The organism is Pantoea sp. USMM079 (assembly GCF_037153115.1).
Lineage (GTDB): Bacteria > Pseudomonadota > Gammaproteobacteria > Enterobacterales > Enterobacteriaceae > Pantoea > Pantoea communis.
Genome location: NZ_JBBCKX010000007.1, coordinates 170923 through 222135, shown reverse-complemented (window position 1 = coordinate 222135; position 51213 = coordinate 170923). Strand labels below are relative to the sequence as shown.

General features: G+C 55.5%; 43 protein-coding genes (1 of these 43 only partly in view). 13 read left to right on the top strand and 30 right to left on the bottom strand.

All coding sequences use genetic code 11. The features are described 5' to 3' along the window. Nucleotides 1–284: 284 nt before the first annotated feature. The 7 genes from WFP70_RS13165 to argH are packed head-to-tail and all read right to left on the bottom strand — an operon-like array spanning nt 285 to nt 7303. Nucleotides 285–1646, bottom strand: a complete 1362-nt coding sequence (locus tag WFP70_RS13165) for an MmgE/PrpD family protein (RefSeq protein WP_337023456.1) — start codon at nt 1644–1646, stop codon at nt 285–287. Continuing rightward, nucleotides 1630–2517, bottom strand: coding sequence for a polysaccharide deacetylase family protein (locus WFP70_RS13160; protein WP_337023457.1), 888 nt, complete (start codon nt 2515–2517; stop codon nt 1630–1632). Before WFP70_RS13160 ends, WFP70_RS13165 begins: the two co-directional genes overlap by 17 nt. Next, nucleotides 2510–3355, bottom strand: coding sequence for a polysaccharide deacetylase family protein (locus WFP70_RS13155; protein WP_337023458.1), 846 nt, complete (start codon nt 3353–3355; stop codon nt 2510–2512). The genes WFP70_RS13160 and WFP70_RS13155 overlap by 8 nt, the downstream gene beginning before the upstream one ends. Nucleotides 3356–3367: 12 nt before the next feature. Next, the gene (locus WFP70_RS13150; protein WP_337023459.1) at nt 3368–4189 is read right to left on the bottom strand and encodes an ABC transporter substrate-binding protein; all 822 of its coding nucleotides are present in this window, start codon (nt 4187–4189) and stop codon (nt 3368–3370) included. Between the two features lie 19 nt (nt 4190–4208). Next, a complete protein-coding gene (locus tag WFP70_RS13145) occupies nt 4209–4973 on the bottom strand; it encodes an amino acid ABC transporter ATP-binding protein (RefSeq protein WP_034820986.1) in 765 nt (254 codons plus the stop codon). Between the two features lie 13 nt (nt 4974–4986). Beyond that, entirely contained in the window at nt 4987–5865 is an 879-nt protein-coding gene (locus WFP70_RS13140; protein ID WP_160832550.1) for an amino acid ABC transporter permease, read from the bottom strand. Nucleotides 5866–5875: 10 nt separating this feature from the next. Continuing rightward, a complete protein-coding gene (gene argH / locus WFP70_RS13135) occupies nt 5876–7303 on the bottom strand; it encodes an argininosuccinate lyase (protein ID WP_337023460.1) in 1428 nt (475 codons plus the stop codon). 157 nt (nt 7304–7460) lie between these two features. On the opposite strand from argH, the gene WFP70_RS13130 reads away from it, so the two are divergent. Next, nucleotides 7461–8432, top strand: a complete 972-nt coding sequence (locus WFP70_RS13130) for a LysR family transcriptional regulator (RefSeq protein WP_038648010.1) — start codon at nt 7461–7463, stop codon at nt 8430–8432. A gap of 10 nt (nt 8433–8442) precedes the next feature. Here the strand turns inward: WFP70_RS13130 and WFP70_RS13125 are convergent, their stop codons facing one another. Both WFP70_RS13125 and WFP70_RS13120 read right to left on the bottom strand, forming a co-directional pair. Beyond that, nucleotides 8443–8961 carry a GNAT family N-acetyltransferase gene (locus WFP70_RS13125; protein WP_337023461.1) on the bottom strand — a complete coding sequence of 173 codons (519 nt, stop codon included), beginning with the start codon at nt 8959–8961 and terminating at the stop codon, nt 8443–8445. Beyond that, nucleotides 8958–9521: a helix-turn-helix domain-containing protein gene (locus tag WFP70_RS13120; RefSeq protein WP_058961578.1), complete on the bottom strand. Its 564-nt coding sequence runs from the start codon at nt 9519–9521 to the stop codon at nt 8958–8960. The genes WFP70_RS13125 and WFP70_RS13120 overlap by 4 nt, the downstream gene beginning before the upstream one ends. Nucleotides 9522–9672: 151 nt before the next feature. Here WFP70_RS13120 and WFP70_RS13115 point away from each other — a divergent pair, with 151 nt between their 5' ends. Then, on the top strand, nt 9673–10407 hold the full coding sequence (locus WFP70_RS13115) for a MerR family transcriptional regulator (protein WP_058961622.1): 735 nt from the start codon (nt 9673–9675) through the stop codon (nt 10405–10407). A 171-nt stretch (nt 10408–10578) separates the two neighbouring features. On the opposite strand, the gene WFP70_RS13105 is transcribed toward WFP70_RS13115, so the two are convergent. From WFP70_RS13105 to osmF, 4 genes are read right to left on the bottom strand one after another with little or no spacing between them, the layout of a single operon-like run. Further along, entirely contained in the window at nt 10579–11310 is a 732-nt protein-coding gene (locus WFP70_RS13105; RefSeq protein WP_034821000.1) for an ABC transporter permease, read from the bottom strand. Further along, the gene (locus tag WFP70_RS13100; RefSeq protein WP_337023462.1) at nt 11310–12245 is read right to left on the bottom strand and encodes an ABC transporter ATP-binding protein; all 936 of its coding nucleotides are present in this window, start codon (nt 12243–12245) and stop codon (nt 11310–11312) included. The genes WFP70_RS13105 and WFP70_RS13100 overlap by 1 nt, the downstream gene beginning before the upstream one ends. After that, entirely contained in the window at nt 12238–13401 is a 1164-nt protein-coding gene (locus tag WFP70_RS13095) for an ABC transporter permease (RefSeq protein ID WP_337023463.1), read from the bottom strand. Before WFP70_RS13095 ends, WFP70_RS13100 begins: the two co-directional genes overlap by 8 nt. 3 nt (nt 13402–13404) lie before the next feature. After that, on the bottom strand, nt 13405–14313 hold the full coding sequence (gene osmF / locus WFP70_RS13090) for a glycine betaine ABC transporter substrate-binding protein OsmF (RefSeq protein ID WP_058961582.1): 909 nt from the start codon (nt 14311–14313) through the stop codon (nt 13405–13407). A 218-nt stretch (nt 14314–14531) separates the two neighbouring features. Here osmF and WFP70_RS13085 point away from each other — a divergent pair, with 218 nt between their 5' ends. Next, the gene (locus WFP70_RS13085) at nt 14532–15998 is read left to right on the top strand and encodes an MFS transporter (protein ID WP_160869882.1); all 1467 of its coding nucleotides are present in this window, start codon (nt 14532–14534) and stop codon (nt 15996–15998) included. 29 nt (nt 15999–16027) lie between these two features. Here the strand turns inward: WFP70_RS13085 and idi are convergent, their stop codons facing one another. The 4 genes from idi to WFP70_RS13065 form a co-directional block, all read right to left on the bottom strand. After that, complete coding sequence (idi, locus tag WFP70_RS13080; RefSeq protein ID WP_097117336.1) at nt 16028–16561, bottom strand: isopentenyl-diphosphate Delta-isomerase; 534 nt, start codon at nt 16559–16561, stop codon at nt 16028–16030. A 345-nt stretch (nt 16562–16906) separates the two neighbouring features. Beyond that, entirely contained in the window at nt 16907–18469 is a 1563-nt protein-coding gene (locus WFP70_RS13075) for an MFS transporter (RefSeq protein ID WP_166933113.1), read from the bottom strand. Between the two features lie 104 nt (nt 18470–18573). Beyond that, nucleotides 18574–19638, bottom strand: coding sequence for a Gfo/Idh/MocA family protein (locus WFP70_RS13070; RefSeq protein WP_337023464.1), 1065 nt, complete (start codon nt 19636–19638; stop codon nt 18574–18576). Nucleotides 19639–19648: 10 nt separating this feature from the next. Then, nucleotides 19649–20818, bottom strand: a complete 1170-nt coding sequence (locus WFP70_RS13065; protein WP_337023465.1) for a Gfo/Idh/MocA family protein — start codon at nt 20816–20818, stop codon at nt 19649–19651. Between the two features lie 196 nt (nt 20819–21014). Here WFP70_RS13065 and WFP70_RS13060 point away from each other — a divergent pair, with 196 nt between their 5' ends. Beyond that, a complete protein-coding gene (locus WFP70_RS13060; RefSeq protein ID WP_337023466.1) occupies nt 21015–22082 on the top strand; it encodes a LacI family DNA-binding transcriptional regulator in 1068 nt (355 codons plus the stop codon). 430 nt (nt 22083–22512) lie between these two features. Here WFP70_RS13060 and WFP70_RS13055 read toward each other — a convergent pair whose 3' ends face one another. Further along, complete coding sequence (locus WFP70_RS13055) at nt 22513–24408, bottom strand: methyl-accepting chemotaxis protein (RefSeq protein ID WP_097117347.1); 1896 nt, start codon at nt 24406–24408, stop codon at nt 22513–22515. Nucleotides 24409–24583: 175 nt separating this feature from the next. After that, nucleotides 24584–25693, bottom strand: a complete 1110-nt coding sequence (locus WFP70_RS13050) for a suppressor of fused domain protein (RefSeq protein WP_337023467.1) — start codon at nt 25691–25693, stop codon at nt 24584–24586. Between the two features lie 114 nt (nt 25694–25807). On the opposite strand from WFP70_RS13050, the gene WFP70_RS13045 reads away from it, so the two are divergent. Then, nucleotides 25808–26212 carry a hypothetical protein gene (locus tag WFP70_RS13045; protein ID WP_337023468.1) on the top strand — a complete coding sequence of 135 codons (405 nt, stop codon included), beginning with the start codon at nt 25808–25810 and terminating at the stop codon, nt 26210–26212. 2 nt (nt 26213–26214) lie between these two features. Here WFP70_RS13045 and WFP70_RS13040 read toward each other — a convergent pair whose 3' ends face one another. Then, nucleotides 26215–27078: an oxygenase MpaB family protein gene (locus tag WFP70_RS13040; RefSeq protein ID WP_337023469.1), complete on the bottom strand. Its 864-nt coding sequence runs from the start codon at nt 27076–27078 to the stop codon at nt 26215–26217. Nucleotides 27079–27200: 122 nt separating this feature from the next. Beyond that, nucleotides 27201–29498: a beta-glucosidase BglX gene (gene bglX / locus WFP70_RS13035; protein ID WP_337023470.1), complete on the bottom strand. Its 2298-nt coding sequence runs from the start codon at nt 29496–29498 to the stop codon at nt 27201–27203. A 155-nt stretch (nt 29499–29653) separates the two neighbouring features. Here bglX and dld point away from each other — a divergent pair, with 155 nt between their 5' ends. Continuing rightward, nucleotides 29654–31363 (top strand): D-lactate dehydrogenase, encoded by a 1710-nt coding sequence (gene dld, locus WFP70_RS13030; RefSeq protein WP_337023471.1) that lies wholly within the window; start codon nt 29654–29656, stop codon nt 31361–31363. 243 nt (nt 31364–31606) lie between these two features. Next, nucleotides 31607–31936, top strand: a complete 330-nt coding sequence (locus WFP70_RS26790; RefSeq protein ID WP_442956381.1) for a colicin E1 family microcin immunity protein — start codon at nt 31607–31609, stop codon at nt 31934–31936. A gap of 27 nt (nt 31937–31963) precedes the next feature. Here the strand turns inward: WFP70_RS26790 and WFP70_RS13020 are convergent, their stop codons facing one another. The 4 genes from WFP70_RS13020 to WFP70_RS13005 all read right to left on the bottom strand — a co-directional run bounded on the left by WFP70_RS13020 (nt 31964) and on the right by WFP70_RS13005 (nt 37962). Next, the gene (locus tag WFP70_RS13020; RefSeq protein WP_337023473.1) at nt 31964–33037 is read right to left on the bottom strand and encodes a colicin-like pore-forming protein; all 1074 of its coding nucleotides are present in this window, start codon (nt 33035–33037) and stop codon (nt 31964–31966) included. A gap of 546 nt (nt 33038–33583) precedes the next feature. After that, nucleotides 33584–36028, bottom strand: a complete 2445-nt coding sequence (locus WFP70_RS13015) for a DUF3772 domain-containing protein (RefSeq protein WP_337023474.1) — start codon at nt 36026–36028, stop codon at nt 33584–33586. A 226-nt stretch (nt 36029–36254) separates the two neighbouring features. Continuing rightward, complete coding sequence (gene pbpG, locus WFP70_RS13010; RefSeq protein WP_034821245.1) at nt 36255–37184, bottom strand: D-alanyl-D-alanine endopeptidase; 930 nt, start codon at nt 37182–37184, stop codon at nt 36255–36257. Between the two features lie 190 nt (nt 37185–37374). Then, nucleotides 37375–37962 carry a Yip1 family protein gene (locus WFP70_RS13005; RefSeq protein WP_034821054.1) on the bottom strand — a complete coding sequence of 196 codons (588 nt, stop codon included), beginning with the start codon at nt 37960–37962 and terminating at the stop codon, nt 37375–37377. 168 nt (nt 37963–38130) lie between these two features. Between WFP70_RS13005 and WFP70_RS13000 the strand changes: the two genes are divergently transcribed. Next, complete coding sequence (locus WFP70_RS13000) at nt 38131–38706, top strand: DedA family protein (protein WP_034821056.1); 576 nt, start codon at nt 38131–38133, stop codon at nt 38704–38706. Here the strand turns inward: WFP70_RS13000 and WFP70_RS12995 are convergent. Beyond that, complete coding sequence (locus WFP70_RS12995; RefSeq protein WP_034821059.1) at nt 38703–39482, bottom strand: SDR family oxidoreductase; 780 nt, start codon at nt 39480–39482, stop codon at nt 38703–38705. The two genes, WFP70_RS13000 and WFP70_RS12995, sit on opposite strands and share 4 nt — an antisense overlap. Nucleotides 39483–39600: 118 nt before the next feature. Here WFP70_RS12995 and WFP70_RS12990 point away from each other — a divergent pair, with 118 nt between their 5' ends. Continuing rightward, a complete protein-coding gene (locus tag WFP70_RS12990) occupies nt 39601–41415 on the top strand; it encodes a glycoside hydrolase family 15 protein (RefSeq protein WP_337023475.1) in 1815 nt (604 codons plus the stop codon). A gap of 198 nt (nt 41416–41613) precedes the next feature. Further along, nucleotides 41614–42696 (top strand): L,D-transpeptidase family protein, encoded by a 1083-nt coding sequence (locus WFP70_RS12985; RefSeq protein WP_337023476.1) that lies wholly within the window; start codon nt 41614–41616, stop codon nt 42694–42696. Between the two features lie 170 nt (nt 42697–42866). Here WFP70_RS12985 and WFP70_RS12980 read toward each other — a convergent pair whose 3' ends face one another. Further along, a complete protein-coding gene (locus WFP70_RS12980) occupies nt 42867–43892 on the bottom strand; it encodes a transporter (RefSeq protein WP_337023477.1) in 1026 nt (341 codons plus the stop codon). A gap of 165 nt (nt 43893–44057) precedes the next feature. Here WFP70_RS12980 and WFP70_RS12975 point away from each other — a divergent pair, with 165 nt between their 5' ends. Both WFP70_RS12975 and ppk2 read left to right on the top strand, forming a co-directional pair. Beyond that, nucleotides 44058–45674, top strand: a complete 1617-nt coding sequence (locus WFP70_RS12975) for an inorganic phosphate transporter (RefSeq protein ID WP_034821070.1) — start codon at nt 44058–44060, stop codon at nt 45672–45674. A 12-nt stretch (nt 45675–45686) separates the two neighbouring features. Next, nucleotides 45687–46607, top strand: coding sequence for a polyphosphate kinase 2 (gene ppk2, locus WFP70_RS12970; RefSeq protein ID WP_337023478.1), 921 nt, complete (start codon nt 45687–45689; stop codon nt 46605–46607). Here the strand turns inward: ppk2 and WFP70_RS12965 are convergent. Continuing rightward, on the bottom strand, nt 46604–47809 hold the full coding sequence (locus WFP70_RS12965) for an MFS transporter (protein WP_337023479.1): 1206 nt from the start codon (nt 47807–47809) through the stop codon (nt 46604–46606). The two genes, ppk2 and WFP70_RS12965, sit on opposite strands and share 4 nt — an antisense overlap. A gap of 493 nt (nt 47810–48302) precedes the next feature. Here WFP70_RS12965 and WFP70_RS12960 point away from each other — a divergent pair, with 493 nt between their 5' ends. Beyond that, a complete protein-coding gene (locus WFP70_RS12960) occupies nt 48303–49481 on the top strand; it encodes a glycosyltransferase family 4 protein (RefSeq protein WP_442956343.1) in 1179 nt (392 codons plus the stop codon). Nucleotides 49482–49488: 7 nt separating this feature from the next. On the opposite strand, the gene dusC is transcribed toward WFP70_RS12960, so the two are convergent. Further along, nucleotides 49489–50445 carry a tRNA dihydrouridine(16) synthase DusC gene (dusC, locus tag WFP70_RS12955; protein ID WP_211728117.1) on the bottom strand — a complete coding sequence of 319 codons (957 nt, stop codon included), beginning with the start codon at nt 50443–50445 and terminating at the stop codon, nt 49489–49491. 4 nt (nt 50446–50449) lie between these two features. After that, nucleotides 50450–51213: the 3' portion of an ATP-dependent RNA helicase RhlE gene (gene rhlE, locus WFP70_RS12950; RefSeq protein WP_034821085.1), read on the bottom strand. The gene runs 643 nt beyond the window's last position; 764 of the gene's 1407 nt are visible here — the last part of the coding sequence; its start codon lies off the right edge, out of view; it ends in the stop codon at nt 50450–50452.

The window sequence follows — 51213 nt, the reverse complement described above, 5'->3', positions numbered from 1 at the left end:
CTTGGCGGACTGAGTCCGGTGGCGTACCGGACCCACAATCACAATGAGCTGACTTAAGAGTCCAGGTTAAGGGGTTCAGTTCATCCCCCGCCGTTCCGTCAGGCAGACGAACGAAGTGAGGGGACCGCGTCAGCGGCGCGAGGACGCCAGCGCCAAAGCGCCCCCAGCCTGCGTCACCGCCTATTAGTAACAGCAGCGCCTGAAAATAAAATTGCGGAGATAAAAATTAACCTGCATACCCAAGGCACTGCGACAGGTTTAGGTGCAAATTTTTACACCTAACCCTATGCACGAGCCAACAACGCCACCACTTCCTGCACATCTGCGACGTCATCCAACTCCATGCAAATCGCTTCCAGCTGTTCAACCTGCTCAACCGGCAACACGCGCCCCGCTAAGCTACGGTATTTAGCCAGCAGCGCCTCAAGACTTAGCGGATTAGCCGGCGCACCAGACGGTACCGGCACATGCTGCTGCCACTGCTCGCTCTGTTGGGTTTCAATCCGCACCCACGGCTCGTCGTCACGCCCCTGCTGCTCATCAATCACCAGCTCAATCCTCGCCATAAAGGCTTCCACATTTGGATGCAGACGTTTGGCATCATCGTAGCTGGCCAGCTCGGCGGAACCGTACAGCGCACGCGCCGCCAGTGCATACGGCAGGCTCATCTGTGCACTTGCCAGGCTCTGAAGCTCACGTCCGCCACACATCTCCAGCAGGAACGGATTTAATCCCACCAGGATACGTTCAATCTGTGCAGGCTGTACCGAATGCTGCGTCAGCATCAGGTTCAAGGCATCCACCGCAGAATGCGTACCACGACAAGCGGCATACGGCTTGATCGAGCAGCGCGCCAGCTTCCACACCACACCAAGGTCGGCGGTTAATGCAGCGGGTTGCTGTGTTCCAGCGGCCAGGGTTTGCAGGAATCCACCCCACTTCGCTTCAAATACCGCCGAGGGTCCGTTGATACCGCGCTGCGCCAACAAGGCCGCCTGCACGCCACCTTCAGCTGCACGTGCGGCATGCAGCTTTTTGGTGTGCGAGCCGTCGTGAATAAAGCCCCACAGCCCACCGCTAAAGCTGGCGGCAATGCCCATGGCCGACGCGCACTGCTGGCGATCCAGTTGCAGCAGTGAACACACCGCGGCTGCCGCGCCAAACACACCACAGCTGGCGGTGGAGTGCCAGCCTGCACCGTTGTGGGCAGAGTAGCCGCCGCAGGCTTCCAGCACCCGGCGTCCGACGTCATAACCGATCACCATGGCCACCAGCAGCGCCTGACCGTCAACCGGCTGTGTCGCCAAAGGCAGTGCCGCCAGAATGGCGGGAATAACCACCGCGCCAGAGTGATCGCAGCCGCCGGTATCATCCAACTCATACATATGTGCGGCCACGCCATTGAGCCATGCCGCCTGACGCGGATTGACCTGCTGTGTGCTGCCCCACACTTGCGCCTGTTCACGTCCGCCTTCTGCCAGCACCAGCGTCAGGCACTCGCGCCAGATAGGACTGTCGCTGCCCGCCAGTGACGCCCCGAGCGTATCCAGCAGATGGCGCTTCGCCTGTTCGACCAGCGCGTCAGGCAGCTGTTCAAAACGGGTGTCGGCGATAAATGCCGCCAGTTGTTCAAGCGTCGAGGCCATGCGCACCTCCCGTGATGCGAGTAAACACTTCTGCCGGATGGGAAAAATCATTGTCCGGCTGCGTTTGCCAATGCGCGGCAATCTGCTCTCCGGTGGCAATCCACACGTTGTGCTGTTGCAGCGTCTCGATCAGTTCACGCAGCAAGCCAATACGCCCGGCGGTGCCGATGATTTCCGGATGCAGGCGCAGCAGATAACACAGGCCAAAGCGGTGGAAGCCCCGGAAATCCTGCGTCATGTTCGCCAGCGTTTCAGCATAAGGCGCAATCCGCGACTGTCCCGGCGGGATAGCCGGGCTCAGGTTAAAGGCAAAATAGGGTTCATCTTCCAGCGTGTAATGCATCGGCAGTTCCACCAGCCGCGTGCCGGGATGGAAGTAGGGCAGATCGTCGCCGCGCCAGCTTGATGACCAGCGAATACCCTGCTCCACCAGCGCTTCCGCCAGGCCCGGTTTCCACTGTCCTGCTGGGGTGCGGAAACCCTGAATCGGTTTGCCGGTAAACTGTGCCAGCTGGTCGCAGCCGCGCGTCACGCTGGCGATCTGCTGCTCCAGCGACAACGCCGAGAAGTCTTCATGGCGCTCGCCGCTACAGGCAATTTCATGCCCATCGGCCACGATGCGTTTAATCAGCTCCGGTTGCTCTGTCGCCACAATTGCCGGTAAACACCAGCTGGCTTGCAGCTGTTTTTCTGCCAGTAACGCCAGCAAGCGATCCACACCGCGCAGGGTGCCATAACGCCATACCGACAGGGTTTTATCGCGTCCGGCGACGGCAGGTGCCTGGGTCAAAATACCGTGGATATCATTGAAATCGATGGTCAGGATGGCGGCGGACTGGAAGCCCAGCGGCCAGCGGGAAGATTCAGTCATGCTGTTGCTCCTGCAGATACCACTGCGCCACCGCATCACAGCGCGCAAACCACACGTCATCACGCGCCGTCATATGTTCAAACAGCTGCTCCAGCAGCAGGATGCGGCCCGGCTGACCGGAAATTTTCGGGTGGAACAAGGTGGTCAGGCACAAGCCTTCATCCATTGCGCCGTCGAATTCGCGCTGCCAGTTATCACGTGTATGCGCATAGCTGGCAATACGATCGCCGCCTTTCGGGAAGTCAGGCTGGCGCGTATAGGCCAGCGAGGCGTAATCATCCATCTCCCACTTACCGGGGATCTCGACCAGCGGCGTGTGACCCGCCACCGGGATGCTGTAAGGACGATCGTCGCCTCGCATGCTGCTGGAATAAATCACCCCAGCATCACGCAGAATTTGTGGCGTTTCGGCATGCCAGTCACCTGACGGCGTGCGGAAACCGCAGGCGGTGATGCCCAAATGCTGTTTAAAGATTTCAGCGGATTTCGCCATCACGGCACGCTGTTCATCCGGCGAAATCGCCCAGAAAGATTCGTGACGATAGCCGTGATAGGCCACTTCGTGGCCCTGTTCGATAATCGTCTGACACTGCTGCGGCCACTGTTCCACCACCCACGCCGGCACAAAAAATGTGGCGGGAATCTGGAAAGCGCGCAGCAGGTCGAGCAATCGCCCGAGCGCACGGTACGGCCCATACGCACCAAAGGTGAAATATTCTGGCGTTGACCACAGGCTGCCATTCAACATGGCATCGCCGGTGGGACCATCAAGGTCAAACGCCAGCGCCATACAGCCGCGTTTCCCCTGCGGCCAGCGCACTGCGCCCGGTTGTTGCATCGCTACGCTCCTTTAGCCCTGGTTCACGGTCGCCTGAGTCACGCCATTGTCAGCCAGACCCCATTTCGCGAGGATCTTCTGATAGCTGCCATCGGTAATCATCGCGTCAATCGCTGCCTGAACAGCTGTGGTCAATTCACCTGCATCTTTACCAATTGCCATGCCGGTGTACTGGAAGGAGAAGGCTTTATCGAGCGGCTTATATTTACCTTTTTCAAGATCCATGATGTACGGCAGCGTTTCACTCCCCTGCACCACGCCATCCAGACGGTTCTGACGCAGCTGGGTACGCGCATCCGCCGTCCCTTCGGCGCCGACCACAATGATCGCTGGCTTACCGGCAGCTTCGCAGTGCGCTTTAGACCAGTTGGCAATCTCTACCGGGAAAGTGGTACGACGGCTGGTGCCAACCTTCTTACCGCACAGATCCATGGCGCTGTTGATGTCGCTGCGCGCGGCCTGGGTGTAGAACTGCGGACCGGTTTTGAAGTAGTCGATGAAGTTAACCACCTTCTGGCGCTCTTTGGTGTCGGTCATGCCGGACATCACCAAATCAACACGCTTGGTCACCACCGCGTTCACCATCTGCTCAAAGGCGATCTCCTGCCAGTTGATCTTCACGCCCAGCTTGGCCGCAATCGCCTGGCCGAGATCGTAATCCACACCGGTAAGCTGGTTGGTGGCCGGATCTTTAAAATCCATTGGCGGATAGTTCGGCATGATCGCCACAGTCAGGCCTTTCTCTTTAATAGCCGCTGGTACGGCGATATCCGCCCAGGCAGTTGATTGCAGTAACAGCGCGGCACTGATGGCACTCAATAACAGTTTTTTCATGTTTTTCACCCCGGTCACGTTAAAGAAGAATCGCGTTAATAAAGTTTTTCATCCGTGGGTTTTGCGGGTTCAGCAGAATGTCTTCTGGTGCGCCCTGCTCGATAATGCGTCCCTCATCCATAAACACCACCTGATTGGCCACTTCACGGGCAAAGCCCATCTCGTGAGTGACCACCAGCATGGTGGTGCCCTCTTTTGCTAACTGGCGCATCACCGCCAGCACTTCGCCGACCATCTCCGGATCCAGCGCCGAAGTGGGTTCGTCAAACAGCATCAGTTTCGGTTTCATCGCCAGCGCGCGGGCAATCGCCACACGCTGCTGCTGCCCGCCGGACAGTGACTGCGGATAGTCGTGCGCTTTATGCGCCAGACCGACGCGATCCAGCAGCGCCATCGCCTCTTCACTGGCTTCGCGTTTTGGACGCAGCAGGACGCGGCACGGCCCTTCGATAATGTTCTCCAGCGCGGTTTTGTGCGGGAACAGGTTAAAGCGCTGGAACACCATGCCGGTTTGCAGACGCTGACGGGCAATCTGCTTATCGCTCAGCGCATGCAGTTTGTTGCCGGCAATGCGATAGCCCGCTAATTCGTTGTCGACCCAAATGCCACCCTGATCGACCTTCTCCAGCTGGTTGATGCAGCGCAGGAAGGTACTTTTACCGGAGCCGGATGGCCCGAGAATGCACATCACCTCGCCGTAATTCACTTCGAGGCTGACGTCCTTCAGCGCATGGAACTGGTCGAAATATTTGTTCACCTTGACGGCGCGCACGATGTTTCTCATCTCTCTCTCCCAATTACTGACGCTGGCGGTGGCCGCGTGAGAAGAAGCGCTCAAGGCGACTCTGACCAAACGACAGCACGGTGACGATGATCAGGTACCAGATGCCCGCCACGAACAGCAGTTCCATCACGCGCGCATTGGCGAAGTAGATGGTTTGCGTGTTGTAGAGCAGTTCGGAGTACTGGATCATGCTGGCCAGACTGGTGGTTTTGATCATGCTGATGAATTCGTTACCCACCGGCGGCAAAATCACGCGCATCGCCTGCGGCAAAATGATGCGCTGCAGCGCTTGCAGACGCGGCATGCCAATCGCCTTCGCCGCTTCGTACTGTCCGGTATCCACGGACAGCAACCCGGCGCGCACCACTTCGGAGGTATAAGCCCCCTGGTTGATGCTCAGACCCAGCAGTGCCGCGAGGAACGGCGTCATGATGGTGACGGTTTGCACGCTGAACACGCCGGGAATACTGATGGTGGGAAACACCAGCGCGAGGTTGAACCACAGCAGCAGTTGCAGAATCAGCGGCGTGCCACGGAAGATCCAGGCGTAACCCACGGCGATGTAGTGCAGCACCGGATTGGGCGACATATACATAATCGCGGTGATCACGCCGAACAGGATGCCGAGCCCCATCGCCAATACCGACATAATCAGCGTATTCACCACGCCGTTAAGGATTGCCTGGGCAGTAAAGAACTGGCCGACAAACGACCATTCAATGTTGCCGTGGGCGAAGGCGTTCACCAGCAATGCCAGCAGCACCAGGATCACCGCTGAAGCCGTGATGCGGCCGTAATAGCGGCGTGGCACCACCTGATAGCGATCCAGATCGTAATGCATCTGCTCGCGGCTATTTTTCAAGCTGGGTTCAACCGGGGTGGATTGGGACATAGACGTCTCCTCAGGCGCGCGGGCCAGCGTAATCTTCAGTCCAGCGCTGCTGGTCCTGCATCAGGATTTGCAAACGCGCGAGCTGTTCGCGCACGCGGGCTGGTGCGGTACCGCCATAGCCACTGCGTGCCGCCAGTGCCGCTTCCAGCGTCAGGGCACTGCGCACTTCTGGCGTTAAGCGTGCATCAACAGCTTGCAACTGCGCATCGCTCAGGTCGGACAGGCCGCTTTCTTCGCGTTCACACAGCTGCACCAGCTGGCCGGTAATTTCATGGGCTTCACGGAATGGCACGCCGCGCATCGCCAGCCAGTCGGCGACTTCGGTGGCCAGGGTGAAACCGTCCGGTGCCTGTTCGCGCATGACGTCGGTGTTGAATTTCAGCGTCGACATCATGCCGGCCATCGCAGGCAGCACCAGCAGCAGGGTATCCACGGCATCAATCACGTTGCGTTTGTCATCGCTCAGGTCGCGGTTGTAGGAGAGCGGCATGGCTTTCATGGTGGTGAGCAGTGCCATCAGGTTGCCGACCAGACGACCAGAACGACCACGTGTCAGTTCGGCAATGTCCGGGTTTTTCTTCTGCGGCATGATTGAGCTGCCGGTAGCATAGCTGTCATGCAACTCCACCCAGCGGAACTGGCGCGAAGCCCACATGCACACTTCTTCGCACAGGCGCGACAGGTTGATACCGATCATGCTGGTGACGAACAGGAATTCTGCGGCGTAATCGCGGCTGGCCACCGCATCAATCGAGTTTTCGCAGGGTGCGAGGTAAGCCAGATCTTCAGCCGCTTTTTCCGGCTGGCGCGCAATCGCCGATCCGGCCATCGCTGCCGCACCAAGCGGGCAGCGGGCACTGCGGCGATCCCAGTCCTGCATGCGCTCGATATCGCGGGCAAAAGATTGCGCATGGGCCAGCAGTTGATGACCAAACACAATCGGCTGTGCCTGCTGTAAATGGGTAAAGCCTGGCGCCACGCTTTCGGTGTGCTGTGCGGCCTGCTCAACCAAAGATTGCTGCAGTGCCAGTAACGCACTGACCACTTTGCGGCCGTTATCACGCAGGTAGAGGCGCAAATCGTTGACGGTCTGATCGTTACGCGAACGACCTGCACGCAGTTTGCCGCCCAGTGGCCCTAAGCGTTCAGTCAGCGCGCGTTCAATGAAGGTATGGACATCTTCATCAGCAGCAATCGGGTGCAGATTGCCTGCACGATAATCAGCATCCAGCGCATCAATCGCCGCCAGCATAGTATTGAGTTCTTCGCTGCTCAGCAGATCGCCGCGAGCCAGCTCACGGGCATGTGCCCGGCAGCCTGCTAAATCGTAAGGTGCCAGGGCAAAGTAATAATCCGGGCTGCGCGACAGCGCGGTTAAACTGGCCGCCGGTGCCGCTTTAAAGCGCGCACCCCATAACAGTTCGGCATTATCAGACATGCTATTTCCCCTTACAGATACTCGTCAGCGATATGGAAAAGATATGAATAAACCAGCAGTGATAATAAAAACTTATTTCACACTCACACTGGTAAATACGTCATATTTCAGGTTCACTGTACTTTCACCGCAATTATTCCGGAGTTGAATAGCAAAGATGGAAAGTAAAGTTTCCCAGTCTGGAAACAATGCAAATAATCGCGGCGATAATGCGGTTCTGGCACTGAGTAATATCGACTTAAAATTGCTTCGCGTATTTAAATGCGTGGTGGAAGCCGGGGGATTAACCGCTGCCAGCAATGAACTGAATATTGGTTTAGCCGCCATCAGTAAACAGGTTTCCGATCTGGAGATTCGTCTCGGCATGACGTTATGCAGCCGGGGGCGCGAAGGCTTTGAGCTGACGCAGTACGGCATTAATGTCTATCAGGCCACGCTGGAGCTGTTCGTATCGCTGAATCTGTTCCGTGAACGTCTGCACAACAGCCGTAATGAACTGCTGGGCGACATCGCGATTTGCGTGGTGGATAACACCATTTCTGATCCGCATTCCCCGGTCACCGCAGCGGTGCAACAGTTGCACCAGAAAGCACCAAAGGTGCAGATTCGCTTACAGACTGCGCAATTAGATGATATTGAACGCGGGATGAGTGAAGGCCGTTTTCATTGTGGTATTGCGCCGGTTTATGAAATGAAAAGTGATTTTGATTACTTCCCGCTTTATAAAGAATATTCGAAATTATATTGCTCCATGTCACATCCTTTATATTCTGGATCTTGTGATAAGAATATATCGGTGGAAATATTACGTGAGCAGAAAATCATTAATCATTTATATGTCACGCCGCGCGACGACCGTCGCCTCATTCCATTACAGGACAGCGGTGCGCAGGCGGTACAAGTTGAATCCGTCGCCATGCTGATTTTAACCGGGCACTTTATTGGTTATTTACCCGAGCACTATGCCGCGCCCTTTATTGCGCGTGGGCAGCTGTGTGAATTGGGCGATGAATCGGTGCGCCGCGAAAATCCGTTCTGCTTGATGATGAAAAAAGGCCGGAAAATTAATCCGATTATCCGGCTGTTCATGCAATCACTGGGCCTGGCCGAGGCCGAAGAGGCGCACTGAGTTGGTGCAATCACCCCACCACTTTATACATCACCGTGGTGGCATCTAGCGCCCCTTCCGTCGATTCGGCGTACAACGGAATGGAACCCGCAATTTGCCAGTCCATCGATAAGTAAAGCTGCGTAGCCACATCGCCGCTGCGCGTATCCAACACCAGCAGCGTTTTGCCCTGCTCAACCGCTAATTGCTCAGCCTGCTGCATCAGACGACGCGCAATTCTCTGACGTCGGGCACGGGGATGCACCAGCAATTTACTGACCTCCGCACGATGACGCCCATTCGGCATAGCACTAAACCCGATCATCACCGTCGCGACAATCACACCTTGCTGCCATGCCACGAGTAGTTGATTATCGCCGCTTGCCAGGCTGTAGATTTTATCCTGCCAGAAGCGTTCCATCGCTGCGCGATCGCCGGCATCAATAAAACCGACGCTGGCCCCGTCAGCTACGCAACCCTGCAGCACCTCGGTTAACGCGGCTAGCAGGGGCTGTGCCTGAGTGGCACTTAACTGTTCAATTTCAATCATGGTTTGCACACAACCAGAATGTAACGCGCGCCGCCTTCAGGATGCGCCTGGAATGATGATTTGCCGGTGAGATGAAAACGCAGGCAATCCCCCGCCTGCAGCGTCCAGCGCTGATCGTCCATGGTGAACGTCAGCTCGCCAGATTGCAGCCAGATATGCTGTTCCAGCCCCTGTACTGGCGGTGCGTCATAATCGATGCGCGCACCGGGTTGCAACACGCTCTCAACCAACTCGGCCTTGAAATGGCTGGCGGGCGGCGAGACACTGCGACGCAGATAACCGCTGGCATCGTCGCGCCAAACGCTCTGATCACTCGCTTTCAGCAGCAGCGCGGCTTCCTCTTCCACTTCACTTAGCAGGCGTGACATGGTCAAGCCATAGGCGACACATAGTCGGTTAAGCAAAGCGGCTGTGGGGCTGGTCTCCGCCCGTTCAATGCGCGACAATGAAGCCCGGCTGATGCCGGTAGCCATCGCCAGTTCGTCCAGTGACCAGCCACGTTGCACCCGCAATTCGGCTAAACGCGCGGCCAATCGATCTTCGGTATCCGGTACAGACATGTCCACCTCTCATTTATGGGAAATAAATCTCACAAATGAGATATCACCTGATATTGCGCAAAACGTCAAGTTGTACAGAAACAAAAGAGTTGTACAACATAGGCGTGGCGGTTAAGGTGTTGTAATGCAGGTCAGAATTTTCGAGGACGCCATGGCCTTATACAGTATCGGCGATGTTGCCGAACGCTGTGGAATCAACCCGGTAACACTACGCGCCTGGCAGCGCCGTTACGGTTTATTAAAACCCCAGCGTACAGAAGGCGGTCATCGCCAGTTTGATGATGAAGATGTTCAGCGCATTGAGGAGATCAAGCGTTGGATAGAAAGCGGTGTGCCTGTTGGCAAGGTGAAAGCCCTGCTGGAAGGCCAAACCGTTAATGTGCACGATGGCTGGACCGCGCTGCAGGAAGAGCTGATGAGCGTGCTGCGTCACGTTCGTCCGGCTAAATTGCGCACCAAAATTGCCACCATTGGCCGCGAACATCCAGTGGATGCGCTGATCGATCACGTGTTTGTCCCGGTGCGCCAGCGCCTGGGACTGGATCAACATACCGCCCGTACCATGTGCAGCCTGCTGGATGGCGCGCTGATTGATTACGTGGCGTTTTGCCTGGCGGGCGGCCGTAAAAAAGCCGGCAAAGATGCATTGATGATTGGCTGGGGCGTGGAAGATCGCACTCGCCTGTGGCTGGAAGCCTGGCGCTTGTCGCAGCAGGGCTGGCGTATGGATGTCTTAGCCGAGCCGCTGGATATGCCGCGTCCTGAGCTGTTCCCCGGTCAGAATCTGTTTATCTGGACCGGTAAGAAACCGACGCGTCGGCAGCTGGAGCAGTTTGAACACTGGCAGGCACAAGGGTTTGCCACTCACATTCACGATCCCGCCTGACAAAAAATCGCACACACGGCCTTTGCCTCGCCGGGTGTGCGCGTTATCATGCCGCACTCCATGACTCTTCTCAGGTTTCCCTTATGAACTGGAATAAAATTCTCATTGGCTCCCTGTTTGCTGTGATGGCCATTGGCGGTATGGGTGGCATGATGCTGGTAGGCTACAGTCTTATCCTTCCCAGCCACTGAGTTGACGTTGCACGCGTTCTAACACGCGGTCGCAAATCAGTGCCAACAGGGCGACCAGCAGCGCCCCCTGAATCACATAGGCGGTGTTAAAGCCGCTCAGTCCGATAATGACCGGCGATCCCAGGCTTTCTGCGCCCACTGTCGACGCGATGGTCGCGGTGCCGATGCTGATCATCACCGAGGTACGCACGCCTGCCATGATCACCGGTGCGGCCAGCGCCAGCTCAATCTGCCATAAGCGCCGCCATGGCCCCATGCCCAGCCCCACGGCAATTTCCCGGTTGCTGTCCGGCACGCTGTCTAAACCTGCCAGCGTTCCCTGCAAAATAGGCAACAACCCGTAAAGAAACAGCGCCATGATGGCCGGTGTCGCGCCAAAGCCCATCACCGGCACGGCTATCGCCAGCACCGCTACCGGCGGAAAGGTCTGCCCCGCTGCCGCCAGCGTCTCCAGTAACGGCCTGAACGCCCGCCCGGCGCGTCGCGTCGCAAAAACACCACTGCCTACGCCAAAAATAATCGCCAGTGCGCTGCCGCTGATCACCAATGACAGATGTGCGAGGGCCAGCCGCCAGAAGCTCTCTTGCTGATACAACGGACGTTCCAGCTGCGGGAACCAGTGGGCAAACAGCGGTCCGCTGTGCGGCAACCCCCACAGCAGCAGCAGAAACACCGCCAGCAGCCAGTACAGTGGATCGCGCCAGACACGCATCAGATCGCCTCCCGCTGGCGCAGCAGATCGCTGAAGTGCAGGACACCCAACGGCTGTTGATGTTGATCGATCACCGGCAGTTTGTCGGTGCGCCGAGCGATAAACTGTGACAGCGCCTCGCGCAGCGTCAGGTGCGCGGCTATTGGCTCACCGTCCAGCCACTCGCCGCGCCGCGCGGCGCTGCCAGCACGTCCCAATGCCAGCAGTCGCACGCCAAGCTCGCTGCGGCCAAAGAATTCGCGGGCGAAATCCGTGGCAGGCTGCGTCAGCAACTCAATCGGCTTGCCTTGCTGCACGATTTCACCGCCGTCCATCAGCACCAGTTGATCCGCCAGCGTCAGCGCTTCGTCGATGTCGTGCGTCACCAGCACCACCGTGCGTCCTGACAGCTTCTGAATTCGCAGCATCTCCTGTTGCAGTGCCTGGCGGTTCACCGGATCGAGTGCACCGAAGGGCTCATCCATAAGCAACAATTCGGGATCGGCGGCCAGCGCGCGCGCCACGCCAACCCGCTGCTGTTGTCCGCCGGAAAGTTGATGGGGAAAACGCGTCGCCAGATGCGTATCCAGATTGAGCAGCCCCAGCAGCTCCTCTACGCGCTGTTGAATTTTTGCCTGCGGCCAGCCGAGCAGTGACGGTACCGTGGCAATGTTCTTTGCCACGTTCCAGTGCGGGAACAGGCCAATCGACTGGATGGCATAGCCAATACGCCGCCGCAGCGCACGTGCATCCATGCGTTCAATCGGTTCACCGGCAAAGCGGATTTCGCCGCTGTCATGCTCCACCAGCCGGTTGATCATTTTCAGCGTGGTGGATTTGCCCGAGCCGGAGGTGCCGATCAGCACGGTGAAACTGCCCTTCTCAATATGCAAAGTAAGATCGCGCACCGCTGCTTTGCCCGCAAACATTTTGCTTACCTGGTGAAACTCAATCATCGGTTCTCTCCAGCAGTGCCGACAGTAAACGCAATGCGGCATCAAACACCACCGCCAGCGCCACCACCGGAATCACGCCCAGCAACACCAAATCCAGTGCGCTGCTGAGTAATCCCTGAAATACAATGGCGCCAAAGCCACCGGCACCAATCAGCGCCGCGACCACCGCCAGTCCAATGGTTTGCACCACCACCACACGCAAGCCCGAAAGCCACACCGGCAGAGCCAGCGGGAGTTCGGCGTGCCAGAACTGTTGCAGTGCACTCATGCCCATACCGCGTGCGGTTTCGCGCACCTCCTGCGGCACCTGCTGCAACCCCGCCACCACGCTGCGCACCAGCGGCAGCAGCGCATATAGCACCAGCGCAATCAGCGCCGGAGCCAGACCAATACCGCTGATACCCCAACTTGCCAGTACCGGGAAGTGAGCCACCAGCCCCGCCAGCGGCGCAATCAGCAAACCAAACAACGCCACAGAAGGCACGGTCTGGATCAGGTTGAGTACGCTGAAAGCGGCACTTTGCCAGCGCGATCGCCGGGCAATCACCAGGCCGAGCGGCAAACCAATGAATACCGTCGGCAACAGCGTGCCAGCCAGCAACAGCAGATGCTGGCTGAAGGCCGCATCAAACACCGCCGTACGGTTGGCATACTCTTTCATCAGGGAGAGATGGTCGAGGTGACCGCTGAGCAATAACAGTAGCGGAACAATCCAGATTTGCAGATTCAGCAGGATACGCCATGGCGTACTGGCCGTGAGCTGGCGGATAGCCTCAGCGGCCAGCAATAACGCCAGCGCCGCCGCACACCATAAACCACTGCCCAAGGCCGTGCGTGCCAGCGGGCTGCCGCTGTTAGCCAGCTGCGCCGCCGTGTGCCCGCCAATAAAGATCAGCAGCGCAAACAGAATCTCAGCGTCCAGCAATGCCATCACCAGATTGCGACGCCGCGGCTTCCACCATAACCCTTGCCATAACCAGAGTAATGGCAGCAGCAACAGCCAGGATTGCGCCACTTGCCATAACATCAGCGGCTGGCCGGACAGCAGACGGTTGGCGGCGAAACTGAGTAACGGCAAGGTAGCCAGAGCCAGCGTGATCAGCAGCGTTAACACCAGCAGCACCGGCTGCTGGCGCGGTCTGAGTAACAACGACACCGCTTACAGCAACTTATTCTGCTGTAGCCACTGCTTCGCCACCTGGCTGGCATCCTGACCGTCAACCGCAATCTGCGCATTGAGCTGTTGCAGGGTTTTCTCATCCAGCTTACTGAACACCGGCTGCAACCAGTTGCCGATCTCCGGATACTGTTTCAGCACGCTTTCCCGAATCACTGGCGCAGGGGCATAAATTGGCTGCACGCCTTTGGGATCGGTCAGCGTTTGCAAACCGAGCGCCGCCACCGGGCCATCGGTGCCATAGGCCATGGCTGCGTTGACGCCAGAGGTTTGCTGTGCCGCCGCTTTGATGGTTACCGCCGTATCACCGCCCGCCAGCGACAGTAGCTGTGACTGATCCAGCTTGAAGTTGTAGGCTTTTTCAAATGCCGGTAGCGCATCGCTGCGTTCGATAAATTCCGCCGACGCCGCCAGTTTGAAGGTGCCGCCCTTTTTCAGGTAGGCGCTGAGATCGTCGAGGGAGTTAAGGTTATTTTTCTGTGCCACATCGCCGCGCACCGCGATGGTCCAGGTATTGTTGGCGGGCGCAGGGGTTAACCACACCAGATGATTTTTATCCGCATCGAGCTTTTTCACCTTCTCATAGCCCTGCTGCGCATTTTTCCAGGCCGTGTCTTTCTCATCGTTAAAGAAGAACGCGCCATTACCGGTGTATTCCGGATAAATATCCAACTCGCCCGCAGTGATGGCCCCGCGTACCACCTGGGTGGTGCCGAGCTGGATTTTGTTGACGGTTTTTACCCCGTGTTTGTCCAGCACCTGCAGGATGATATTGCCCAGCAGCGAACCTTCGGTATCAATCTTTGAACCGACCTTGACCGGATCGGCCGCATTCGCAGCGCCCACACTCATCGCTAATGCGATCATCCCCAATAAACCCTGCTTAATCATGCCGCTGTCCTCTGCTTATGTTTTCAGTCTGTGACTATCAAGCGTAGCCTGGCGAAACAGTATGGGGGCGGTCAAGCGCCTCAGTTCGAGCTTTTTCTGCTATTTAATGCGCATTTCTTATAACCCATTCGCAGGACTTATAACCAAATGGAATTTTTAATGCGTAAGTACAGGCTTATTCTCATAGTCCCACTCTTTACAATAAAATACATAACATCATGTCCGACTTAGCTTCTCCGGCGCACGTGGCGCTGGCAGGGAATACGCCGACTGGCGAAACCAAATGGATTCGCAGCGCGGCTGACGTATCGAATCTCGTGAATAACAGCAACGAGTCTCGCAGCAATGCGCGCATCGTGGTAGCCATCGCCCTCGGCGGTGTGTTCCTCGATGCCTATGACCTCGGCGCACTCGCCTTTGGTATCAAAGACGTCACACGCGAATTTAATCTTACACCGACCGGCACCGGGATGGTGGCTTCGGCGATTACCTTCGGCGCGATTGTCGGTGCGCTGATTGGCGGTTATCTCACCGATAAAATTGGCCGCTACCGCGTGTTTATGGCGGATATGTTCTTCTTTGTGATTGCCGCCCTCGCCTGCGCCTTTGCCCCTAACGAATATGTGTTAGGCGGTGCGCGCTTTGTGATGGGGCTCGGTGTTGGCATCGATTTGCCGGTCGCCATGGCGTTTCTTGCCGAGTTTTCTAAACTGCGCGGGCAAGGGAATAAAGCGGCCAGCGTGGCGATGTGGTGTCCCACCTGGTATGCAGCAATCAGTATTTCCTACCTGCTGGTGTTGCTGCTGTATGCGGTATTGCCGGAAAGTCACACCGACTGGTTATGGCGGCTGATTCTTGGTTTCGGCGCGGTACCTGCGCTGCTGATTATTGCCATTCGCAGCCGTTATATGAGTGAGTCTCCAGTGTGGGCGGCCAATCAGGGCAACCTGCACGGCGCCGCGCAGATCCTGCAGCGCTCCTACAACATCAATGCCCATGTCGCGGAAGATGCCGAACTGACGCAGGCCAAGCCGGTGCGCAAAGCCAGCTGGCGTAACTATGGTGCGCTGCTGCAAGGGGTTTATCGTCGTCGAACCATACTGGCAACCGTGACGTCCATCGCCTCATCATTTGCTTATAACGCGGTGGCCTTTGGCCTGCCGGTGATCATCTCCAGCTTCTTTGCGCAATCGATGCTGACCACTATTTTGGTGTCGCTGGCGTTGAATCTGCTGTTCGCTTTCGTGGGTGGCTTGCTGGCCGTGCGTCTGGTGCCGCGTCTCGGTGCGTGGAAGATGTCGGTGGCGGGTTACAGCTGTCAGTGCATTGCCCTTCTGGGGTTAGCGCTGATTGGTCGCCCGGAAGGCGGTGAACAAGCGGCACTGGCGATTGCGATGCTGGCGCTGTTCCTGTTTGGTCAGGGGTTCGGTCCGGGCTCACACACCATGACCTTTGCCTCGCTGAGCTACCCTGCTTCACTGCGCGGCGTGGGGGTTGGTTTTAACCAGACGCTGATGCGCGGCAGTTCAACCGTGTCGCTGTTCCTGTTCCCACTACTGGTGGCGGCATTCGGCACCGGCGTGTTCTGGGTGATTTTCCTCGCGCCGCTGATTGGCTTGCTGGCGCTGCTGGCGATCCGCTGGGAGCCCTCAGGCTACGATGTGGATGCGGAAGACTTCACTTAAGACAACAACGCCCCGTTAAGGGGCGTTTTTTATGCGGTCAGGCGGAAATCGCCAAACGTATGGGGAATGCGCGGGAAGGTGTGCAGGAACCAGGGCGTAAATTGTTCGGGTTGATCCAGCATCTCCTGCTGAATCTGCTCAATCGAGCGATAACACCAGGCATCCGCTTCTTCCGGATTCAGGTTGGGTTCAATATCACTGGTGGCGAAGAATACATGGCCATACTCGTGCTCGGTCAGACCGTTGCTTAATGGCAGGTTGTAGCTCAGTTCGAACACCGGCGTCAGCGCTACTTGCATCCCCATCTCTTCACGCAAACGACGTTCAGCGGCATCCCGGGTCGATTCCTGCGGATAAGGGTGGCCGCAGCAGGTGTTGCTCCACAAGCCGCCACAATGATATTTACCGTTTGCACGACGTTGCAGCAGCAGTTCATGGCGCGAATTGAACACGTAGACCGTCACCGCACGATGCAGCAATCCTTTCTCATGTACTTCCAGCTTTTCCATCTTGCCGGTGGGACGATCGAGGTGGTCGACGAGAATAACTTCAATGGCGGGCATGACAACTCCTTCAGATAATTCTCAGCTATTGTACACAACCTCAAAGACTGAAACTGAGGAAATCGCGCACATTCCGTGCGCTTAAGTAGAGAAATTTAAGCTTAGCAGTCATCAGACAAAGCGGTAACGACTCAGGATGTAGAATTCAAATCGGCCAACCATGGGCGCTATAAAGTCGTCCTCGTTATCAGCCAGGATGCGGAGGCGTGCACAGTCCCGGGCCGCCTTGAGTCTGTCGTCGCCACGCCCTGAAACGCTCAATTCCGCCTATGCGCACAGATAAGGCTGCCCTCTCTTAAAGGGCAGCCTGATTTGACTGAGTGATTACCTGACAGGCATTCGCGCTTAAAGCCGCCCCTTCAGTTTTAGCTCGGATTCGATTGTCGTATCGCGGGCAGTTGTATGCCGGCTTGCGCCCCACACTTCATCATATTCATAGCCAGTGAGATCTTTAATCACCACACGCGTTTCAGCATCGCAACCTCTCGCCGTGCCACCCAGTTTGCGGCGCGCCACCTCTTTGATTAGCAACTTATGGCTACGCTGCGTCAGTTTGAATTTAAAGGTCAGCCAGAAGCTCGCCGCCAGCAGTGCCGTGGTGACAAACACCATCAACCCGACAATCGCATGGATGGCGCTCTCCGGTTGCGCACCGTTGCCTTTCACAAAACCACTCTCCTGCAGCACGATGCCAATCATGAAAATGGCGATGGCCACCGAGCTTTTGCGCGTCAACACCATCACCCCGGCAAATATCCCTTCACGCCGCTTACAGGTGACCATCTCATCAATATCGGGAATAAAGCTGTAGATGTTCCACGGAATGTAAAACAGCCCGGCGCGCACGATGCCCAAAAACAGAAAGACTGCGCTGAACAGCAGCGTGGGCACCTGCCATTGCCACAGATACACGGCAAACAGGAACAGGAAGATAGCGACGATACTCAGGTAGGACATACGCAGCGCGTTGGAGGGCGTCATATTAAAGCGGCCAAGCAGCATCATGAAAATGAAAGTGCCGGGAATCGACATAAACATCATGTTACTTAGCAGCAGTGAAGCCAGTGAGGCATCCTGCTTCAGGCCGTAGATCACGAAATAGGTGAACACCGCCAGAAAGGCATCCATCGCGGTGAAGGAGCAGATATAAATCAGCAGATGCTGACGAAAGGCTTTGATTTTGAACGACGATGCCAAATCGACAAACAGATACTTTAGGTGGGCCTTCAGGCTCCCCTGGCGCGCCGAATGTTGCGCCACATCCTCTTCCGGCTGAATATCTTTGGCTTCCCAGGTGGTCAACCAGGTAATAAACACCGCCACGCAGTAAATCACCGAGAAGATGACGCCGGTCAGCGTATAGGTAATGGCGTTGTCTTTGCCGGTATAGGTCATGATGATGCCCGGCACTGAGACGGCAAGGAAACTGCCAAGCGCTGAGAACATCAGGCGCACGCCCGAAAGACGCGTGCGCTCGCTAAAGCGATTGGTCATCTCCGAGGACAAGGTTTCCCACGGCACCAGCACCATTGCCGACAGCAGTTCGATGGTGAGATAAGTGCCGAGATAGTACCAGTAGCCCATATCCGTCACCCACAGCGCGCCATACAGCAGCATTAAGGGAGAGGAGATCAGCAGGAAGAAACGGCGGCGGCCAAATTTTCGCCCCAGCCAGGTATTGCCGAAGTTGTCAGTAATGTAGCCCATGATCGGACTTAATATCGCATCGATGACGCGGGCGATGGCAAATATCGAGCCCGCTTCAAACACCGATAATCCGCAGTAGGTGGTATAGAAAAACAGCAACCAGGTGCCAATCACCGCAAAGGCACCGCCGCCAAAGAGATCCGTCAGGCCGTAGCCGATCGCGACGCCATAACCGACGCGACGTTCTGTAGGTTTAACCATCGATCCGATTCCTGTTCTGGTAGGGTATGTAATAGCGGCAAGGTGCTATGCCCTGCCGCCGTTGTTATCAACAGAATTGGAAATCAACTGAATAAACGAATGCGTTATCCGGCGTTGGCGAGCATCTGTGCTTTCACACACAATTCCGCCGCTTTGAAAGCATGCGTTTGCGTCATCGCATGCTCGGTGCGATGGAGGCAGTCGTTAATCAGCTGTCCAAAGAACGGGAAGCCCACTTCACCGGAAACGGCATAGCGGAACTCTCCTTCTTTGTTCACCAGATACACCACGTCCTGCTCACCGCGTGTGAGATCGGTGTATTTGCGGATCTCGATATAACCGTCCGTGCCGAGCAACGTCATGCGCCCATCACCCCAGGTGGATAAGCCATCCGGCGTAAACCAGTCGCAGCGGAAGTAGCCAGTGGCGCCGTTCTCGCCCGCCAGCATCGCATCGCCAAAGTCCTCAAATTGCGGGTGCTGTGGATGGCGGAAATTCCGCACCTGGCTCGCCACCACCGTGGCGTCGCTGTTGCCGGTGTAGTAGAGGAATTGCTCAATTTGATGGCTGCCGATGTCGCACAAAATGCCGCCGAAATAGCGACGCTGATAGAACCAGTCGGGCCGTCCGGCGCCTTCACGATGTGGACCCGTGCCAAGGGTTTGCACCACCTGGCCGATAGCCCCTTTTTCCACCAATTGCCCGGCAAACACCGCGCTCTCCACGTGCAGACGTTCGCTGTAATACACCGCATATTTGCGCCCGGTTTTAGCGCACATCGCTTTGGCGTCTTCCAGCTGTTCCAGGCTGGTGAGCGGGGCTTTATCCGTGAAGTAATCCTTGCCCGCTGCCATCACTTTCAGCCCCAGCGCACAGCGTTCCGAGGGAATCGCCGCGCCTGCCACCAGTTGTACCTGCGTATCGGCCAGAATGGTCTCCAGCGAATCGGCGATCTGCACCTGCGGGAACTGCTGCACAAACTTATCGACTTTGGCGGCATCGGGATCGTATACCCACTTCAGCGTGGCTCCGGCCTCGGTCAGGCCATTGCACATGCCGTAAATGTGGCCGTGATCCAGTCCTGCCGCCGCAATGATAAATTCCCCTGGCTGCACCACCGGTTGTGGTTTGCCTTTCGGCGCGTAGTTCATGCCATCCTGTTTGTTCATGGTTGTTTCCTCACGCAAAGTTTTTACCCAGTGGGATGTCATCAACATCGGCGAAGTTGTCTACCGAAGCCTGTTTTTCATAGAAGTGCGGCGCATGAGCGATCAGCCCGCCAGTGCGATAAAAAGCATCCTCTTTGGGGATCGGTAACGAGACGGTGCTTTTGGTGATGGCCGACTTGTAGATGGCGGTAATCAGTTCCAGCGAGCGTTTGCCCTGCTCACCATCAATCAGCGGTGCACGCTGCTGTTCGATCGCTGAGAAGAAGTCATCGACCTGTCCGGCGTGCAGTGTCCAGGTAAGGGGTGCGGTGCTGGCATGCAGGCGATCCAGCTCCTGCTCCAGCGCCAGATTGTTCTCTTTTTCCGGGAAGCCATTCTCTGCCGCCTGCATGGCGACCGCTTTCCACGGTGCCGAGAGACGCGCTTTTTCTCCCTGCAGCACGATTTTCTGATCTTCACCGTGATGCACAACGGAAGCGGTCAACTGCGCCAGCGTGCCGTTGGGATAGCGGAATATCGCGGCGCTGAGATCTTCCACTTCGGCATTGTCATGTGCCACGTTGCCGATCATCGCCACCACTTCACTGGGCGCACCGAGCATCCACTGCATCGCATCGATGTGGTGGACCGCATGGTTAAGCGTGCAGCCGCCGCCCTCTTTTTCCCAGGTGCCGCGCCACCACAGGTCGTAGTACGAATGGCCACGCCACCAGAATGAATCGATTTGCGCGTGGCAAATTTTGCCCGCCAGGCCCGAATCCACTGCCGCTTTCAACTGCCAGAACGCGTCGGTGAAGCGGTTCTGCGCCACCACTGACAGAATTTTGCCGCTGGCCTTCTGCGCGGCGATCATGGCATCGCACTCTTCCAGCGAGGCCGCCATCGGTTTCTCACACAACACATGCTTGCCCGCCTGCAGGGCCGCAATGGTATTTTCCGCATGCACATAAGGCGGCGTACAGACGTCAACCACGTCGATGTCCGCACCCTCGGCCAGCATCTCGCGGTGATCCTGGTAAACCCGCACATCGTGCAGGCCGTAGCGCTGCAATTTCTCCCGCGCTTTTTCGGGATACACGTCCGCTACCGCGACAATTCTGCCGCGCTCAGGAAACTGCAGAAACGCCTGGATATGTGAATTGGCAATATTGCCCATGCCCACTATCGCAATTTTTAACATCGAGATTCTCCGCCGATAACCGCTGTTGAGGTGTCTGCGAGGAACATAAAAAAGCGCTGCGGGTCGGACAATCTGTTTTTGTGAGAATGCTCGCAGAGCGATACAGGAGTTTGTGAACCAAATGTAAAACCGTCTTAATATCAGTCCACTGCGTCTGCAAAAATTTGCAAAAATTGATTGGGATGGGGATCACACTATGGCCGGCAAGCTCAGGATGGACGAAATTTCAGCAATCACCGGCTACTCGGTGAGTACGGTTTCACGCGTGTTGAGCGGCAAATCCTACACCAGCGAAAAAGCGCGTGAGGCGATAGTCGACTGCGCGCGCAGGCTAGGTGTATTGCAGGAAATGGTGAGTGGTCGCCTGCTGATCAATGAGATTGTGGTGTTTGCCCCAGGGCGCACTTTCACGCCGCGTGGCGATCATTTTTACCATGAAGTGACACGCGGAATCGCGGAGGCCTGCGCGTCGCATGATGTGCATATCAGCTATTGCCCACTGGAGGAACAGCGCGCCGATGTGAAGCTGTTTCTGGAGAAAGCCGGAGCAAAAAACATCAGCGCCATCATCATTATCGGCACCGACGATCAAGCGATCTTCAGCCTGGCGGCGTCACTTGGTAAACCCTGTGTGCTGATCAATTCACGCGATAAAGATATGCGGCTGGATGCGGTGTCACCCGATCATCGGGCGATTGGTTTCAGCGCTATGCAGCATCTGTTTGAGCAAGGCCACCGCCGGGTGTTGACCGTCACCTGCCTGCGACGTGAGACGCTGTTTTTGCGCCTGGAAGGGATCAAAGACGCCTACCGCCATTTTCATATGCCGTTTAATGCCCAGCAGGATTTGATTGTCATCGAAGCCTACTCCTCGCAGGACACCGAGATCGCACTGAATCACTGGCTGGATACGCACCCACGCGATCAGTGGCCTGATGTGATTTTGCCCGGCGGCAAAGGCATTATTACTGGCGTGCAGAATGCACTGCTGTCACGCGGCTTGCGCATTCCCGAAGATATTTCGCTGATGACGACAGATTTAGCCAGCCGGCTGGAAGGATCGCCAGAGATGCCCATCACCGGCTTTGCGGTGCCCTGTCGCGAGCTGGGTTATGAGGCGATCCAACTAATCCAGAACCGCCTCAATCGTCCGAAGTCGTCGATTTACAATCTGTTGTTGCAGGGGAAACTGGTGGATCGCGGCACGGTGGCGAATGCCACCCGTCATGCGGCACGAGAAGAGATCCGCAACGCGTTTCCGTGAGATGCCCTAAAGCAGAAACGCACGTCATCAGAGCATCGTGCCTGTGCACCCAAGCCCAACATCAAAACCTCTGCGCTGATGCTAAACCTTTTGAATTACCAATCCGTTCAAGCCTGAAGCACGGAGCCTTTTCTAACAAACCACACCTAAGCTCAGAAGCAGGCTGGTGCCGCTCAGGGGCAGGCAATCCGCAGCGCCGAACAGAGTGAGTCTGCCAGGAGAGACCGCATGGATGCGGTCGATAGGCTGGGCTGGAACAGGGATGTTCCATCCCAGCCGGTCCGTAAGGCGGACGAATGACGTGAGGGTACCGCGTCAGCGGCGCGAGGACCGCCGGCCCCTGAGCGGCACCAGATTGCGTTATCACCGGTCCGTCAACAGACAGCTTTCAACGCTACAGCAGGTGCGCACTCCTTGCGCACCGTTTTTCTTACAACTTAAAGCTCTGCACCACCAGCTCCAGCTGCACGCTCTGCTCTTCCATGGCGCGCGCGGCAGCCGACACCTGCTCGACCAGCGCGGCATTCTGCTGGGTGCTGCCATCCAGCTGCGTGATTGCCAGATTAACCTGCTCGATGCCCATGCTTTGCTCGCGACTGGCAGACATGATTTCACTCATCAGGGTGGTCACGCTGCTCACGCCCTGCATCAGCTCATCCATGGTTTGACCGGCTTGTTCCACCAGCTGGCTGCCGGTATCGATATTGGCCACCGACTCCTCAATCAGCTTCTTGATCTCACGCGCCGAGTTAGCGGAGCGCTGCGCCAGATTACGCACTTCTGACGCCACCACAGCAAATCCACGCCCCTGCTCACCCGCTCGGGCCGCTTCCACCGCCGCGTTAAGTGCGAGGATATTGGTCTGGAAGGCGATGCTGTCAATCACGCTGATGATATCCACCACTTTACGGGATGAGTGATTAATCGCACCCATGGTGGTGACCACCTGACGCACCACGTCCGTTCCGCGCGCCGCTACCTGCGAGGCACCGTCCGCCAATTGATTGGCGTGGGTAGCATTGTCGGCGTTCTGACGTACCGTGCCGGTCAGCTCTTCCATTGACGCGGCGGTTTCGACAATCGAACTGGCCTGCGATTCAGTGCGCGCAGACAGATCGGCATTGCCGCTGGCAATTTCACGCGAGGCAGAGGTAATCGCCAGTGCGCTGTCGCCGACCTGACGCATCAGCCCCTGCAGATACTCAATAAACTGGTTAAAGCTCTGCGCCACCGCGTTAAATTCCGGGCTGTTGCTGGCAGGCAGACGCTGGGTTAAATCCGCGCCGCCAGTCGACAGCGCTTCGATATTACGGTTCAGCAGGCTAAGACGTTTCATCATGGCGCGCACGAAGCCGAGCAGCACCAGCAGCAGGATCACCGCCAGCGGGATCTGCACCAGGCCCAGGCGAGTCAGCATGCTGTGAGTTTGTGCATCCAACAGGCTGGATGGCACATCGCTGGCGAGATACCACGGGCTACCGGCGATCGCCTGCAAGAACAGCGTGTGCTCGCCATCTTCGCCTTTAAAGGTGGTTTGCGTAGGCTGATGACCCGCCTGGCTCAGCAGACCCTTCAGCGCACCCGCCATCGGCAGCTGCGTATCCGCGAGATTTTCCAGCTTCGGTGCACCTTCCAGCAGTGCGGCGTTGCCCACCACTTTGCCATCCGCTTCAACGATCAACACACGACCGTGAATGGCGTCGCCCATCTGTTTCGCCAGTTGGTTGAAGAAACCGAGCGTTACGTCGATGGTTGATACCCCCCACACCGTGCCATCACGATAAATCGCCATCGCACAGTTGGTACGCGGCTGCGGGCTGGCCGCATCCTGATAGGCTTTAGCCCAGGCACATTGCCCTTTGGCCGCGGCCATACCGTCTTTGTACCACGGCTGCTCCCAGTATTTGTCCGCTGCGTCGGAGTTCCAGTAAGTGTTGACCTGTAACTGGTTGCTGGCGTTACGGGCGAAGAACGAACTGTCTTTTTCCTTCGCCGGATCGCGGCGATTAGGCAGCGGCCAGATACCGCCGCCAAACACGTTGCTGTCCTGATACTGGTTCACCAGCGCAGGCAGCAAGTTGTCGATGGCCGCGCTATCCATCACGCCTGCGGCTTCGGTAATGGCACGTTGCTGCGCCTGCACGCGGTTCATCTGTTCGACAATACGTCCCGCCAGGCCATCCACCTCATAGCGCACTAATCGGCTTTCGTTTTGACTCAACTGCGGTGCCACAAACTGATTGATCACCACCACGGTAACCAGCATCAGTACCACGAAAAATGCGACCAACGTCGCGGTAAAACGAGATTGTGTAGTTTTTAACATCAGTGTGCCCTTACCCTGGTTGGCGAGTTGCCTGATCGAGGTTAACGGCGTGTTACAGAGGAACTTGAGGTGAGCAAGATCACAAAAATGCAAATAGTTGATTTAGGTGATCATTAGGAGGGTGACTAACGTTGCGCTTACTCATCAGAGTGCGGGCAACCGCCCGCAGATCGGGCTATTGCGGCGGCTCCACCACTTCCTGACGCGGCCGAAATACATGGTCGTTGCCTTCCGCCTGCAAGCGCTGCAGCAGCTGTTGTCCACCGCGATCGTCGGCCTGAGCAAACTGACGTTCCGCTTCGGTGATCGGTGTCGCCCACAGCAGATTCGGACGATCGCCATCGCGCTTGGGCAGTCGGAACTGGGCAACTTCCGGTGCTAAGCCATTGGCCAGCAGGAAACTCTCGAAGCCCACCGGCGCCACTTCCGATGCCAGCGTGTGCCCTTCGCCAATCCACGTCAGCCGCGCCCAGGGCAAGTGCGCGAATTCCGCCAGCGCGCTGGCCATCTGCACCGCATTGGCTTCGGTCATCACTTCACCGTCTACTGCCATCGCCAGCTCAACACGGCGGTACTGCGGGGCCAGCTCATCAAACAGGTAATCCACCTGCGGCATGGGCCGAATCCCCATACCCAGCGTGAGAAAAACCCACACGCCATTGTGCCAGTGCTGAGAGATGGCCATTGGCGGCCAGCTCCCTTGATCGATAGCGTAATACTTTACCGACTCACCAAACTGCGCCTGGTAGCACTGCATCAGCTCATGCTGCACAACATCCCATAAATGGCCGTCATGCCAGTCACGCCAGAAGTGGCGCTGCTGCTCGGCGCGTGCATAGTAATCATTGGTGGAAGCGGATCCGAGCGGTGCGGTCAGACGATTCTCTTTGATGCAGCCAGCAGAGAAACTCACCTGCTTATCCTGATACAGACTCCAGCCGGGGATCACCGCCAGCAGTTGGCCGTAGTACCACAGGGCTGCACCGTCATCACTCGGTTCCCACAGAATCTGTAGACCGGCAGGGTCGAGCATCGGCTCGGCTTCTAAGGTGCGGCAATACTCTGCGCTGAGCAGAGGCGCAATGCCCTGCTCCATCGCTTCACGATCTTCACGCGCCGGTGCAGGCAACAGATTGCGCAGCCAGCAGCCGCGCACCGCATACTGACTGCGAAACAGATCGTTGGGCCAGATGTAAAAGTAGGCCGTGCGCGCATCCTGTTCGACGATGGCGGTCAGTGTGTTTTGCTGATTTGGCACCTCAGCAATCAGAGGTTGGTGTGTCATAACGCCTCGACAAAGCCTTGAGGGATCCATTTTCCCTGAGAATAGAGCAGGATCGGCACTCGCACCATGTGACACAAGGGTAAAACTCTCAAAGTGCAGTCAGGAAGCGTGAGAATGACTGATGAATGCCAGCACAACGCCCTGACAAACTTCAAATTAATTCGCGATTCATTTGCCGCCTCGCATGCTATTGTCTGCACATTCCTCCTTACGGAGCTGCTCAGCATGCTGCTGCAAAACCTCGATTTGAACCTGCGCGATGTCGTGATTTTCGCGATTTTAGTGTGGCTGTTTCTTCGCTATACATGGGTGATGTCAGCGCTCACGTTTATGCTCGGTGGTGCGGTGCTATTGGTGTTGTTACCCATCGACATTTACTACAGCTTGCTGCCATTAGCGCTGCTGGGAGTGGGATTAGGGATGCTGCTTCATCATTATCAGCAGCGCCAGCTCACCCTTAAACGTGAAGCCCGCACACCGCGCACCTACACCAAAAAGCAGGACGAGCTGCATTTGTAGCGTTAACGTCCCATGCGTTGCATGGCGCGGGAATAAGCCCCGCGCTGAATTGACCAGCGCAGCAAACCAGCAATCACCGCAATCTCCTTATCAACCCTCCACTGCGTGATCGGACCAATCGGCTGCTGAATCTGCTGTTGTGCCCAATCCGGCAGTAAGCCCATGCCCGCTTTAAGCATCACGTGCATCGCCGGTTTGGCTTGCCAGCTGGGGGCCGGCGCGTTGATCAGTAACTGCATCACTTCCAGCGTACGTTCATCACAGATCAGTTCCGGGCGCATCGCCTGCAGATAATCTTCCACCGCCTGTACCGTTTTGGGCACCTTCTCCGCCCCTAAGGCTTCGGCGATGATCGCCGCTTCTTCGTAATAACGATCCTGCTCGGCCAGCGTGAGCTGTGGATTTTTATAGCGCAGATGCGCGGCGAGGAAGCGGCTGGTTTCGGCGACGTGTACCCAGGTGAGCAGATGCGGATCGCTGGCAGCATAGGGTTGCCCGGCGTTATCAATACCGGTGACGCGCAGATGGATGCGTTTAACGCGTTCAATCAGGATATTGGCGTCCACCGTGTTACCAAAAGTGGTGACGGCGATAAACTGGCTGGTGCGCCGCAGACGGCCCAGCATGTCCTGACGAAAGTTGGAGTGATCCCATACGCCTGCCAGCGCGGCCGGATGCAGCATTTGCAGCATCAAGGCGCTGATGCCACCACATAACATCGAAGGAAAGTCGCCGTGCACGCGCCAGATCACATGGTCAGGGCCAAACAAACCCGGATCGCCCAGCGGCTGCGAAATATCGAATTCGTTGAGTGCGAGGCCGTTAAGACGAAAGACTTGCTGCTGGATACGATTGCGGAGGTTCATGACGTTTGTCGGTTATGCCCGTTGGCAGAATAAGCTCGGGCCTATCATATACTGCCAGGGGTAACGGTGCGATTCATCCTGCGACAAACCGCACCGTTCCACAAAGTGGCGACAACTAACGCTTACAGATAATCAAACTGCCCGTCTTGGGTGCGTACCGAATCGAGGCCAATCATCACGTTGAATTTGCCCGGCTCGGCGACATGCTGCATTTTTTGATTCCAGAATTTCAGTGCATCCACATCAATCTTAAAGCTTACGGTCTGTGACTCGCCCGCTTTCAGCATGATGCGTTTGAAGCCACGCAGCTCCTGTACTGGGCGGCTGATGCTGGCCACCGGATCATTGAGATACATCTGTACCACCGTGGCACCATCACGTTTGCCGGTGTTGGTAACGGTGACACTCGCTTCAACGGATCCATTGCGCGGCATGGTTTTGGCGGACATTTTCACCGGCGAAACGGTGAAAGTGGTGTAGCTCAGACCGTAACCAAACGGATACAGCGGGCCATTCACCGCATCGTAGTAGTGCGAGGTGTACTTGTTCGGCTTCGCGAAGTTGTACGGACGCCCGGTTGGCAAGTGGTTGTAGTAAATCGGCAGCTGGCCTACAGAACGCGGGAAGGACATCGGCAGCTTGCCCGATGGGTTGTAGTCGCCAAACAGTACGTCCGCAATCGCATTCCCCCCTTCAGTGCCGCTGAACCAGGTTTCGAGCATCGCATCAGCCATATGATCTTCGTTGACCACTGTCAGCGGACGACCGTTCATCAACACAATCACCAACGGCTTGCCGGTCGCTTTCAGCGCCGCCAGCAGTTTTTGCTGGCTTGGCGGAATCACCAGGTCACTGCGACTGGAGGCCTCATGCGCCATCCCCTGCGCTTCACCCACAGCGGCGACCACGACATCCGCTTTCTTCGCCTGGGCAACGGCTTCATCAATCAATTCCTGCGGCGAGCGTTTATCCACATTAACCGCCTGTTCGTAGAGGTTGAGGAAGTCCTGAATGCCTTTGTTATCGGTGATGTTGGCCCCTTTGGCATACAGCACGGTGCCTTTGCCCGCCATCGCATTGCGCACGCCCTGCAGCAGCGAAATCGACTGTTTCGCCACGCCCGCGGCTGACCAGCTGCCCATAATGTCACGCTGGCTGTCAGCCAATGGCCCCACCAGCGCCACGGTGGCGTCTTTTTTCAGCGGTAAGGTTTCATGCCAGTTTTTCAGCAGCACGATGCTCTTACGCGCCACGTCACGCGCTTCGGCACGATGCAGACGGCTCTCGGCATTGGTGTCCTGCGGATCGCTGCCTTTCGGCCCTAAATGGCTATAGGGATCGTTAAACAAGCCCATATCATATTTGACGTTCAGCACGTGACGCGCGGCATCGTCGATCTCCGCCATGGTAACGGCGCCACTCTTTACCAGCCCAGGCAAGTATTTGCTGTAGTACTCATCGCTCATACTCATATCGATGCCGGACTTCAGCGCAATACGCACCGCATCCTGCGGATCGCTAGCCACGCCGTGCTTCAGCAACTCTTTGATCGCGCCATGATCGCTGATAGTGATGCCTTTAAATTTCCACTCACCGCGCAGCAGGTCTTTCAGCAACCAACCGTCCGCCGTGGCAGGCGTACCGTTGAGGGAGTTGAGCGCTACCATCACGCCGCCACTGCCGGCATCCAGCGAGGCTTTGTACGGTGGCAAATAGTCCTGGAACAGACGCTGTGGGCTCATATCGACGGTGTTGTAATCACGTCCGCCCTCCACTGCGCCATAGGCAGCGAAGTGCTTCACGCTGGTCATGATCGAATAACGGTCGGCGGCGCTTTTGCCCTGCATGGATTTCACCATCGCGCTGCCCATTTGCGAGGACAGGAAAGTGTCTTCTCCGAAGCCTTCAGACACGCGTCCCCAGCGCGGCTCGCGCGTAACATCCACCATCGGCGCCCAGGTCATATTGAGACCATCGTCGGCGGCTTCATAAGCGGAGATGCGACCGACTTCACCGATCGCATCCAGATCCCAGCTGGCCGCGAGGCCGAGCGGGATCGGGAAAATAGTACGCTGACCGTGCACCACGTCGTAAGCGAAGAACAATGGAATTTTCAGGCGACTCAGTTGCATCACCTGATCCTGCATCGCGCGAATATCCGGACGCGTGACGGTATTGAAGATTGCGCCAACCTGACCGTGCTGGATCATGTCGCGCACTGCCTCCTTCGGCGTGTCTGGCCCCACGCTGATCAAGCGCATCTGCCCGATTTTCTCATCAAGGGTCATTTTGCCGAGCAACTGGTTAACAAAGGCGTCACGCGCCTGTTCAGTCATCGGATGGGGGCCAAACAGGTCATCTGCGAAGGCAGGCTGCATGGCAAGGGAAACAGCGAGGCTAACAGAGCAAATCCATTTCATCAGGTCGGGTTCTCTTAAGTGACTGCGCAATATCGAAATAACCGGGCCAGTGTGCCACAAGTTCAGGATAGCAGGTAGCCACCGATGTCACACCGCGACCATGCCGTTGACGCGTGCTAAAGTAGATGCGCAACGTTAACGACAAGGACAGGTTCATGAATAACAACACCTCACACCCTACACTGCTGGCTGAACTGCGCCGCCTCGTCGGCCCTTCACACCTGTTAACTGAGGCGGAACAAACCGCACGCTATCGTAAGGGTTTCCGCTCCGGTGAAGGCGATGCGCTGGCGGTGGTGTTCCCCGGCTCCTTGCTGGAATTGTGGCGGATATTGCAGGCGCTGGTGCAGGCCGATGCGGTGATTTTGATGCAGGCCGCCAACACCGGCCTGACCGAAGGCTCCACGCCTAACGGCAATGATTACGATCGCCCGGTGGTGATCATCAGTACTTTGCGCCTCGATAAATTGCAGCTGATTGATGGCGGCAATCAGATTCTGGCCTTCCCTGGCAGCACCCTTTATCAGCTGGAAAAAGCCCTTAAGCCGCTGGGACGTGAACCACACTCGGTGATCGGTTCCTCTTGTATCGGCGCGTCGGTCATGGGCGGGATTTGTAATAACTCCGGCGGTTCACTGATCAAACGCGGCCCGGCCTACAGCGAAATGGCGCTTTATGCGCAGATTGATGCCGACGGCAAACTGAAGCTGGTCAATCATCTCGGCATGGATCTCGGCCACTCGCCGGAAGAGATGCTCGGTCGACTGGATGACGATCGCTGGCAGCAGAGCGATGTGCGCTGGGATGAACGTCATGCTTCAGATCATGAATATGCAGAACGCGTGCGCGATATCCATGCGGATACACCCGCTCGCTTTAACGCCGATGAGCGCCGCCTGTTCGAGGCTTCGGGTTGCGCGGGCAAACTGGCGGTATTCGCCGTGCGTCTTGATACCTTCCCCAGCGAACCGAAGCAGCAGGTGTTTTATATCGGTACTAACGATCCGGCGGTATTGGGCGATCTGCGCCGCCATATTCTGGCTGAGTTTAAAAACTTACCGGTAGCGGGCGAATACATGCACCGCGACATTTTTGATATTGCCGAGGTGTACGGCAAAGACACTTTTGTGATGATCGACAAGCTTGGCACCGACAAGATGCCGCTGTTCTTTACGCTGAAAGGTCGTGTGGACGCCTGGCTCGGCAAACTGAGTTTTGTTAAACCGCACTTCACCGATCGCGTATTGCAGCGCATCAGTGGTTGGCTACCTGCCCATCTGCCGAAACGCATGAAGCAGTATCGCGATAAATTTGAGCATCACCTGATGCTGAAGATGTCCGGTGACGGCGTGGCAGAAGCGCAGGAGTATCTGCACGAATACTTCCGCGAAGGCGGTGGTGAGTTCTTTGCCTGTGACGGTCAAGAAGGCGCACATGCCTTCCTGCATCGTTTTGCCGCCGCCGGTGCTGCGGTGCGTTATCACGCAGTGCATGCGGATGAAGTGGAAGATATTCTGGCGCTGGATATCGCGCTGCGCCGCAACGATCAGGATTGGTTTGAGCGCTTACCAGCGGAATTCGATAACGATCTCAGTCATCGCCTTTATTACGGCCACTTCTTCTGCCATGTCTTCCACCAGGATTACATCGTGAAGAAAGGCGTCGATGCGCATGCTTTGAAGGAGAAGATGCTGGCAATACTCAGCGTACGCGGTGCCGAGTATCCGGCTGAGCACAACGTCGGGCATCTGTATCAGGCGAAACCGCAGTTGCAGGCTTTTTATCGTCAGCTCGATCCGACCAATACCTTTAATCCGGGGATTGGTAAAACCAGTAAGCAGAAAGGTTGGGCGGTGAAGGCTTGAATGAATGTGGCCGGATGAACGGCCACATTTATCTTAACTTTTTCAGCACCAGACATTTCAAAATGCCTGGATACTATCAATATTAGAAGGCGTTTTTTGAGACGTGATTCACTTCAAAATTCACGTTAATGATTAAAAATGTAAGGGAAATCACTCAGTAATTTGTTCATTTGTACCTTGTAGTAGCATATTTAACACTCTAAAATACAAATAAATATTATTGTTCATGGATGAAGAAATAAAATGCCAATAAAATATTACATCAAAAATTTCCCTAAGGGTTTTATCATGCTGTTGGCTTACACCTATTATTGGTACAGCGCAGCAGACAACCTCAAACTCAATTGGATGCTACTTTATTTCATAATTGGATGTTTTTTATTTCCCTTATCTAAATTCACCATAGAGAGAGTCGCTTTAAAATACACAACTAGAAAGTTCTGGACTACAGGGTTCTTTGCTGATGATATTGGTAAAAGTGGATTAGTAGCAATATATTGGCTTGTCGTGTTTTTGTTTTTCCCCATATCCTTCGTCATATTTGCCTTTAACTTATCAAGCAAGGCCATGTAGTTGACCTTGCCTTAATAATCTATAGTTTTACAATTTAATTCCAAGCTTCATATTTATGCTATTTACCAAGCTGTCATTCACCATTGCTCCCACAGCAGCCAAAATGAGTGCATAACCTAATATCCCTAGCGGAATGCCGGTAATCACGGCAAACGCGAAAGCAACGGCAGCAGCGGCCACTTTCCCAGCAATCAACGCTTCTAGCTTGATAAAGAAATTTCTCCATGAATTAGTTTCAATCGCTTTTGCAAGTTCAATGATGACACTCACTACGTCAGCAGTGTAACCATAATAGCCCAAGGCCCTATGGTACTGTCTGTATTTATCTGCAATGTAAGAAAATTCTTTTGATTTAATTGAATTAGCTAATGCTAATCGATCTTTCATCCCAAACTTATTGATTAATGAGTTCGAATACTTATTCATAGCCCGATTGGCAGACTCAACACTTCGGATTCGCTTGCCTCTTACCAGCCCTGCATATTCTTGTGCTTGTTTTGCGGCCCGCTCACCGAGTTTGCCTGCAACTTCCTTGTAAAAATCAGTTGTAATTCTTACGGCATTAATCAAGTCTGGTTCTGAAGGTTTTTGTTTGTTGTACATATCAATAAGCGCTAATTCCATCTGCGCCTTACCTGTTACCTGTCTTGCCTTAGTAATGCTAATGCCAGATTGAGTCGAATTCGCTAGTCTGGCATTTTTCGCAATAATTCTTCTAAGTTCAATTTTTCGGCTTTCAGAAGCATCAAATCCATAGGGTACATAACCACCAGGTGCGTCTCTGTTGTTGGAGACATCACGGCCTTTTGGAGTTGGTGCCAGATACCCAATGACAACACCATATGCATCTCCAGAAATTTGTGTATCGATGCCAATTACTCTTCCATCTGAATCTAAAAAATAACCAATAATGTGCGATGTATCGATCCCAGCCAATCGTGCCATTTTAGCAGCAACGTCTTTGTTAACCGGTGTTCCTTGTGTGTTAGAAAGCCCATTACCTGATGAACTTCCTTTACCACCAGAGTTACCGGTACTGCCACTATAACCAGCGCTATTTCCGCGTTCAGAACTCCATGAGGTACCATCACCAACTGGCATATATAGCTCCTTGTATTTAAAATCCCTTAAGCACCGGAAATTATGATTACATCCAATTATCCGGTGCTTTAAATTGCTATATTATGCATCTTTGATCAAGCATCCAATTCGCCCTCCCCGATTAAAGTAGCTTTTAATTAATTTATTGAGATCCACTTCCAAAAAAAATAGACACTCTACAGCTCTCTCTATCAGGCATTCACTTATGAAATAATCTTTATCAACCTTGTCACAATAACACTGACATCTAACAACTCAGTAATATATATGTTGTAAGGTTGTTAGTTTTCATCATCATTTAGAACAGGCTAATAACTTTAATGTCAATTGGTAAAACCAGTGAAAGGAAGGGAGAGGCGGTTAGATAGCTTATAATTTACATTGGCTTTAAGTTGTTTGCCAAAAGGGCATGATGCGCAAGGCCATAACTCCCGGCACTAAACACAAAAGAAAAAGGCTGCCATTCCAAAAATGACAGCCTTTAACGAAACTGGCCTAAACTGACTCACTCTCGGCGATAAACTACATCGCTACGAGTCAATACAATTATGGCAGTTGCTCGCCTTCATCCTGCGCTGCGGCAGGCATGGCACGACGTTCAATGATCATCGTCTGCGGTGTGGACAGCACAATGCCCTCTTTGCGCAGGCGCGTCAGAATATCGAACAGCAGGTCACTCTTAGCGCTGGAGATCTGACGCTGGCCCGCCACGTTGCCGGTGACGCTCAACACGATGCCCGCAGAGGTCAAATCCTTAAATGAGACGGATGGCTCAGGCGTTTCCAGAATACGCTCGTTCTCCTGGTAAACCTCCAGCAGAATCTCACGCACGCGCACCGGATCAATATCCAGCGGGAAGGTCAACATAATGGTCACAACACCCTGTGCATTGCCCATGGTGGCGTTACGCACGTTCTGTGAGATGAACTGTGAGTTCGGCACAATCACCGTGGATTTATCACTCAGCTGAATCTCGGTGGCACGCACATTGATACGGCGAATATCCCCTTCAATGCCGCTGATACTCACCAGATCGCCCACTTTTACCGGGCGCTCGGTTAACAGAATCAAACCGGAGATAAAGTTCTTCACGATCTCTTGTAAGCCGAAACCGATACCGACCGACAAGGCACTGACGATCCACGCCAGTTTGTTCCACTGCAGGCCCATGATCGACAGCGTCAGCAGAATGATCAGCACATAGCCGATATTGCTGAACAGCGTTACCAGCGACACGCGCATGCCCACGTCCATGGTGGTTTTGGGCAGGAAATCTTTATCCAGCCAGCGACGCACCGAACGTAGCACGTAGATGCCCACCACCAGACACAGAATGGCATTCACCATATGCGCCGGCACGATGTTCAACGACTCCAGCCCTTTGCCGCCCCAGAACTCAATCACTTTCTGAATCAGCTCGATCGGCGTTGAAGAGGCGAAGGTGCCGTTTAGCAGCGCCAGCACCACAATACCGATCAGTGCGGTTTTACCAACTGCGCCCAGCAGCGTAGCCGCCTGCTGCAGATGACGCTCATCAATGTTTAATGAGGTCTGCAGACGTTTGCCGGTGGCATTGTTGGTGGAGAACAGGCTTTCACAGCCGTCGTTGATCAAATGGCTGAGGAAATAGAACGAGCCAAACAGAATGCCGCACCAAATCACCTCATAACCGAGGAATCGGGCCAGCGTGACATAACCGATGATCAACGAAATCAGAATCGCCAGCGCGGTCAGGGTCAACGCCAGCTGAACCAGCCCAACGATAGTGGGACGCGCTTCCGGCGGATTCCCCTCTTGCGCCAGGCGACGGCGCACGCGGTTGGTACGCATGCTAATCGCCAGGCCGGTGGTACCGATCAGCAGCGCCGTCAGGCCGTTGGCGAAGATGGTGGTGTTCAGGCTGGTGCCGACGCTGTAGTTAAAGGACTCTGCGGTCTGGAAAATAAACACCAGCGCAGCGGTAATCGGCGGGAACGGCTTCAGCGCCTGCGCGACTTCATTGGAGATGCTTGGCAATCGCCAGCTCGGACGGCGCGTCGACAGGAAAGCTCGGCCCAAACCGGCGATCAAACCGCAATAGACGCTGAGTTGTACCAGACGCTCAACAAAATCCTGCACGTCAGTCGAGACTTCATCACGGCGGGTAAACGCCAGCGCGATAAAGTTAAAGGTCAGCACCACCGCGGCCAAGGTGGTCAGCGCAATCGCTGCCGCCAGGAAACTACGGCGCAAACGCCCTTCCGGCATTTTGTGGATGCTCACCCAGGCGAGAAACTCTTCGCTGTAACGACGCCCCAGCGTCATCACCAGCATGGCCGCAATCAACCAGCCGATAGTGCCAAAGCGCCAGCCAGGCTCCCAGGAGAGTGCAGCGGTGTCCTGCAATTCAGCGATAAAGTCGCTGATTTTCTCGCCATCTAAATCCTGACGGCTGACCATGGGCGCCCAAAAGCGCGGACCCAGGATGCTACCAGAGTTCAGCGCCAGCTGGCTCTTCAACTGGTCACGGCGCAGGTTGACGATCTGGGAGGAAAGCACCAGCGCGCCATTTTTAATGCCATCGGCCTGCTTGATTTGATCGTCCAGTTTACTTTTCTGGCTCTCCAGCGAGGCGCGTTTGCGCGTCACTTCCGGCGTTTCTTTCACGCCACTGTCCGGTTTCGGTGCCGGACCCAGTACCGCTAGCTGCGCATCCAGTTGCTGACGCTGCGGGATCAGCGCCTGGCCTAAAGTTTCTGCGTTACCGGATAGCTCCAGCGCCATCTCATTGAGCTGGTTGAGCTGACTCTCATTGGTATCGCCTGACACCTGGCCTTTAATCTTGTCGAGGATTTTCTGCATTTTCGGCAGCTCAACCGCAGGATTGACCTTTGGTGCGGCGTCCTCTTGCTGAGCCGCGGCGGCAGTGTTGTCATCCGCGTAGCTCAGTGCCGGGCTTAACAGCACCAGCAGCAGTATAAATGGGGTAAATAGCGAACGAAGCTTGTACATATGAGTGAGATTCCAGCGCAATGACAGCCGATAAATGCCAGTTAACTTTAGATGGCGGCCAGTGTAGAGCGTAGCCGAAGCGGAAACTATAGGAATGAAGCGCGAAAACATTGGTGCTGACGATTAGGGATTTTTTTGGTCATTCGGGAGGACTTATCCCGCCAATCGGAAGCACTCACAGACGCACAATCCATTGTGCATCTGTGAAGGGAAACAGACGTCGTGATTACTCGTTGCTGGCCGTTTGCGACGATTTCTGCTTCTTGTAGGCCAGCGCCGCTGCCGGAACCGGTGCCGCTTTGCCGGTTTCCAGCCAGTCGCGCAGACGGTTGGCATCGGCAAAGTGGGTGTACTTGCCAAACGCATCCAGTACCACCAGCGCCACCGGACGGTTATTGATCACCGTGCGCATCACCAGGCAGTGGCCGGCTTCATCGGTATAACCGGTTTTAGTCAATGCGATACGCCAGTCGTTTTTGTACACCAGGTGATTGGTATTACGGAACGGCAGCGCATAGTTCGGATGCTTAAACACCGCCGTATCCTCTTTGGTGGTGCTCAGTTCACCAATCAACGGATATTGACGCGTGGCTTTTGCCAGCTTGATCAAGTCTTCCGCATTGGAGACGTTGTGAATCGACAAACCTGTCGGTTCAACATAGTGGGTATGCGTCATGCCCAGCGCACGCGCTTTGGCATTCATCGCGCGGATAAAGGCGTCATAGCCACCTGGATAGTGATGCGCCAGGCTGGCGGCAGCACGGTTTTCCGATGACATCAGCGCCAGCAGCAGCATATTGCGGCGGCTGATTTCACTGTTCAATTTGACGCGCGAGAACACACCGCGCATCTCTGGCGTGTGGCTGATATCCACCGACAGCATCTCGTCCATCGGCAGTTTCGCATCCAGCACCACCATTGCAGTCATCAGCTTGGTGAGTGACGCGATAGGCCGCACACGATCCGGATGGCTGGAGAACAGCACTTTATTGGTTTCAAGATCGACAATCATGGCACTGCCGGAGGCGATTTGCGGTTGGGCAATCGGCGCCAGATTAGACAGCGCAGCAGGCGCGGCCAGTGCCGGAGTGACAGCTGCCGGTGCGGCGACAAACAGCGCCAGCGACAGCAAGGAAATACGCATTTTTACAGACATCGTGTCAAAAAAATCCGGTAAGGAGTTTTGCGCCGTGTTTAAGACACAGGCCGCGCGCATCAAACCAGACGGGATGCGGGCTGGCAGCAGCATAATACGCGCTTATCTGCGAAATTTCTTAGGTAGATTGTTTCTGAGCGTTAAAAAAACGGGAGACCTAATGGCCTCCCGTTCACGGTGTCGTTGCAGGTTAGAACAATCGTGGTCCGTAACCCCACAACACCACGGTCAGTGCCAGCAGCACTTCAAACACCAGCACACCAATCGCCAGTGTCGATCCTGAGAAGCGCATGCTCTCTTCACGATCAATATTGAGGAACACCGGAATGCCGACGTACAGCAGATAACCGGTATAGAGTAACGCCACTGCGCCGACCAACACGCACAGCCACACCAGCGGATAAAGTGCCACCAGCCCACTAATAAATAACGGGGTAGCGACATAGCCAGCAAACACGGTACAGCGCTGAATGCTGGGACGCTGCGGATAATCGCGCGCCATCCAATGAATGACGCGGCCCATCACCGCCACGCCGCCTAAGATAATCAGATAGAAAAGAATGCCGAGACCGATGCCGGTCAGCAGGTTGAGTTGCACGAACTGCCCTTCGCCCAGATTCCAGCCCAGTTGTGTGGTACCGATAAAGGCACAGATCACCGGGATCGCTGCCATCATCAAAACATGGTGGGTGTAGTGGTGCGAAACGCTCTCGTTTTCTTGCTTGATATCGCGCATTTCCTGGTTAGGATGCGCCAGAAGACCCCAGACATGATTCATAAAATCACTCCTCTGATGCGACGGGCTGCCACTTCAGCGATCAGGCTGTCTCACTCAGGCAGCTTCCCTTCAAGTATAATCGGCGCGGCTGTTTTTGCGGACAGCGGCACAAAAAAAGCCGCTGGCGTATAAACTGTTACCTGAATCACTCGCGACAGGGAGGAAAATTTGCATCTCGATATCAATGGATTAATTACGCAGTACGGCTATCTGGCGTTGCTGATTGGCTGTATCGCGGAAGGGGAAACTTTTACCCTGCTGGGCGGCGTGGCGGCGCATGAAGGCCTGCTGCACTTCACCGGCGTGGTGCTGGCCGCGATGGTGGGAGGAATTATCGGCGATCAGCTGCTGTTCTGGCTGGGCCGTCGCTACGGTACGCGCATTCTGCGCCGTTTCCGTAAACATGAAGATACCATTCGTAAAGCCAATCGCCTGATTCAGAAGCGCCCGAGTCTGTTTGTGATTGGCGTGCGCTTTATGTATGGCTTCCGCATTATTGGCCCGATCATCATCGGTACCAGCCGGTTAAAACCGCTGCGCTTCTTTGTGCTCAACGTGATAGGCGCCGCGCTCTGGTCGCTGATCTTTGTCACCCTGGGTTACTTCGCCGGGGAGATCATTACTCCGTGGCTGCATAAACTCGACCAGCATCTTAAACATTTGCTGTGGCTGGTGGCGGCGATTGTGTTCGGCATCGCGCTGCGTTACGTGATTCGCCGCTGGAACCGCCGCCGGGCGGATTAGTGGTGATAACCTTTAAACTGTGGGTTGGCCAACATAAAGCCACCGTCAACAATAAACGATTGTCCGGTGGTATAGGTCGCCCATTCCGAACACAACCACGCGACTAAACTTGCCACTTCACGCGTATCGCCGGGCCGTCCAATCGGAATTTCCGGCATACGTGTGCTGCGCGCCTGATCGTCAGTCAGATGGTTCATCGCAGTAGCAATCGCGCCCGGTGCAACCGCATTCACCAGAATGTGATGGGGCAACAAACTCAGCGCCATCGATTTGGTCAGACCGCCGAGCGCATGTTTCGCCGCGGTGTAAGCGGTGGCATCCGGCAATGGAGTGTGTTCATGCACTGAAGTGATGTTAATGATGCGCCCGCCATCGCCCTGATCGACCATATGGCGAGCGGCGATCTGTCCGCAGATAAATGAACCATCCACATCGACGCTGAACGTTTTGCGCCAATCTTCAAAGGTGACGTCGAGAAAATCGGCTTTCATCATCACGCCCGCATTGTTGACCAATACGTCAATGCGACCCAGTGAATTGATGAGCTGCGCCAGTTGCTTGCCCCCTTCTTGCGGATCAGAGAGATCCAGCTGTCGCACCTGTGCGGTTTGCCCTTTGCTTTCGACCAGTCGCGCTGTTTCCTGCGCCCCCGCTTCATCTGAGCGCCAGGTGATCCCTAACGTGTAGCCCGCTTCAGCCAGCATGACGGCACAGCTGCGGCCAATGCCGGAATCGGATGCGGTAACCACGGCCACTTTCTGTTTGCCCAGTGCCATAACATTCTCCTGCGTGATGGGTGTCCTCACAGTATAGAAGTTATCGATCTGTGCCTCGGATCAGCCGAAAAAACCCTTTCGTCTATAGTTAACAATCAGATGCAGTCAAGGAGGCAGGATGAGCAAAATTAAACGCAGAATTGATGATCACGGCGTGATTGGGGATTTACGGACCTGTGCATTGATCGCCAATGAGGGCACCATCGATTATCTCTGCTGGCCGGAGCTGGATAGCCCGTCCGTGTTTGCTGCGTTGCTGGATGGCGATGATGCCGGTCTGTTCTCACTGGCACCCGACTGGAAAAATGCGCGCCAGCAGCAGCTCTATCTGCCGGACACCAATATTTTACAGACGCGCTGGTTGGGCGATGCGGGCGTGGCGGAGATCACCGATTACATGCCGATCTGCGACCAGCCCAATAAAGTGCCGCGACTGGTACGTCGGATCAAAATGGTGCGCGGCTCGGCCACCTTCAATTTGCTGTGCGCCCCGCGCCATGATTATGCCCGTGCTGAAACCCATACCGAACTGCGCCCCGGTGGCGTGGCCTTTCTTGCTGAAGGCCAGCCCGCGTTACGGCTGAGTGCTACGGTGGTGATGACCCGTGAAAACCACAGTGCAGTTGCCGAATTTACCCTCAAAGCCGGGGAATCTGCTGAGTTTGTATTTGGCAGCGATGACGATCCCTTCGTGGCGGAGATTGCCACTGAACAGTGCTTCAGTGACACACTGGCCTACTGGCGGCGCTGGAGCAGCCACAGTACGTATCGCGGACGCTGGCAGGAAATGGTGACGCGATCCGCACTGGCACTCAAACTACTTACCTCGAAACAGCACGGTTCGATTGCGGCTGCAGCGACCTTTGGTTTGCCGGAAGAGTTAGGCGGCGAGCGCAATTGGGATTATCGCGCCTCGTGGATTCGGGATGCCTCCTTCAGCATGTATGCGCTGATGCGGCTGGGTTATGTGGAAGAAGCGCGAGACTTTACCCATTGGGTGGGGCGCTGCGTCGAGCACAGTCATGACGACACGCCACATCTGCAGGTGATGTATCGCCTGGACAGCGGCACCGAACTGCATGAAACCGAGTTGCTCAATCTTTCCGGCTATGCCAACTCGCGCCCGGTGCGCATCGGCAATGATGCGTGGCGGCAGACCCAGCTGGATATTTACGGCGAACTGATGGATGCCATTTACCTTGCCAATAAATACGGTGAAGCCATTTCACAACGTGGCTGGCGGCATGTGTCCGACATGATTGATTATGTCTGCGGCAACTGGAACCAGCCCGATGCCGGTATCTGGGAGATGCGCGGTGAGCCGGAGCACTTTCTGCATTCGCGCCTGATGTGCTGGGTGGCGTTGGATCGCGCCCTGCGTCTCGGTCTGAAGCGTTCGTTGCCAATGCCGTATGAGCGCTGGGATCGTGTGCGCAGTGAAATTCGCGACGACATCTGGAAAAACTTCTGGAACCCGGAACTGGGCCATTTCACCGCCACACGCGGCGGCAAGTTCCTGGACGCATCCATGCTGTTGATGCCGCTGGTGCGCTTTGTCAGCTCCACCGATCCTGACTGGATCGCCACCCTTGACGCGATTAAAACCCACCTGGTGAGCGACGGTTTAGTGCGCCGCTATAACATTAGCGAAACGCCTGCCGATGCCTTAACCGGGGGTGAAGGTTCCTTTGCCGCCTGTTCCTTCTGGTATGTGGAGTGTCTGGCGCGGGCCGGGCGCGTGCATGAGGCGCATTTTGAGTTTGAAAAGCTGCTGAGCTATGCCAATCCCCTGGGATTGTACGCCGAGGAATTTACTACGCATGGCGAAGCGCTGGGGAATATGCCGCAGGCGCTGTCGCATCTGGCGTTAATCAGTGCCGCTTTTTTCCTCAATCGTAAATTGAGTAATGAAGTGACGCTGTGGCAGCCTTAAGAAAATTCACATTTTGGGCGGTACGGCAACGAGATGGGTCGGGAAATGCCCACTAATTAAGTAAAGTATCATCAGCCATTGAAAATCCTGATTCCCATCACTGCGCCTATGCACATATAATGCGCACCGGGTCATTGAGACCAAGATGGATTCGACACACTGACAAGCCTGAAACACGGCTATAACGACTTGAAAAACATGAAAAAGAGCATTCGCGCGTTCGCTTCACTTGCTTTAGTACTGGCGGCGTTCAGCCAGTCGGCATTCGCAGTAGTGTATCCGCTGCCAGCGGCTAACAGCCGTTTGATCGGCGAAAACCTTGAAATCACTGTGCCTGATGACAGCCGACTTCCGCTGGAAGCCTTCGCTGCTCAGTACCAGATGGGCCTCAGCAACATGCTGGAAGCCAATCCGGGCGTTGATGTTTATCTGCCAAAAGCGGGCACCAAAATGGTGATCCCTCAGCAGCTGATTCTGCCTGACGCCCCGCGCGAAGGCATCGTGATCAACAGCGCGGAAATGCGTCTTTACTATTATCCGAAAGGCACCAAAACCGTGGTTGTGCTGCCAATCGGTATCGGCGAATTGGGCAAAGACACGCCAGTGAACTGGACTACGACGGTTCAGCGTAAAAAAGCCGGTCCAACCTGGACGCCGACCAAAGCGATGCACGCAGAATACGCATCACGTGGCGAAAGCATTCCAGCGGTATTCCCGGCAGGTCCGGATAACCCGATGGGCCTGTATGCGCTGTATATCGGCCGCCTGTACGCAGTTCACGGTACTAACGCCAACTTCGGTATCGGTTTACGCGTGAGCCACGGCTGTGTGCGTCTGCGTGCTGACGACATCAAATGGCTGTTCGACAACGTGCCGGTTGGTACTCGCGTACAGTTTATCGATCAGCCGGTGAAAGCCACCGTTGAGCCAGATGGTTCTCGCTATGTAGAAGTGCACAACCCACTCTCTACTACCGAAGAGCAGTTCAACTCACGTGAAGTGGTGCCGATTACGCTGACCGCTGCGGTAACCAAAGTGATTGCCGATGGCAGCACTAACCAGGATGTAGTCAACAACGCTATCCAGGCACGTAACGGTATGCCGACTAAAATCAACGGTCCGCAGGGTGAAGTGATGCCTGCGCCGGTGCCGGTTCAGGAATCTTCTGACGCCACGCCAAAAGAAGAGCCGATGACCCCGCAGGGCGCCAGCGCCGTTGCACCGCAGAGTGATGTGGCTCCGGCTGCTCAGCCTGCACCAGCGACCGGCAACAGCCTGTAATCGCTGACTCGCCATACAGTAAAAAGCCAGCCCATTGCGGCTGGTTTTTTTATGGGCGCAAAAACGTATTACCCGACTCGACTGACCACAAGATTGTGACTTATGTGGTCGGTCTGATCTGTTACCTGTGTGCCCGGCAGTCCCTTGATGCGCGCCTGGATGTCTGGGCATCATTCCCGCCGCCGTCTCAGCGCCAGCCAGCCCGCCACCAGGGTAAACACAAGCACCACAATCACCAACAGTAAGAAACCGTGCGGATTATTTGCCAGCGGAATCCCGCCCACGTTCATACCGAAAAAGCCGGCAATGATGTTAATCGGCAGCGCCAGCACGGTGATCACCGTCAGTAAAAACAGCGTGCGGTTACTCTGCTCCATCAAACTCGCGGCAATCTCTTCCTGCAACAAGCGAATGCGTTCCATCAGTCCCGCCAGGTCATTCAATGCCACGCTGAACTCTTCCGTAAAGATGCGCAATTCACTGAGCGGTTCGCGCTTAAGCCACTTTGGTGGCCGATTTAAAAAACGAAATAGCGCGGCGGGTTCCGGTGCCAGCAAACGCTGCACACGCAGTAGCATACGGCGCAAATGGCCCAACTCACTGCGGTTGGTTTTAATCGCTGCACTGAGCAAACGCTCTTCAATGGCATCCACCGCCTGACTGGAGCGACGCACCACTTGCTCCAATTGCGCTTCCTGCTCACCCAGCAACCACAACAGCATCGCATCCGGCTCGGCGAACGGGAGACGATCAATTTGCTGATGCATGCGTTCAATCATTCCCACCGGGCGGTAACGCGCGGTGACAATGGTGTGCGCACAGCACCAAATCCACAACGTCGCGTTCTGTGTGCTGCGCTCTTCTTTGCTGAACGTCACATCATTGAGCACCGCCAGCAGCGCATCGTTTTGATGGGCCAAACGTGTGCGCGGTGAAGCAGAATGGATCTCATCGAAAAAATCATCGTCTACACTAAAGTGGTCCTGAACCCAGCGCTCGGCACGGGCATGATTCAGGTTGATGTGTAGCCAAAGAAAATAGGATTCCGGCAAATTTTGCTGCGCGAGCTGCGAAGCTTCACGCGCGTTGAGCCGCTGTGGCGGTGCTTCCGGCGTGAACAGATACCCATGGATAAGTCCGGCCACTTCATTATTGAAGTCCGGCAATGAGGCAAGCGGCAAGACAGGCTGGAGCATGGCAGCGTGAGGATCCCGAAGCGGTCAGATCCACAGACTGCGACAGCCGTGTTACAGCAAGATGACAGAGCGTGATCGCGATCATCATTCTGTCATACAAACCACGTATCACACTGCGGGTAACGGATGCCAATCGAGCATCGTCAATCCACACCGGGGTGTGTTATGGCTGAAAACAGTTTACCTGCATCTACATCAACATCATCGTCCCAAAACGGACGCCCGAATCTTAACCAGGGCAACGGAAAAATCTCACGCATCATCTTCCTGATCCTGCTGTGCGGCGGCCTGCTGTTCACCGCCATCAACCTGTTTAATGACGTGGAGGAGACCGGCGCGCCGGTCACCAGCTATACGCCATTCCTGTTGCTGGGCGTGGCATTAGTGATTGCGCTCGGCTTTGAGTTTGTTAACGGCTTCCACGATACCGCCAATGCGGTCGCTACCGTGATTTACACCCATTCGCTGTCGCCGGGTGTGGCCGTGGTGTGGTCTGGCTTCTGTAACTTCCTTGGCGTGTTGCTCTCAAGCGGCGTGGTGGCGTTTGGCATTATCTCACTGCTGCCGGTGGAGCTGATTCTGCAGGCAGGCAGCGGCAACGGCTTCGCCATGGTGTATGCGCTGCTGTTCTCGGCCATCATCTGGAACCTCGGCACCTGGTATTTCGGCCTGCCAGCCTCCTCTTCGCATACGCTGATCGGTTCGATCATCGGCGTGGGCGTGGCGAATGCCCTGCTGCACGGTCGTAGTGGTACCAGCGGTGTGGATTGGGATCAGGCGATCAAAGTGGGTTACGCCCTGCTGCTGTCGCCGATTGTCGGCTTTATCTGTGCGGCGCTCCTGCTGCTGGCGATGAAGGCCTTTATCCGCAACCGCCAGCTGTATGAAGCACCAAAGGGCAATCAGCCTCCACCGGCATGGATTCGCGGCCTGCTGATCCTGACCTGTACCGGCGTCTCTTTCGCTCACGGCTCAAACGACGGTCAGAAAGGCATGGGCCTCATCATGCTGATTCTGGTCGGCACCATGCCGATTGCCTACGCCCTGAACCGTTCACTGCCGCCGGATCAAATCCCGCGCGTGGCCGCGTTAACTCAGGTCACTGAACAGCAACTGCTAACGCTGCAACCGGCACCGGCTGCGATGCCCGCACCGCGTGAAGTACTGACCGAGTTTGTGCGCACCAGCCAGAACCGCCCTCAGGTACTCCCTGCCCTTGGCATGATGCTGGGCGATATCGGCGATCAGATCCGCCGTTATGGTGCGGTGGAAAATATCCCTGCCCAGGCAGTGACCAACACCCGTAACGATATGTATCTTGCCTCCGAAACCATCAAACATCTGCAATCGGCCAAAGTCGCGCTGCCGGAAGAGATTGCCAGCAATCTTACTGCGGTGAAAAAAGAGCTGGATGCCGCCACGCGCTTCATCCCGATGTGGGTGAAAGTGGTGGTCGCGATTGCCCTTGGCCTTGGCACCATGGTGGGCTGGCGTCGCATTGTGGTCACCGTCGGTGAGCGTATCGGTAAAACTCATCTGACCTACGCACAGGGTGCCAGTGCGGAGCTGGTGGCGATGGCGACCATCGGCGCAGCGGATGTCTTCGGCTTGCCGGTTTCCACTACGCACGTGCTGTCATCAGGCGTAGCGGGTTCAATGGCCGCCAACAAATCGGGTCTGCAGCTCTCAACGATTCGTAACCTCGCGCTGGCGTGGGTACTGACGCTGCCGGTCTCGGTCTTACTTTCAGGGCTGCTTTACGCTCTGTTTATTCATCTGTAACGGGGAAAAGTCATGGCGACACACGACAATAGCTTCCACAGCGAGACCTTTAATGCGCGTCTGCTGCAGGAGTTTTACGACAGCTACGACGAAGAGCTGGAAATGGAGCTGGACGATCTACGCTTCAATGATAATGGTGATCCACAGCAGGAAGGCGATAAGGCCTTTCGCCGCCGCTACTTCCGTGAGCTGCTGCATCTGCAGGGCGAGCTGGTGAAGTTGCAGGATTGGGTGATGCGTACCGGACATCGCGTGGTGATTTTGTTTGAAGGCCGTGATGCCGCCGGGAAAGGCGGGGTGATCAAACGTATCACCCAGCGTTTAAACCCGCGCACCTGTCGCGTCGCCGCCCTGCCCGCACCGAACGATCGTGAGAAAACACAGTGGTATTTCCAGCGCTACATCGCTCACTTGCCTGCAGCCGGTGAAATTGTGATGTTTGACCGCAGCTGGTACAACCGCGCAGGCGTTGAGCGCGTGATGGGCTTCTGTAACGAAGCCGAAGTGGAAGAGTTTTACCGCAGCGTGCCGGAATTCGAAAAAATGCTGACCCGCAGCGGCATTCAGATCATCAAATACTGGTTCTCGATTACCGATGAAGAGCAGGAGCTGCGCTTCCTGAGCCGCATCCACGATCCGCTGAAACAGTGGAAATTGAGCCCGATGGACCTCGAAAGTCGTCGTCGCTGGGAAGATTACACCGAAGCGAAAGAAGAGATGCTGGAGCGCACCCATATTCCTGAAGCGCCATGGTGGGTAGTGCAAGGTGTGGATAAGAAACGTGCGCGCCTGAACTGCATCAGCCATCTGCTGCAACAGGTGCCCTACGAAGAGAGCGAGAGCAAAACCATTATGTTACCGACGCGCGAACGTCATGAAGATTATCGCCGCGCGCCAGTTCCTGAAAATATGGTGGTTCCAGAGAAGTATTAATTAACAGTTTGCACGGCTGCCTGGCGGCCGTGCTGCTGTTGCAGACGCAACGTAATGGCAAATGCGCCGAGCACCATCAGGGCCGCCGCCAGATACACCGACTGCATCCCCCAATGACCAATCAGCAACCCCGCCACCGGCCCCGTCAATCCCAGCCCTAAATCGAGAAACGCCGAATACGTCCCCAACGCCGATCCCTGATCCTGTTGCTGCACGCGTTTAACGGCTTCCACACCCAGCGCCGGGAACACCAGCGAGAAACCACCGCCGGTCAGGAACGCGCCGATATCCACCAGCCAGCTGCTGTCGGCCTGCCAGATTAACAGCAGACCGGCACACTCCAGCACAAACGACACCAGCGACACTTTCAACCCGCCAAAACGGGTGATATAGCGGCCACCGGCCAGTCGCACCAGTACAAAGCCCAGGCTGAACAAGGTCAGGGCAAAGGCGGCACCGCTCCAGTCGCGGCTGGCAAAATAGAGCGTGATAAACGTCGAGATGACGCCGAAGCCGATGGTGCCGAAGCCCAGTGCCAGCCCGAACAGCCAGACGCGGCTGACCACGCGATGAAAAGGAATACGCACGCCCGCTGTGACGCTGACCGCCGCCTTACGACTCGCCATGCAGAAACCAATCACGCCCATCAACGCCACGAGTCCGGCAAACCCGCTGATGCCGAACATTTGATTGAGCAGCACTCCGAGCGGTGCGCCTATCGCCATCGCAAAGTAGGTGGCAACGCCATTCCAGGAGATCACACGCGCCGTCTGCAGCGGTCCGACAAGGTTCATCCCCCACAGTGTCGAACCCGTGCTGCTAAAGCTTTCTCCCACGCCCAAAAACAGCCTACCCACCGCTAAAAGCGCCAGACTCAGCATGGGTGTTGCGGTAAACAACGCGGCGAGAAGAGAGAGCACGCCGCTCATGCCGCAGCACACCAATCCCATCATCACCACGCGTTTTGGGCCATAGCGATCGGCCAGGCGGCCCGAATGCGGACGACTGAGCAGCGTGGCGAAGTACTGCAGGCTGATGATCAGCCCGGCGATGAACGAGCTGAAACCCAGCTGGTTATGCACAAATCCCGGCAGCACCGCGAGCGGCAGCCCTACTGAGAGATAGCAGAAGAAGGTGAAGACAATAACGGAAATGATGCGTTTATTTAACTGAGCATGACTCAGTACAGCGGCGTCAGACATAAGTGATGGCATTACAAATGAATGTGAAACGCTACTATAGCGCAATTAGCGTTGAGCTTGAACCTGACTTTACCTGGAACTGTGTCATGGCTTAATTCTGTATATTTCTATTATCGCTTTTATTGAAATATCGCCCCGGTAATTTCACTTTCCATTAATAATCAAACTTAATTCAATTTCATTTATGCATTGTTCTGACAAATCCGAAAAAAAACAATAATCGGAAAACGATTAACCAAAAACATTCCATTAAAAGAGCAGCAAAACCAACTGTTAATCCCTTCAGGTCGAATGAGTGCAGAGAGAGACGCGCGCAATCATTCACATTAAGACATAGATCCCGCCCCTGATTGCCTTTAGGTTACAGATTATTCAATCAAACTTTGATCGTTACTTTCGGTGCATAATCCACACGATGACGTGGAACCCGCATACCTGATTAAACCCATCTCTAACCTCTGTTCATTCTGTTCCCTACCGACCAGGAGAGATTATGAAGATAATCACCAGTGGAAGCGGATATCCTGAAAAAAGAAATATCATCACCAACCCACACAATAATTATATTGATTGTCGAAAAAAGAATATCTACTTCTATTTAAATGCCGTCAGAGCAAGAATCTTACATAAAAATAAACAATTTATTTTTCTCCCGCTCCCCGGCTTGCTGCCACATGATGCGGATGTCATTCACCTCTTCAACGAAGTGGCCGACACCAAAAGGAACTGGATCGCCACTTTTGAAACCGAAATCCCGCGCGTACTGCCGGTGCCAGGAGTGGCGAAGTTCGACAATCCTCAACTGAAGTCGCAACTGCAATTAATCGCCAGAACGGAATGCCTGACGTTGATTGCCATCTCGCAATCGACGCTTAACATCCAGCTGAAGCTGCTCGACGCCTTTCCCGCGATCAAAGCCGCCGTCAGACACAAGCTTCACGTCCTGCATCCGCCGCAGCCGCTGCTGTGCGTCAAACCGCGTCTGATCTCGCCGGGAGAAATTCGTTTCATCTTTATCGGCAATGAGTTCTATCGCAAAGGCGGCGCGGAAGTGGTGCTGGCTATCTCCCAATTAACTGAAGAGGATGTGTTCACTCGCGGTCAGATTCAGGTGACGCTAATCGGTGACATCACGCAACGGCATAATATCGCCCACCGACATTTTCAGGATGATGAGGCGTTCTACTCGCGCATTGAACACCTCATCAAAATCTCGCCGCACATTCAGCATTTCACCACCCTGCCCAACAATCAGGTGCTGACCTTGCTGCAGCATTCGCACGTGGGATTGCTGCCCAGCTGGCAGGATACCTACGGCTTCTCGGTGCTGGAGATGCAAGCGAGTGGCTGTCCGGTGATCACCACCAATGTCCGTGCTTTGCCGGAGATCAATCCACCCGGTACAGGGTGGCTTATCCAGCAGCCGATCAATGACGAATATGAGTATGTGGTTGATTCTGAGGAGAGCAAACTGCAGATACGCCGACAAATCGTGCAACAGCTTAAGGCGCATATTATTGATATTTTGCGTAATCCGGGCGTGATCACGCAATACTCTGCGCAATCACTGAAGCGAATTGCTGAGCAGCACGATCCGGGAAAATTCAGCGAGCAACTTGCTCACTTCTATTCAGCCAGCAAGCAGATGCACTACACAACGGCGTTTAAATGAGGAAGGGTTAAACCGGTGCGGTTAACTGAAGGGCGTGGCGCTCAATTGCCGTGGCAATCTCAGCAGATACGCGCAGAGTGCGGATTTCACTGAACAGCCCATCGGCTTCGTTATAGGCTTTACGCAGATAACCGAGCCACTGTTTGATGCGGGCGACGTGATACATGCCGGTATCGCCCTGCTTTTCCAACTGCGTGTACTTCAGCAGCAGTTCGACCACATTCGGCCACGGCATCGGCGCTTCGTTGTATTTCACCACACGGCCGAGGTTCGGGATGTTGAGCGCACCGCGCCCCAGCATCACCGCGTCGCAACCGGTGATGCGCAGACAGTCTTGCGCATCCTGCCAGCTCCAGATCTCACCGTTGGCGATCACCGGAATCGACAGACGCTGGCGAATTTCACCAATCGCCTGCCAGTTGATGCTCTCAGCGCGGTAGCCATCTTCTTTGGTGCGGCCGTGCACCACCAGTTCGCTGGCCCCGGCCTGCTGCACCGCGTCGGCAATTTCAAAGCGGCGCTCTCCCGAATCCCATCCCAGACGCACTTTCACCGTGACGGGAAGATGATCGGGCACGGCTTCGCGCATCGCTTTCGCGCCGCGATAAATCAGCTCAGGATCCTTGAGTAAGGTGGCGCCGCCGCCGCTGCCGTTCACCAGTTTTGATGGACAGCCGCAGTTGAGATCGACGCCCCAGGAGCCGAGTTCTACCGCACGCGCGGCGTTTTCTGCCAGCCACTCAGGATATTGTCCGAGTAGCTGCATCCGCACGCGCGTACCGGAAGCCGTTCGGCTACTGTTGTGCAGCTCGGGACACAAACGGTAGAAGGATTTTACTGGCAGCAGCTGATCGACCACGCGTAAAAACTCTGTAACGCACAGATCATAATCATTTACCCCGGAGAGCAGTTCGCGTACCAGCGAATCCAGCACGCCCTCCATCGGCGCCAGTAATACCCTCATCGCGTTAGATGTTCCCGCTCTTTTTCGCTGCCGGACGACGACGACCGCTGTTGGCGGCTGGCGCGTTTTGAGCGGCACTGCTGCCCTGACGACGTGCAGGACGCGCTTCGCCCTGTGGACGTGCACCATTGCCACCCTGTGGACGCTGACCGTTGCCACTGTGCGGACGAGAGACGTTACCGCCCTGCCCACGTCCCTGGCCACCCTGACCACGGCCCTGGCCGCGACCCTGCTGCTGGCGACCGTTCTGGATCGGTTCCGCTTTGATGCTAGGGTCCACTTCGAAACCTTCCAGCTCAATGCGCGGAATTTCACGCTTCAGCAAACGCTCAATATCACGCAGCAGTTTGTGTTCATCGACACACACCAGTGACAGCGCGGCGCCGGTTGCCGCAGCACGGCCGGTACGACCAATACGGTGCACATAATCTTCCGCCACGTTTGGCAGCTCGTAGTTCACCACGTGTGGTAATTCTTCGATGTCCAGACCACGCGCGGCGATATCCGTTGCCACCAGCACACGAATGCCACCGGATTTAAAGTCAGCTAACGCACGGGTACGCGCGCCCTGGCTTTTGTTACCGTGGATTGCCGCTGCGGTGATGCCATCTTTGTTCAGCTGTTCAGCCAGATGGTTGGCGCCGTGTTTGGTACGGGTGAACACCAGCACTTGCTGCCAGTTGTCGCGACCAATCATCAGCGACAGCAGTTCCCGCTTACGCTTCTTATCAACGAAGTGTACTTGCTGTGAAACTTGCTCAGAGGCGG

Coding starts and splice junctions, on each gene's coding strand:
- WFP70_RS13165 (WP_337023456.1), bottom strand. CDS start 1,646: ATGGCCTCGACGCTTGAACAACTGGCGGCATTTATCGCCGACACCCGT.
- WFP70_RS13160 (WP_337023457.1), bottom strand. CDS start 2,517: ATGACTGAATCTTCCCGCTGGCCGCTGGGCTTCCAGTCCGCCGCCATC.
- WFP70_RS13155 (WP_337023458.1), bottom strand. CDS start 3,355: ATGCAACAACCGGGCGCAGTGCGCTGGCCGCAGGGGAAACGCGGCTGT.
- WFP70_RS13150 (WP_337023459.1), bottom strand. CDS start 4,189: ATGAAAAAACTGTTATTGAGTGCCATCAGTGCCGCGCTGTTACTGCAA.
- WFP70_RS13145 (WP_034820986.1), bottom strand. CDS start 4,973: ATGAGAAACATCGTGCGCGCCGTCAAGGTGAACAAATATTTCGACCAG.
- WFP70_RS13140 (WP_160832550.1), bottom strand. CDS start 5,865: ATGTCCCAATCCACCCCGGTTGAACCCAGCTTGAAAAATAGCCGCGAG.
- argH (WP_337023460.1), bottom strand. CDS start 7,303: ATGTCTGATAATGCCGAACTGTTATGGGGTGCGCGCTTTAAAGCGGCA.
- WFP70_RS13130 (WP_038648010.1), top strand. CDS start 7,461: ATGGAAAGTAAAGTTTCCCAGTCTGGAAACAATGCAAATAATCGCGGC.
- WFP70_RS13125 (WP_337023461.1), bottom strand. CDS start 8,961: ATGATTGAAATTGAACAGTTAAGTGCCACTCAGGCACAGCCCCTGCTA.
- WFP70_RS13120 (WP_058961578.1), bottom strand. CDS start 9,521: ATGTCTGTACCGGATACCGAAGATCGATTGGCCGCGCGTTTAGCCGAA.
- WFP70_RS13115 (WP_058961622.1), top strand. CDS start 9,673: ATGGCCTTATACAGTATCGGCGATGTTGCCGAACGCTGTGGAATCAAC.
- WFP70_RS13105 (WP_034821000.1), bottom strand. CDS start 11,310: ATGCGTGTCTGGCGCGATCCACTGTACTGGCTGCTGGCGGTGTTTCTG.
- WFP70_RS13100 (WP_337023462.1), bottom strand. CDS start 12,245: ATGATTGAGTTTCACCAGGTAAGCAAAATGTTTGCGGGCAAAGCAGCG.
- osmF (WP_058961582.1), bottom strand. CDS start 14,313: ATGATTAAGCAGGGTTTATTGGGGATGATCGCATTAGCGATGAGTGTG.
- WFP70_RS13085 (WP_160869882.1), top strand. CDS start 14,532: ATGTCCGACTTAGCTTCTCCGGCGCACGTGGCGCTGGCAGGGAATACG.
- idi (WP_097117336.1), bottom strand. CDS start 16,561: ATGCCCGCCATTGAAGTTATTCTCGTCGACCACCTCGATCGTCCCACC.
- WFP70_RS13075 (WP_166933113.1), bottom strand. CDS start 18,469: ATGGTTAAACCTACAGAACGTCGCGTCGGTTATGGCGTCGCGATCGGC.
- WFP70_RS13070 (WP_337023464.1), bottom strand. CDS start 19,638: ATGAACAAACAGGATGGCATGAACTACGCGCCGAAAGGCAAACCACAA.
- WFP70_RS13065 (WP_337023465.1), bottom strand. CDS start 20,818: ATGTTAAAAATTGCGATAGTGGGCATGGGCAATATTGCCAATTCACAT.
- WFP70_RS13060 (WP_337023466.1), top strand. CDS start 21,015: ATGGCCGGCAAGCTCAGGATGGACGAAATTTCAGCAATCACCGGCTAC.
- WFP70_RS13055 (WP_097117347.1), bottom strand. CDS start 24,408: ATGTTAAAAACTACACAATCTCGTTTTACCGCGACGTTGGTCGCATTT.
- WFP70_RS13050 (WP_337023467.1), bottom strand. CDS start 25,693: ATGACACACCAACCTCTGATTGCTGAGGTGCCAAATCAGCAAAACACA.
- WFP70_RS13045 (WP_337023468.1), top strand. CDS start 25,808: ATGACTGATGAATGCCAGCACAACGCCCTGACAAACTTCAAATTAATT.
- WFP70_RS13040 (WP_337023469.1), bottom strand. CDS start 27,078: ATGAACCTCCGCAATCGTATCCAGCAGCAAGTCTTTCGTCTTAACGGC.
- bglX (WP_337023470.1), bottom strand. CDS start 29,498: ATGAAATGGATTTGCTCTGTTAGCCTCGCTGTTTCCCTTGCCATGCAG.
- dld (WP_337023471.1), top strand. CDS start 29,654: ATGAATAACAACACCTCACACCCTACACTGCTGGCTGAACTGCGCCGC.
- WFP70_RS26790 (WP_442956381.1), top strand. CDS start 31,607: ATGCCAATAAAATATTACATCAAAAATTTCCCTAAGGGTTTTATCATG.
- WFP70_RS13020 (WP_337023473.1), bottom strand. CDS start 33,037: ATGCCAGTTGGTGATGGTACCTCATGGAGTTCTGAACGCGGAAATAGC.
- WFP70_RS13015 (WP_337023474.1), bottom strand. CDS start 36,028: ATGTACAAGCTTCGTTCGCTATTTACCCCATTTATACTGCTGCTGGTG.
- pbpG (WP_034821245.1), bottom strand. CDS start 37,184: ATGTCTGTAAAAATGCGTATTTCCTTGCTGTCGCTGGCGCTGTTTGTC.
- WFP70_RS13005 (WP_034821054.1), bottom strand. CDS start 37,962: ATGAATCATGTCTGGGGTCTTCTGGCGCATCCTAACCAGGAAATGCGC.
- WFP70_RS12995 (WP_034821059.1), bottom strand. CDS start 39,482: ATGGCACTGGGCAAACAGAAAGTGGCCGTGGTTACCGCATCCGATTCC.
- WFP70_RS12990 (WP_337023475.1), top strand. CDS start 39,601: ATGAGCAAAATTAAACGCAGAATTGATGATCACGGCGTGATTGGGGAT.
- WFP70_RS12985 (WP_337023476.1), top strand. CDS start 41,614: ATGAAAAAGAGCATTCGCGCGTTCGCTTCACTTGCTTTAGTACTGGCG.
- WFP70_RS12980 (WP_337023477.1), bottom strand. CDS start 43,892: ATGCTCCAGCCTGTCTTGCCGCTTGCCTCATTGCCGGACTTCAATAAT.
- WFP70_RS12975 (WP_034821070.1), top strand. CDS start 44,058: ATGGCTGAAAACAGTTTACCTGCATCTACATCAACATCATCGTCCCAA.
- ppk2 (WP_337023478.1), top strand. CDS start 45,687: ATGGCGACACACGACAATAGCTTCCACAGCGAGACCTTTAATGCGCGT.
- WFP70_RS12965 (WP_337023479.1), bottom strand. CDS start 47,809: ATGTCTGACGCCGCTGTACTGAGTCATGCTCAGTTAAATAAACGCATC.
- WFP70_RS12960 (WP_442956343.1), top strand. CDS start 48,303: ATGAAGATAATCACCAGTGGAAGCGGATATCCTGAAAAAAGAAATATC.
- dusC (WP_211728117.1), bottom strand. CDS start 50,445: ATGAGGGTATTACTGGCGCCGATGGAGGGCGTGCTGGATTCGCTGGTA.